General features: G+C 63.8%; 46 protein-coding genes (2 of these 46 only partly in view). 22 read left to right on the forward strand and 24 right to left on the reverse strand.

Going from position 1 to position 57,671, the window contains the following annotated elements:
- On the reverse strand, positions 1–88 hold the beginning of the coding sequence (locus ACRQFC_RS03765) for a DUF3499 domain-containing protein (RefSeq protein WP_284883100.1). 302 nt of this gene lie to the left of the window's left edge; only the first 88 of its 390 coding nucleotides appear in the window; its start codon is at positions 86–88; the stop codon falls past the left edge of the window.
- Positions 89–124: 36 nt separating this feature from the next.
- On the opposite strand from ACRQFC_RS03765, the gene ACRQFC_RS03770 reads away from it, so the two are divergent.
- A complete protein-coding gene (locus ACRQFC_RS03770; RefSeq protein WP_284909390.1) occupies positions 125–562 on the forward strand; it encodes a metallopeptidase family protein in 438 nt (145 codons plus the stop codon).
- A 117-nt stretch (positions 563–679) separates the two neighbouring features.
- Here the strand turns inward: ACRQFC_RS03770 and ACRQFC_RS03775 are convergent, their stop codons facing one another.
- The 3 genes from ACRQFC_RS03775 to ACRQFC_RS03785 are packed head-to-tail and all read right to left on the reverse strand — an operon-like array spanning position 680 to position 5,460.
- On the reverse strand, positions 680–2,059 hold the full coding sequence (locus ACRQFC_RS03775) for a DUF5719 family protein (protein ID WP_435734642.1): 1,380 nt from the start codon (positions 2,057–2,059) through the stop codon (positions 680–682).
- The gene (locus tag ACRQFC_RS03780) at positions 2,059–5,073 is read right to left on the reverse strand and encodes a glycosyltransferase family 2 protein (RefSeq protein ID WP_284883097.1); all 3,015 of its coding nucleotides are present in this window, start codon (positions 5,071–5,073) and stop codon (positions 2,059–2,061) included. The genes ACRQFC_RS03775 and ACRQFC_RS03780 overlap by 1 nt, the downstream gene beginning before the upstream one ends.
- Before the next feature lie 36 nt (positions 5,074–5,109).
- Positions 5,110–5,460 (reverse strand): WhiB family transcriptional regulator, encoded by a 351-nt coding sequence (locus ACRQFC_RS03785; RefSeq protein ID WP_425319833.1) that lies wholly within the window; start codon positions 5,458–5,460, stop codon positions 5,110–5,112.
- Between the two features lie 323 nt (positions 5,461–5,783).
- Here ACRQFC_RS03785 and rfbA point away from each other — a divergent pair, with 323 nt between their 5' ends.
- Positions 5,784–6,674, forward strand: a complete 891-nt coding sequence (gene rfbA / locus ACRQFC_RS03790; protein WP_284883095.1) for a glucose-1-phosphate thymidylyltransferase RfbA — start codon at positions 5,784–5,786, stop codon at positions 6,672–6,674.
- Between the two features lie 126 nt (positions 6,675–6,800).
- Here rfbA and rfbD read toward each other — a convergent pair whose 3' ends face one another.
- Entirely contained in the window at positions 6,801–7,658 is an 858-nt protein-coding gene (gene rfbD, locus ACRQFC_RS03795) for a dTDP-4-dehydrorhamnose reductase (RefSeq protein ID WP_284883094.1), read from the reverse strand.
- Positions 7,659–7,695: 37 nt separating this feature from the next.
- Positions 7,696–9,390, reverse strand: coding sequence for a DUF2142 domain-containing protein (locus ACRQFC_RS03800; protein ID WP_284883093.1), 1,695 nt, complete (start codon positions 9,388–9,390; stop codon positions 7,696–7,698).
- Between the two features lie 166 nt (positions 9,391–9,556).
- Here ACRQFC_RS03800 and ACRQFC_RS03805 point away from each other — a divergent pair, with 166 nt between their 5' ends.
- From ACRQFC_RS03805 to ACRQFC_RS03820, 4 genes are all read left to right on the forward strand, one after another.
- Positions 9,557–10,174, forward strand: coding sequence for a dTDP-4-dehydrorhamnose 3,5-epimerase family protein (locus ACRQFC_RS03805; protein WP_284883091.1), 618 nt, complete (start codon positions 9,557–9,559; stop codon positions 10,172–10,174).
- Positions 10,175–10,176: 2 nt separating this feature from the next.
- Complete coding sequence (locus ACRQFC_RS03810) at positions 10,177–11,109, forward strand: glycosyltransferase family 2 protein (RefSeq protein ID WP_284883090.1); 933 nt, start codon at positions 10,177–10,179, stop codon at positions 11,107–11,109.
- A gap of 164 nt (positions 11,110–11,273) precedes the next feature.
- Entirely contained in the window at positions 11,274–12,662 is a 1,389-nt protein-coding gene (locus ACRQFC_RS03815) for a DUF2142 domain-containing protein (RefSeq protein WP_284883089.1), read from the forward strand.
- 57 nt (positions 12,663–12,719) lie between these two features.
- Positions 12,720–14,354, forward strand: coding sequence for a glycosyltransferase family protein (locus ACRQFC_RS03820; protein ID WP_284883088.1), 1,635 nt, complete (start codon positions 12,720–12,722; stop codon positions 14,352–14,354).
- Here the strand turns inward: ACRQFC_RS03820 and ACRQFC_RS03825 are convergent.
- From ACRQFC_RS03825 to ACRQFC_RS03835, 3 genes are read right to left on the reverse strand one after another with little or no spacing between them, the layout of a single operon-like run.
- Entirely contained in the window at positions 14,268–15,191 is a 924-nt protein-coding gene (locus ACRQFC_RS03825) for a lysylphosphatidylglycerol synthase domain-containing protein (protein ID WP_284883087.1), read from the reverse strand. The two genes, ACRQFC_RS03820 and ACRQFC_RS03825, sit on opposite strands and share 87 nt — an antisense overlap.
- Positions 15,188–16,354 (reverse strand): glycosyltransferase family 4 protein, encoded by a 1,167-nt coding sequence (locus ACRQFC_RS03830; protein WP_284883086.1) that lies wholly within the window; start codon positions 16,352–16,354, stop codon positions 15,188–15,190. The genes ACRQFC_RS03825 and ACRQFC_RS03830 overlap by 4 nt, the downstream gene beginning before the upstream one ends.
- Complete coding sequence (locus ACRQFC_RS03835; RefSeq protein ID WP_284883085.1) at positions 16,351–17,406, reverse strand: glycosyltransferase family 2 protein; 1,056 nt, start codon at positions 17,404–17,406, stop codon at positions 16,351–16,353. The genes ACRQFC_RS03830 and ACRQFC_RS03835 overlap by 4 nt, the downstream gene beginning before the upstream one ends.
- 301 nt (positions 17,407–17,707) lie before the next feature.
- On the opposite strand from ACRQFC_RS03835, the gene ACRQFC_RS03840 reads away from it, so the two are divergent.
- Positions 17,708–19,759, forward strand: coding sequence for a glycosyltransferase (locus ACRQFC_RS03840; RefSeq protein ID WP_284883084.1), 2,052 nt, complete (start codon positions 17,708–17,710; stop codon positions 19,757–19,759).
- A 52-nt stretch (positions 19,760–19,811) separates the two neighbouring features.
- Here ACRQFC_RS03840 and ACRQFC_RS03845 read toward each other — a convergent pair whose 3' ends face one another.
- Genes ACRQFC_RS03845 through ACRQFC_RS03855 form a run of 3 tightly spaced genes read right to left on the reverse strand, consistent with a single transcriptional unit; the run spans position 19,812 to position 23,906 of the window.
- A complete protein-coding gene (locus ACRQFC_RS03845) occupies positions 19,812–21,650 on the reverse strand; it encodes a hypothetical protein (protein ID WP_284896434.1) in 1,839 nt (612 codons plus the stop codon).
- Positions 21,651–21,704: 54 nt separating this feature from the next.
- Complete coding sequence (locus ACRQFC_RS03850) at positions 21,705–22,955, reverse strand: ABC transporter ATP-binding protein (RefSeq protein WP_087070505.1); 1,251 nt, start codon at positions 22,953–22,955, stop codon at positions 21,705–21,707.
- Positions 22,956–22,979: 24 nt separating this feature from the next.
- Positions 22,980–23,906, reverse strand: coding sequence for an ABC transporter permease (locus ACRQFC_RS03855; protein ID WP_284901565.1), 927 nt, complete (start codon positions 23,904–23,906; stop codon positions 22,980–22,982).
- A 291-nt stretch (positions 23,907–24,197) separates the two neighbouring features.
- On the opposite strand from ACRQFC_RS03855, the gene ACRQFC_RS03860 reads away from it, so the two are divergent.
- Positions 24,198–25,721 carry a hypothetical protein gene (locus ACRQFC_RS03860; RefSeq protein ID WP_410374516.1) on the forward strand — a complete coding sequence of 508 codons (1,524 nt, stop codon included), beginning with the start codon at positions 24,198–24,200 and terminating at the stop codon, positions 25,719–25,721.
- A complete protein-coding gene (locus tag ACRQFC_RS03865) occupies positions 25,718–28,165 on the forward strand; it encodes a glycosyltransferase (protein WP_284901181.1) in 2,448 nt (815 codons plus the stop codon). Before ACRQFC_RS03860 ends, ACRQFC_RS03865 begins: the two co-directional genes overlap by 4 nt.
- 18 nt (positions 28,166–28,183) lie before the next feature.
- On the opposite strand, the gene ACRQFC_RS03870 is transcribed toward ACRQFC_RS03865, so the two are convergent.
- Entirely contained in the window at positions 28,184–29,602 is a 1,419-nt protein-coding gene (locus ACRQFC_RS03870; RefSeq protein WP_284901179.1) for a glycosyltransferase family protein, read from the reverse strand.
- A gap of 126 nt (positions 29,603–29,728) precedes the next feature.
- Between ACRQFC_RS03870 and ACRQFC_RS03875 the strand changes: the two genes are divergently transcribed.
- From ACRQFC_RS03875 to ACRQFC_RS03890, 4 genes are all read left to right on the forward strand, one after another.
- The gene (locus ACRQFC_RS03875) at positions 29,729–30,484 is read left to right on the forward strand and encodes a glycosyltransferase family 2 protein (protein WP_284901176.1); all 756 of its coding nucleotides are present in this window, start codon (positions 29,729–29,731) and stop codon (positions 30,482–30,484) included.
- Positions 30,459–30,833, forward strand: a complete 375-nt coding sequence (locus ACRQFC_RS03880) for a DUF2304 domain-containing protein (protein WP_234984475.1) — start codon at positions 30,459–30,461, stop codon at positions 30,831–30,833. Before ACRQFC_RS03875 ends, ACRQFC_RS03880 begins: the two co-directional genes overlap by 26 nt.
- A 32-nt stretch (positions 30,834–30,865) precedes the next feature.
- Complete coding sequence (locus ACRQFC_RS03885; RefSeq protein WP_087070499.1) at positions 30,866–31,933, forward strand: NAD-dependent epimerase/dehydratase family protein; 1,068 nt, start codon at positions 30,866–30,868, stop codon at positions 31,931–31,933.
- An 87-nt stretch (positions 31,934–32,020) separates the two neighbouring features.
- Positions 32,021–33,100 carry an acyltransferase family protein gene (locus ACRQFC_RS03890; protein ID WP_087070498.1) on the forward strand — a complete coding sequence of 360 codons (1,080 nt, stop codon included), beginning with the start codon at positions 32,021–32,023 and terminating at the stop codon, positions 33,098–33,100.
- Between the two features lie 61 nt (positions 33,101–33,161).
- Here ACRQFC_RS03890 and ACRQFC_RS03895 read toward each other — a convergent pair whose 3' ends face one another.
- Positions 33,162–34,049 (reverse strand): glycosyltransferase family 2 protein, encoded by an 888-nt coding sequence (locus tag ACRQFC_RS03895; protein WP_284896451.1) that lies wholly within the window; start codon positions 34,047–34,049, stop codon positions 33,162–33,164.
- A 189-nt stretch (positions 34,050–34,238) separates the two neighbouring features.
- On the opposite strand from ACRQFC_RS03895, the gene ACRQFC_RS03900 reads away from it, so the two are divergent.
- Complete coding sequence (locus ACRQFC_RS03900) at positions 34,239–35,576, forward strand: hypothetical protein (RefSeq protein WP_284896453.1); 1,338 nt, start codon at positions 34,239–34,241, stop codon at positions 35,574–35,576.
- Positions 35,577–35,639: 63 nt separating this feature from the next.
- The gene (locus ACRQFC_RS03905) at positions 35,640–36,629 is read left to right on the forward strand and encodes a glycosyltransferase family 2 protein (protein ID WP_284896454.1); all 990 of its coding nucleotides are present in this window, start codon (positions 35,640–35,642) and stop codon (positions 36,627–36,629) included.
- Positions 36,630–36,703: 74 nt separating this feature from the next.
- Here the strand turns inward: ACRQFC_RS03905 and ACRQFC_RS03910 are convergent, their stop codons facing one another.
- On the reverse strand, positions 36,704–37,498 hold the full coding sequence (locus ACRQFC_RS03910) for a hypothetical protein (protein WP_284896455.1): 795 nt from the start codon (positions 37,496–37,498) through the stop codon (positions 36,704–36,706).
- 12 nt (positions 37,499–37,510) lie between these two features.
- Entirely contained in the window at positions 37,511–38,782 is a 1,272-nt protein-coding gene (locus ACRQFC_RS03915) for a gamma-glutamylcyclotransferase family protein (protein ID WP_284896457.1), read from the reverse strand.
- Between the two features lie 216 nt (positions 38,783–38,998).
- Between ACRQFC_RS03915 and rfbB the strand changes: the two genes are divergently transcribed.
- Both rfbB and ACRQFC_RS03925 read left to right on the forward strand, forming a co-directional pair.
- Complete coding sequence (gene rfbB, locus ACRQFC_RS03920) at positions 38,999–39,991, forward strand: dTDP-glucose 4,6-dehydratase (RefSeq protein WP_016443166.1); 993 nt, start codon at positions 38,999–39,001, stop codon at positions 39,989–39,991.
- A 213-nt stretch (positions 39,992–40,204) separates the two neighbouring features.
- On the forward strand, positions 40,205–41,371 hold the full coding sequence (locus tag ACRQFC_RS03925) for a nucleotide sugar dehydrogenase (protein ID WP_284896459.1): 1,167 nt from the start codon (positions 40,205–40,207) through the stop codon (positions 41,369–41,371).
- A gap of 117 nt (positions 41,372–41,488) precedes the next feature.
- Here ACRQFC_RS03925 and ACRQFC_RS03930 read toward each other — a convergent pair whose 3' ends face one another.
- Positions 41,489–43,828 (reverse strand): N-acetylmuramoyl-L-alanine amidase, encoded by a 2,340-nt coding sequence (locus ACRQFC_RS03930; RefSeq protein WP_320756002.1) that lies wholly within the window; start codon positions 43,826–43,828, stop codon positions 41,489–41,491.
- A 216-nt stretch (positions 43,829–44,044) separates the two neighbouring features.
- Positions 44,045–44,902, reverse strand: coding sequence for a glycosyltransferase family 2 protein (locus tag ACRQFC_RS03935; RefSeq protein ID WP_284896465.1), 858 nt, complete (start codon positions 44,900–44,902; stop codon positions 44,045–44,047).
- A 188-nt stretch (positions 44,903–45,090) separates the two neighbouring features.
- Between ACRQFC_RS03935 and ACRQFC_RS03940 the strand changes: the two genes are divergently transcribed.
- The 3 genes from ACRQFC_RS03940 to ACRQFC_RS03950 are packed head-to-tail and all read left to right on the forward strand — an operon-like array spanning position 45,091 to position 48,415.
- The gene (locus tag ACRQFC_RS03940) at positions 45,091–46,464 is read left to right on the forward strand and encodes an LCP family protein (protein WP_284896468.1); all 1,374 of its coding nucleotides are present in this window, start codon (positions 45,091–45,093) and stop codon (positions 46,462–46,464) included.
- A 2-nt stretch (positions 46,465–46,466) separates the two neighbouring features.
- On the forward strand, positions 46,467–47,876 hold the full coding sequence (locus tag ACRQFC_RS03945; protein ID WP_284896471.1) for an LCP family protein: 1,410 nt from the start codon (positions 46,467–46,469) through the stop codon (positions 47,874–47,876).
- A 20-nt stretch (positions 47,877–47,896) separates the two neighbouring features.
- Positions 47,897–48,415 (forward strand): GtrA family protein, encoded by a 519-nt coding sequence (locus ACRQFC_RS03950; RefSeq protein ID WP_284896473.1) that lies wholly within the window; start codon positions 47,897–47,899, stop codon positions 48,413–48,415.
- A 6-nt stretch (positions 48,416–48,421) separates the two neighbouring features.
- Here the strand turns inward: ACRQFC_RS03950 and ACRQFC_RS03955 are convergent, their stop codons facing one another.
- The 3 genes from ACRQFC_RS03955 to ACRQFC_RS03965 all read right to left on the reverse strand — a co-directional run bounded on the left by ACRQFC_RS03955 (position 48,422) and on the right by ACRQFC_RS03965 (position 51,729).
- Complete coding sequence (locus ACRQFC_RS03955; RefSeq protein ID WP_284896476.1) at positions 48,422–49,495, reverse strand: sensor histidine kinase; 1,074 nt, start codon at positions 49,493–49,495, stop codon at positions 48,422–48,424.
- A gap of 9 nt (positions 49,496–49,504) precedes the next feature.
- A complete protein-coding gene (locus tag ACRQFC_RS03960) occupies positions 49,505–50,176 on the reverse strand; it encodes a response regulator transcription factor (protein WP_284896479.1) in 672 nt (223 codons plus the stop codon).
- Positions 50,177–50,253: 77 nt separating this feature from the next.
- On the reverse strand, positions 50,254–51,729 hold the full coding sequence (locus ACRQFC_RS03965) for a hypothetical protein (protein WP_087070484.1): 1,476 nt from the start codon (positions 51,727–51,729) through the stop codon (positions 50,254–50,256).
- A gap of 197 nt (positions 51,730–51,926) precedes the next feature.
- Here ACRQFC_RS03965 and ACRQFC_RS03970 point away from each other — a divergent pair, with 197 nt between their 5' ends.
- Both ACRQFC_RS03970 and ACRQFC_RS03975 read left to right on the forward strand, forming a co-directional pair.
- The gene (locus ACRQFC_RS03970; RefSeq protein WP_234984472.1) at positions 51,927–53,603 is read left to right on the forward strand and encodes a DUF885 domain-containing protein; all 1,677 of its coding nucleotides are present in this window, start codon (positions 51,927–51,929) and stop codon (positions 53,601–53,603) included.
- Between the two features lie 19 nt (positions 53,604–53,622).
- Complete coding sequence (locus tag ACRQFC_RS03975) at positions 53,623–54,837, forward strand: Maf family nucleotide pyrophosphatase (RefSeq protein WP_234984471.1); 1,215 nt, start codon at positions 53,623–53,625, stop codon at positions 54,835–54,837.
- A 68-nt stretch (positions 54,838–54,905) separates the two neighbouring features.
- Here the strand turns inward: ACRQFC_RS03975 and fdxA are convergent, their stop codons facing one another.
- The 3 genes in view from fdxA to ACRQFC_RS03990 are tightly spaced (at most 51 nt apart) and all read right to left on the reverse strand, a layout consistent with a single transcriptional unit that may run on beyond the window.
- Positions 54,906–55,235 (reverse strand): ferredoxin, encoded by a 330-nt coding sequence (fdxA, locus tag ACRQFC_RS03980; RefSeq protein WP_026428348.1) that lies wholly within the window; start codon positions 55,233–55,235, stop codon positions 54,906–54,908.
- A gap of 51 nt (positions 55,236–55,286) precedes the next feature.
- The gene (locus ACRQFC_RS03985) at positions 55,287–57,149 is read right to left on the reverse strand and encodes a VanW family protein (RefSeq protein WP_234984470.1); all 1,863 of its coding nucleotides are present in this window, start codon (positions 57,147–57,149) and stop codon (positions 55,287–55,289) included.
- Positions 57,119–57,671 carry the 3' portion of a hypothetical protein gene (locus ACRQFC_RS03990; RefSeq protein ID WP_087070480.1) on the reverse strand. 5 nt of this gene lie beyond the right edge of the window, so only the last 553 of its 558 coding nucleotides appear in the window; its start codon lies beyond the right edge, outside the window; its stop codon occupies positions 57,119–57,121. The genes ACRQFC_RS03985 and ACRQFC_RS03990 overlap by 31 nt, the downstream gene beginning before the upstream one ends.

The raw sequence follows: 57,671 nt of genomic DNA on the forward strand, positions 1-57,671 counted from the left end.
CGGCGGTTGCTTCCGCGTACTGGTACGTCAGCGTGGCAACGGCCGGCTGCTGGCACGTGGTGCGGGAACACTTTCTCAACGGACTCACGCCTTAGACGTTAGCACGCCCGTGTAACCTTGGGGTATGGACACTTTTCCTTCCCAGCCTCGCCCCCGCCGCCGTGATCGGCACGGACGGGGCATTCGAGGACCGGTGATCCCCTACACCCTGCCCGCTTGGCGCACCCGCGCCGATAAATTCGACGATATTATCGCCGCCGAACTCGCCACCTACCGCGCCCATTTCGGTGATGACATGCGCGATCTTGATTTCGCGGTGATGGACGTTCCGGCCTCCGATCCTTCGCCGTGGGAGGACGGCGTGCCGCTCGCGCGCCTGCTGCCTTTCGAGCGCGGCGGCGCGGTGCGGGCGCGGCTGCTGTTTTACCGGATGCCGGTGATGCGCACCGCGATGGCCAGCCCCTTCCCGCGTATCGTCATCCACGATATTGTTACCGAGCAGCTCGCCGCGGCGATTTCCCGCCACCCCGAAGACATCGATTTTTTGCGGCGCGGATTCTAGTTTTTTCGGGTACGACGCCGCAGCTGCGGCCCGCGTCCCTGCGTTCCTGCGCCCCGCGGCGGCGCGGTGGTGCGCTTTTATGTATCGCACACACCTAGGTGGCTCGCATCCCTGATTTTAGTTCTGGCGCACCGCGACGCGGGCGGAGAGTGCTTCGCGCTGGTCGGCCACCGCGCTCACCCAATCAATTCCGCTGGCCCCGCCGGCTTCCCCGTTCGGGGCGAGGATAAGCGCCGCGGCGCTCACCGGGTTTTCCGCCTCGATGCGGTAGCCGCGGGCAGCCTCAGGTAGCTCCACCGTGGCGTATCCGCGCACCTGAGCATCCACGGGGTCGAGGTCCACGCCGTCGGCTCCCACCGGGGTGATGTCAACGTGGCCGCGCCCGGCCAGGGCCAGGCGGGCCGGGCCGGGCCCGAAGCTTCCCGCGGTGCGGGCGGCCGGGGCAACCGGGCTGGCCCACGCAGCATCTCCCCCACCGCCCAGTAGCACGCCCGCGGCGAGGGGCTGCGCCCCGCGCACCTGCACCGCATAGGTGCCCGGGTCGATACCGGCCAGGGTGAGGTCCATCACGGAATTCGCGGCGATCTCCACGTCTTCCCCACCGGGCAGGGTGCGGGTGGCGCCGTCTTCTGCGGTGAGCTGCACCGTGAAGGTGGTGGCCTCCCCGGGGTTGGCGATGCGCAAGGTGGAGCCCTCCGGGATTCCCGGAATGGTCAATTCCGTGGCGGCCGGGGCGCCGGTCGCGAAGTCCACCCCGGCGCCGCTGGTGCCAGAAATATGCTGGTTTTGCAGGGTGGCTCCGAAGGTGCCAGCCTGGGTGCTCAGGTGGAAGGCGAGGCGGGAATCTTCGGCGAGCAAGCCGTCCAGGGTGTGGCGCACGGTGGAGCGCCCGGGTACCGCCACTCGCACCGTGCCGAGCGGCCCTGCCCCGCCCAGGCCGTCCACCCGCACCGTGATGGATGCGGCTCCCGGATTGGTGAGGAGAAGCTGGTTGGAGTACCCCACGCTGGTGGCCGAGGCGGTGATCCACAGGTCTCCCGCCCCGCTCACGCAGGTATTCGTGGCCAGGCCGCGCCCGTTACCGCCCTGGGCGCTGTAGGCGACCGCGCCGGAAAGAACCTCGCCGGGATCGGCGCTGAGGATGGTGCCGGTGGGGAGCGCTGCGCGCGCTTCCTTATCCGCGGTGCCGAAAAGCAGCACCTGGGTGGCGATATTTTCCGAGGTCCCCCCGGGGGTGCCCTCCACGGTCATGCCCGCGGAAATGGTTTGTTCGAATCCGCCCCCGCACAGCAGCTGGGTGGGGGCTTCTCCCGCGCTCGCCACCTCGGCTTCTACCGCGCGCGGCGCCCCGGTGGGAAGAACGACGCCGGCCGCCGCTACCGCGGCGGCGATTCCCGCCGCCGCAAGCGCACTACCGGCCCGCACCGTGAGGTGGCGCCAGCGCGCCCCGCGCCCGCTGGCATGCCCCACTTCGGCTTCATCGCGAACCTGGTCCATTACTCCACCACCTTCCGACGCACCGGGATGGCCACCACGAGCGCCGCGGCCACCGCGAGGAGCCGCGCGGCGGCCACCAGTGCGTCCCCGGTGCGGTTATAGGTAATCGTCAGGCGCCCGGAGCTCCCGGCCGGTATCTCAAAAGCTTGGGCCCACCCGGCGTTATAGGCGGGGAGGCGCTCGCCGTCCAGGCGGGCTTCCCACAGCGGGTCCTGGCGTTCGGCCAGGCGCACAATTCCGCCGCTGCGGCCCGCGCTCGCGGGTAGTTCGGTGTCCACGCTGTAGCGCCCGGCGGGTAGCGCGCTGCCGTCCAGGGTGAGGCGCGCGGCATCCACGGCGCTCGCCTCGCTGCGGGTGAGCCGCCAGGAAAGTTGCTGCTCAGTGGCGCTGATCATATCGAAACGCCCGGTGGAACCCAGGGCGCGGGCGAGCTCCCCGGCCCGGGGTGCCTGGGCGGGGATCACCACGTAGGAGATAGCGTGTTCGGCCAGGATATCCGCGGCGCGCGGGTTTCCGGCGTTCATATCGGCGACGGCGCTGGCCACGTCCGCCGCGGCGGCATCCCCGGAGTAGGTTCCTTCCAGGGCCGCGAGCGCGCCGGCCATGGTGCTATCGGTGAGTTGGCGGCCCGGCCCGCGCCAGATCTCGGCGCGAATACCGTTCTCCGCCGGGTAGAGGGCGAGGACCCGCACCCGATCCGGGGAGGAGGCTTCGAGGGTGGCAGCGGCCGGCACCGGCCTCCCGGTTTCCTGCTGCAGCTCGGTGGTGCCGGTGAGGGCCCGGCTGAGGTAGAGGCCCGATCCGGCCAGGGCGGTCAGGATCAGGACCGCGACCGAGCCCAGGCCGAAGAGCTGGTAGAGCCCGAAGGAGCGGCCGCTCATATCGGTGCGCAGGCCGTCCCCGGCGCTCACCAGCGCGATCCACAGCCCGCCGAGCGCCACGCTCAAGCCGATACCGCTCCAGGCTGGCGCGCTGAGTGCGGTGGCGCCGTCGTACACCTGGGCCACGGATACGCGAGTGGAGGCAATCGCCCAGGCGAAACCGGCCGCGGCAATCAGCCAGCCGGCGCGGATGCGCTGCCAATTGCGCGCCCGGCCCAGGGCCAATACCGCGATCACCACGAGGCAGGCCGCGCAGATGAGGGCAATTTCCCCGAGCCACGGAAGGGTCTCAGGTTGGGCGAGCGGGAAGAAGGAGAGGAGGTCGAGGGTGCTCGGGCGGGCCGCGAAAGGCTCCCCCGGGGTGGCAAAGAGCAGCCGCCAGGAAGCCTCAAGCCCGGGAATAACCACCACGGCCGCGGGCATCACCACCCACAGCCAGCGCAGGCGCCGCCAGCGCAGTGTCCCCACCAGGGCAATGAGAAGAAGCACGGCGAGCATGACCGGGGCGGCCGCGGCCAGGTAGATACCGGCGAGCGCCGCGGTGCCCAGGCCCGCGGTGGATTCGATGCGGTCGCGAGTGCGGGGCAGGCGCCATACGGAAAGCACCGAGGCGGCGAGCACCGGCACAAGTATATGGACGAGCGCCCCGGCCACGTGGCCCGCGCTCAACGCCCCCACCAGGGGCCCGGCCCCGGCCCACACCAGGCCGGCCACCGCGCGCACATGCGGGGAGAAAGTGAGGGTGCGGGCCGCCCAGAAAGCCGTCATGCCGGCCAGCACGGGGGCGCACAGGAGCAGGAGCACCGCGGCGTCCCCCAGGGTTCCCCCGAAGGGCTGCAGTGCCAGAGCGAGCGGGGAGAGCAGCGTCCATAGCGCGTCGATGCGCCCGGGGCTGCCGTCCCCCACCGCGAGCCAGCCGGGCAGGCTGGCGCGCAGCACTTCGGTGCCGGTGAGGGCATCGGGGCGCAGTGCCCCGCCGCTCAGGTACCCGCCGCGCAGCAGCGGGAAGGCCGCCACTCCCGCCACGAGGGCGGTCAGGAGGAGGACGGTGCGCCGGGCACGTGCGGTGGACCGGTGCCAGCGCCGTCGTTCTGCTTCTTCAAGCGGATTCGGGCGCGCCACCAAACGGATTTTCTCCCGTTCGCTGCGTGTCATTTCGCGCCGTGCCGCGCGCACGTCACGCCCGCGCGCTTCGAGGGCCGCGAGTCCGGCACGGCTTTTTTCGGTGCGCCGGCGCCGGCGCCGGGCCCGCATCAGCGCGGGAAGGCTCCCGAGCAGGCGTGCGGCCCCGCGTATCTCACCGTCCGCGAGCCGTGCCTCTTTGCCCAGCAACCGCACCAGTGCCCGCACTGGGCCGAGCATCACATACCCGAGGAACAGGAAGGGTGCGAGCAGCGCGGGGGCGGCGAGCACCGCGTTGTAGAGTTGCGCGCCGCGGCGGGCCGCAAAAGAATCGCGGCCGTCGTTGCCGAGGGAGACGCGCGCGTGGCGCACGGTGGCGGAAGGTTCAACGACGACGCGCCAGCCCGCTCCGCGCAACCGCCGCGAGAGTTCAAGCCCATCTCCGAAGGGCCCCAGCCAGGTATCAAAACCGCCCACCTCACGCAGGGCACTGGCGCGCACGAGCATGCCGGCGCTTCCCACCGCGAGCACGTCGGAGCGTCCGTCCAGCTGCCCACCGTCGCGGTCATCGAGGGCGACTTCCGGGACTCGCCGCGCGCTGCGGGTGGCGCGGATACCGACTTCCAGGAGGGCGCCCGGATCAGCCCAATCCACCTGTTTGCAACCCACCGCGCCGATATTGGCGGCGTTTTCCAGGGTGCGGGCGAGCTTCGCGAGGGCATCCGGGGCGGGGGCGCTATCGTCGTGCAGGATCCAGTAGGCGTCATAGCTGCCGGTGGTGGATTCCGCGGCAGTCGATTTAGCCGTGGTGGACTCACCGGTGCCGCGTAGTTCATTGCTTGAATCGCGGACATCCGCGGCAACCGCGTCATTGACAGCTACCCCGAGTTTTCCGGTGAGCACGCTGATGGCATCGGGTTTTCGGGTGGAGGATTCCAGCGCGGCGAGGGTGTCCTCCAGGTAGGCGGAGCCCGGCCGGGTGATAACGAGAGCGCGAATTCTGAACTGCATTGCTGTTGATGCTACGCCAGCGCGGGCGCTGGGCGGTTATGCCTCGCCGACGCGGCGGCGTTGCCGGCTCAGGCGCCGGCGGTCATTATCCGACATGCCACCCCAAATACCGTGACGAATATCATGCTGGAGGGCGTATTCCAGGCATTCCTCCCGCACCGGGCATTCGTGGCAGATCGAGGTGGCGGGAGCGGTGGAGCCGCCCTTTTCCGGGAAGAAAATATCGGGATCGGTTTGGGCACACAGCGCGGATTCACGCCAGTGCAGCGATGCCGAATCAGCTTTATCGTAACCGAGGTCGAAGATATCGAGCATGGCGTCCTGGGCGTCCTGCGGCGTCAATCCGCCGCTCCCCGCGACGCGCAAGCCGGGGTTAATCCTCCGCACATGTCCTCCTCTAACCAAGGTCTCTTTGTAAATTACAAGCGTGTCATACCCAAAAAGTCAAGCGAAAGCGGTATATTGCCCACCCGAACTTTCGTTCGAGTCCGGCGTGTTGCCGCGGCCAGGTGCGCTTTAGGCCACGTGAGCGATTTGCTCACAATCACGAGGAGCGTAACCGGCCGGCGGCGCTCGGACCCGGCCGGCAGTCCCCGAAACCGGCCTGACGGAACTCGAAACCGGCCCGGCAGCCCTCGAAACCGGCCCGGCAGCCCTCGAAACCGGCCCGGCCGGTGGCGCCCGGCCTGCAAATAGGCAAAAATGACCCTATGCGTGGAATCATTCTGGCCGGAGGCTCCGGCACTCGACTTCATCCCGTTACGCTGGGCACCTCCAAGCAGCTGGTACCCGTGTATGACAAACCGATGATCTACTATCCCCTGAGCACGCTCATGCTCGCCGGGATTCGCGACGTCATGGTTATTACAACGCCCGAAGATGCCCCGGCGTTCCACCGGCTCCTCGGGGACGGCAGCCAATTCGGCATCAGTATTTCCTTCGCGGTGCAGGAAGTTCCCAACGGTCTGGCCACCGCCTTCACCATCGCTGCCGATTTTATCGGTAACGAACCGGCTGGCCTGGTGCTGGGCGATAACATTTTCTACGGCCCCACGATGGGGCGCCGCTTGGAACGCAATACCAATCCGGATGGTGGCGCTATCTTTGCGTACCATGTTTCGGATGCGCGAGCCTACGGCGTCGTCGAATTTGATGAGAATTTCAAGGCGATCTCCATTGAAGAAAAGCCCGCCCACCCGAAGTCCAATTTCGCGGTACCGGGCCTGTACTTCTACGATAATGACGTTATCGAAATCGCCCGCAACCTCGAGCCATCCGCGCGCGGGGAATACGAAATCACGGACGTCAATCGCAAGTACCTGGAGGCGGGCAAGCTCAAGGTTGAGGTGCTCGACCGCGGTACCGCGTGGCTGGATACAGGCACTTTCGATTCCCTCGCGGATGCCACCAGCTTTGTGCGCACCATCCAGGCCCGCCAGGGGCTCTCGGTGGGCTGCCCGGAGGAAGTGGCGTGGCGGCGCGGGTTCCTCAGCGATGAGGAACTGCGAACGCGCGGCGAGAAGCTGCGCAAGTCCGGGTACGGGGATTACCTGCTCGGGCTGCTGGAAGCCCAGCACGATATTCCTTCCGCGAGCTACTAGAGCGGGCGCTCGCTCAAACGCTACTCAAGCGAGCGTGTCGGGCGAGTGACTCGGACCCATTCACACAATCGGGGCGGCTGACATGGTGTCGGCCGCCCCGTTCTTTTCTCGTGCTAACTCACATAACTAGCCGAGGTACTCCGCGAGCACGCTCGGGGCCGCGGCCTCCCAGCGTTCCTTCCAATCCCCGATGGGCTCGATACCGGCCCGGCGCAGGGCACCGTGGGACAGCACCGAGAAATGCGGGCGCGGGGCGGGCCGGTTGAAAGCAGCCGCCGTCGTCTCCCCCACCATCGCGGGGTCTTTGCCGAGCGTCGAGACGATCTCGCGGGTGAAATTCCACCAGTTCGTCTTCCCCGAAGAGGTGCCGTGGTAGGTCCCGGAGGGAATATTCGCCTCGACCATGCGGTAGATAAGATCGGCGAGGTCCACGGTCCAGGTGGGCTGCCCCACCTCATCGGTCACCACGGACAGCGCATCGCGTTCGGAGGCCAGGCGCGCCATAGTTTTCGGGAAGCAATTGCCCTGGGCGCCGTACAGCCACGCGGTCCGCACGATGTAGTAGTCCTCCGTTTCGGCGCGTACCGCCCACTCCCCGGCCGCTTTGGTGCGCCCGTAGGCGCCCTTGGGGTTCATGACGTCATTTTCTTCGTAGGGGTCCACGGCGTCACCGGAAAATACGTAATCGGTGGAGACCTGTACCAGTTTCGCGCCGATCTGCGCGGTGCGCCGCGCCAGGATTTGCGGGCCGGTTGCGTTAATGGTGAAGGCTGCCGCCTCCTCACTTTCGGCTTTATCTACGGCCGTATGCGCAGCAACATTAACGACGACGTCGACCTTATCGACCAGGTGCGCCACCGCGGCCGGATCGGTAATATCCAGCTCGCTCTTATCCACGGCGAGCACGTTCTGCCCCCGCTGTGCCAGCAGAGCAACGAGATCCTGGCCGAGCATTCCCCGGCTTCCGGTAACCATCCAGCGCATGGGTGTCCTTTCCTTGTCTATACCCGCGTTATTGTACTCATTGGACCGCTGCCGCGGCAGGGTGGGAGGAGCCGGCGGTGCGGTGCGCCAGCTCGGCAGGGCGGAACTGGGGTAGTAGTTCCGCCCGGGTGAGCCGGTAGCACACCAGTCCGGCACCCAGAAGCGCGGCGTATCCGAGCGCCAGTGCCGCGCCGAGCACGGGTACCGGCAGCCCCGCCGCGAGCGCCCAGCGCTCTAGATTCATCCCGAAAACTGCTCCCGGGTAGCACGAACGCAGCCACAGCAGCATCGCGTACGCGGAGAGCAGCATGCTTGCGGCCACCACTGCGGGCAGGAGGAAACTGCGCCATCCAGCTTCTTCACGGTAGCGCGGCCGGCCCGCGGGCGCCGTGAGCGGCGGATCCCAATGGCGCCCGGCTGCCCCCATCGCAATAACCACCAGCAAGCCCAGGGCTCCGGCGAAAAGATAGCGGCCCTGCACTCCACCGATAATTCCCAATCCGCGGTACTGGTTGTAGGCCTGCACGATGAGCATGCCCAGGACCAGCACAATATTCGCGGTGAAGAGGAGGAGACGCCAGCTTTTATCCGGGTGGGCGCCAAGGGCACGCGCGATGAAAAGAACGGTGAGGAGGGAGAGGAGAATGAGGAGGAGCGGTGCGAAGGTGATATCCAGCCACCCGAAATCCGACCAGAAAGAGTCCACGAAGGAGGTGGTCACCCGCTCGGCGAAGAAGCCAATATCGGTGCCCGGCTCCGTGGCTTGGGCCTGGAAACCATCGGGTTGGATTACCCCGTAGCGCACAATATTACGCAGCCACCAATAGCCGCCGGTGAGAACACCGATGAGTCCCGCGCTCAGCCCCTGGGCCAGGCGCCGCCCCCACCCGCCTATACGCGGATTAGCGAGGAAGGCGAGGAAAACCACTAAGCCCATGGGGATGAAGGTTCCTTTGCTCCACAGGCCAAGCCCTAAGGCAAGTCCGGATGCGAGCACGGTGCGCCAGCGCCCGGCACCGAACATAGCGGAGCTCACCGCCGCAATGGTGAGCGCCCCGGCCCCGATGAAAAGGGCGTCGTTAGTGACCGAAGCGGAGATGAAGCTGAGCATGGGGATGGCGTATATCGTGCCGGAAGCCAGGAGCGCACCGCGCCGGCTCAACCCGGTGCGCCGCGCCGCGAAAATAAGGCAGGGCACCAGAGGTGAGGTCAGCACAATGGAGTAGAGCCGCAGGATAAGAATCTGGCGGTCCCAGGGGGCATCCGTCATTCCGGTGGCGCGTAACACCAGGGCTCCGCCGGCGTAATAAAGCGGGGGGTGCTGGGTCATCTGATCTAGAATAGGGACTGTGCTTTCAGCCCGCGCAGAGCGGCGTTGCTCGTGCGGGAGGAGTTTCTGGCTGCGGTAGGAATCCGGATCCGCGCCGATCCAGGCATCTCGCCCCAACCGGGTGCGGTAGTGCAAGGAGTAGCTGGGAGCTCCTTCCACCAGCAGGCCGCTAGCCCGGGAGGCTTCAAAAATATCGCGGTAAAGCCAGCTTGTTCCCGGATCGGGCCACTGCCCGGTCTGCTCGAGTCGAATAACGGAATTGAGGTGGTGAGGTTCATCCGGGGTGCGCAGCGGCGGGCTGGCAAGCGCCCAGAGCATCTGCCAGATAAGGAAAAGAACCGTGAGGAGCCCCGCGCACGTATAGAAACGGCGTGAGCTCATGGTGGTATCACTGGTTCGCATATGGTCCTTCGGGGAATTCACGGGGCGCCCGGCGATCCCCTCCTCACCGGATGGTACCGGTAGGGCCGCGGGAAGCGCGCTGGTTATCCCAGTCTAGCTTCCGCATCACCGGCGCGGAGAAGGTATCGTAGTTCCCGTACATCGAGTAGCCGAGTGAGGGAACATTATGGAGATTCGGGAATTAGCGATTGCGGGCGCATGGGAAATCACCACCAAGCATTTCCCCGATGAACGCGGTATTTTCTTGGAAGCCTACAAATCCTCTGTTTTTGAAGAAACAATCGGCCACCGTTTGGATGTGCGCCAGGTGAATACCTCGGTATCCAAGGCCGGCACCGTTCGTGGTATCCATTTCGCCGATGTGCCGCCCAGCCAGGCGAAGTACGTAATGTGCCCGCGCGGTGCAGTTCTCGATTTCGTTATTGATATTCGGGTGGGCTCCCCCACCTTCGGGAAGTGGGATTCTGTTCTTCTCGATGATGACACCCGGAAGGCGATTTATATTTCGGAGGGCCTGGGCCACTGCTTCGTGGCCCTGGAAGATGATTCCACCGTGGTTTACCTGTGCTCGGCGCAATACGCTCCCGGGCGGGAACACGGGGTGAATCCGCTGTGCTCGCAAGTGGGCCTGGTATTCCCGGAAACTGATCGCCAGGGTAAGAAACTTGAACTGCTGCTCTCCCCGAAGGATACCGATGCTCCCGATCTGGATGAGGCCGAACGCAGCGGGCTCCTCCCGCGCTATGAGGATGTCCAGGCTTTCCTCGCCACCTTGCGGAGCTAAAGATGAAGCGGGCTGAACTGTCCGCCCTCGCCAACCAGGTCACCGCGGTTGTCATTACCTATAACCCGGACGGGAACTGCGAAACCCGTCTTACCGCGTTGGCCTTGCAGGTGGGGCACGTGGTGGTTATTGATAACGGTTCGGAAGAATCGCGCCGGGCAGCCGTAGCGGAAAGCGCTCATGCGGTGGGTGCCCAGTTCATTTCGCTCGCCCAGAATCTCGGGATTGCGGCGGCCACGAATATCGGTATCGAACAGGCCCGGGCTCGCGGGGCTCGTTTCGTGCTACTCATGGATCAGGATTCCCTGGTTGGCTCGGATATGGTGACCCGCCTGCTTGAGGTACTGGCTGGCAATCCGCAGATCGGTGCGGCCGGCCCCCTCCCCAGCGAAGAACGCGAAGGGGAGGACCAGCTGGTGTACGTTGCCCGCGAGTGGGCCCCCAAGCGTGCCACCGCGGCCGAGCTGGAACGCCCGGTGCTTGACGTTGCTTTCCTTATTGCCTCCGGATGCCTCATCCGGATGGAAACGCTCGATGACGTGGGCGGGATGGGCACCGCTCTCTTTATTGACCACGTGGATCTGGAGTGGGGCGTGCGAGCCCGGAGCCAGGGGTGGCGCCTGGTGTGCGTGACGGCTGCCCGGCTCTACCATTCCCTAGGTGACGCCGTCGTTCTTCTTCCCGGTCGCACGCAACCGGTGCACGTGCACGCACCGATCCGCAATTATTACCTGGTGCGCAATACCGCCCGCGTTATTGGCAGTTCGTTATTCCCGGGGAAGTGGCGGGTGCGCTATGCCTGGTGGCTAGCGAAATACCTGGCCTTTAACGGCTTCCTCCTGGACCGCGGGGCCGAGCGGCGCCAGCTTATGCGCCAAGGCTTACGGGATGCGCGGCGGCGGCGCGGCGGGCGCATAGGTGACGCGGCAGTATGACATCGCGCTCGCACCTCCCAGATCAGCCAGCTGACCCAGCTGACTCAGGTAACTCAGCTCACCCAGCTGACCCGCCGGCGCCACCCGCATCACCCTCCCGCGGGCTGTGGTCCCCCCGGGTTTTCCTTTTTTCTTTCCTCGCTTTTCTTTGCTACACCACCGGCTTGAGCCTGCTCACTCCGCTGCACGGTTCCCCGGATGAACCCGTGCATGAAATTTACGGCTACCAGGTGGTCACGGGGAATATTCCCCTCGAATCGGAGCGGGTGCTCGCCCCGCGCTACCTGCGCTCGGGTGCTCCCGATTGCTGGCGTACCACCCGATCCCAAACCGCGTGGTGCTCGCCCCCGCTCAGCTCGGACGCCACCCTGCGGGAAATGGGAACAAGCGCGGTCAATTACCCGCCTCTCTACTATGCCCTCACCCACCAGCCGCTGCGCTTCCTCAGCGGAGCGGCGGCGCTCTGGGCAGTACGGGCGTGTTCGGCCCTGCTCTTTTCCCTGCTGGCGGCTTTCGGGGTATCGGCTTTCGCGGCCGGCCTGCCCCACCGCCGCGAAGCTTGTATTGCCCTCACTGTGCTCACCCCGGCGTTCTTCACTTTCGCCGGTTTTTCCAATCCCCAAAGCCTGGAAATCGGGGCGGCCCTCGCCATGGCCGGATGCCTCATCCCGCTCCTTCGGCCCCTCCCCCCACGGGAAACGGCGCGGCGCTGGATCGCGGGGGGCTGCGCGGCACTGCTGCTCATTATGGCACGCCCGGTGGGCCCGTACTGGGCTATTGCCATGTGCCTGCTCCTGGCCGGAGTGTTCGGGCGCGAGCGGGTACGCACCTATATTCGCACCCGCGCCTTCGCGATGTTCATGGCCCTGTGCGCTGCCGGCTGCCTGGCCTGGCTGGCGTGGACCCGCATCTCCACCATCTACGGCCCCACCCCCACCGAAGTCACCAATGACGGTTGGAGCGCTCTCACCCTGCGCCTCCTCGGGAATTTCCGCTACTACATGCACGAGACGATCGGCACCGGCGGGTGGCGCTCCGTGACCACCTCGGTGCCGGTCACGGTGCTCTACTGGGTGGTCCTCTTCGCCGTGGTGGCGGCCGCGTGGCGCTGGGGCCAGCGGCGGCACCGCCTCTCCATCGCCCTGGCTTTTATTTCCCTGCCGCTCAGCGCCGTCCTTATGAATACCCTGGTGCTCAGCCGCACCACCTTCCCCATCTGGCAGGGCCGCTACGGCTTCCCCTTCCTCTTCCCGCTCTTCTGGGTGTGCGTGGCTGTTATAGCAACCTCCGGGCGCCGTCGTACCAATATAAGCGGGGCCCTGGAGCGGGCAACCTCCGCCCTCTTTTTCCTGGCGACCGTTGATATTACGGTGCGGATGGCCTGGCGTTTTTACGCGGGTATCACCACGGCGCCGCTGTGGCGGGTCCTCACCGATACCCCACCGCACGCCCTCATCGGTGCCGCGCTCGCTATCGCGGTGGCGGGCACGTACCTGGTGCTCACGTGGCGTTCCACCCGCAGATGTGCCGATTCTTGCCCGCCCGTCATATAATTCCAGGGGCTTATTTGTTATGAGATGTACGTCAATCAATAACTCATCGAGGTGATCATGGGCGGCAATGCTGCTGAGGCGCGTTCCATCGATTTTTCGCAGGACCGCCGGCGGGTAGTGCACGGGAAAATGTTCCTCCTCGCATTCGTCGGGTTCTTTATCTATGCGATGGGGCTCAGTTTGCTCACCCCACTCAATGGCGGCCCCGACGAAACCCAGCACGAAATCTACGGCTACGCGGTGGTAACGGGGCAAATCCCCCAAAAAAGTATTCGCGTGGAGGCCCCCGCTTTTCTGCGGCGCGGTGCCCCGGATTGCTGGCGCCACGACCCGGCCGCCACCGCCTTCTGCTCGCGCATTTTCACCACGAACGACGAACTTATCTCCCAGGGCACCTCGGCGGTTAATTACCCGCCGCTCTACTACTACCTCACCCACTGGCCGCTGCTGCTGGCTTCCGGGAAATACGTGCTGTGGGGTATCCGGGTGCTTTCCGCCGGGCTTTTCGCCGGGCTGGCAGCGCTCGGCTTTTCTTCTCTGTACGCGGGGTTGCGCAGCGCCGCGCTACCCTATCTCACCATCGGTCTGCTGGCCCCGGGTTTCTATTCCCTCAGCGGTTTTTCTAATCCGCAGTCGATGGAAATCGGGGCGGCCCTGGCCCTCACCGGTTTCCTCCTCCCTCTCCTCAACCGGGTTCCCGCCCGGGAAGAACTGTGGCGGTGGATTGGCGGGGGGCTGGCCGCCATCCCCCTCGTTTGCGCGCGCCCGGTAGGCCCCTACTGGGCGATCCTGCTCTGTTTACTTTTCGCTATTATTTTTGGGCGCGTGGCGGTGCGGCATTACCTGCGCACCCCCGGATTCTGGATTTTCCTCGGGCTGTGCGCCCTGGGGTGCCTGGCCTGGTTCGGGTGGAATTACCTGGCCTCCACCTACGGGAAAGCACCCGATCCGGTGGCCAATAAGGGCGCTTTCCGCATGGGCCTGCAAATCCTGGGGACCATGCCCTATTACATTCACGAAACAATCGGGACCGCGGGCTGGCGCAACGTGGAGCCGAGCAGCCCGGTTTCCCTGTGCTACGTGATTTTCTTCGTCTGCCTGCTCATTGCGGTCTACCGGGCCGGGGCGCGCCACCACCGCCGCGCGGTTATTTTCGGGGTGGTGGTGCTGCCCTTCAGCGCCCTGCTCCTCAATACCGCGGTGGCGGATCGTATCCCGCTCGTCATGTGGCAGGGCCGCTACTGGTTCCCCTTCTTCTTCCCCTTCTTGGTGACCTGCGCGGCGGCTCTTCTCCAGCACCACGAGCTGCGTGAACGTACCGATTCTGCCCGCGACTCGCGCCTGATCCCGGTGCTTTCGTTGGCCGGGGCGCTGCTTTTCGCCGTGACGACCATTGATTTCACGGTGCGGATGGCCTGGCGTTTTTATGTGGGCTTGCGTACCCCCGTCTTCGCGGTTTTATGGACGACGCCGCCCCGCGCGCTGCTGGGTCTCCTTTTGTGCGTGGGACTTTCCTGCGTGGTTGCTTATCTTGTGGTGCGCCGCTACCGCCCGCACCTGAGTGCGCTACGCTGCGCCTGGCGTGAGTATCTGCATCCGCAGACCTTAGCGGCGGGCCGCGCGGCGCGCGGCGATACCGGCGAGGAGTCCGAGGCTCACGTCCGCGAGGGTCGTGAAAACACGCGAAAGTAGTACGACGACGACAACCGGCCCGCTTCCAACCGCGGTAGAAAGTACCGCGGCAAGAGCCAATTCCCGCACTCCCACCCCGGCCGGGACGAAGAACACCAGGAAACCGACGGTCCAGCCGAGCGCGTAGCCGCCGGTGGCGAGCAGGAAGGTGGGCAGTGAAGCGGCCATGCCCTGGTAGATAAGCATGAGCCAGAGTTGGGCACCCATAAGGAGCCATCCGACCGCGGCCCACAGTGCCGCCAGGCCGGTACCCCGCCAGCTCAGCTGGGCTTCCAGCGCCCCGCGCCCCAGAATTTTCAAGCCCAGGCTAATGATCCTATTGAGGACAGGTGGGATAAGGGCCACCACGCCCACGGGAATGGCCAGGGCGAGCCAGCCGTAATCTTCCATGAGGCCGGCCGGGCCCAGCAGTAGAGCGAGGACCGCCAGCACCAGGCCGGTCACGATAGAGACCACCATGGAGAGAAGCAGCGCCACGAAGGAGCGTCGCCGGGCGATGGAATGCGCCGCGCCCATTTCCGCGGCCGCCACAAAATTCCACACTCCGCCGGGCAGGTATTTCGCCACCTGCGAGGTGTAAAAAATACGCCGGGCCACCCGGGCGGGCACGGGCTGGCCCACGTCATTGAGAAGATAGCGCCAGGAAACCATCGTGCAGGCCACGTAAACCAGGGAGAGCGCGATTCCGGCCAGGCTCACCCACCAGGGCAGCGCCGCGAGCGCCTCCCCCACCGCTTCCCGGTTGGCCACGATTGCCCAGATCGCGGCAATCACCGCGAGGAGCATAAAGCCGGCCCGCACGGCTGGTGCTTGCAGGACGCTGAGGATTTTCTTCACCGGGGGCTCTTTTCCTTGGCGTGGCGGGTGGCCGCGCCCGTACCCCGCCTGCCCGGTTCCAGGTCGAGGGCCGCGAGGAGAGGGCGTACCACGTGGGCAGGGTGGAAAGCATTATCCGCGCGCTCGCTGGCTCGGGTACGGGCCGCAGTGATGGCATCCGGATCCGCGGCGAAACTCTCCAGCATATCGGCTAGGGCACTCGCATCCCCCGCGGGAACATAGGAGGCGGCGTCCCCGAGCATATCGCGCTGCGGGGCGGTGTCGGAGGTAATGAGGGCCAGGCCGGCGGCCATGCCCTGGTAGGCCTTATTGGGAACCACGCGCTGGGCCTTATCCGAGGTCCCGAAGATGCCCAGGCAGAGGTCATGGCCGGCGATTTCGCGCGGTAGCGCGACGGCGTCGACCCAATCCCGCCACGTTACCCGTACGTGGGTGCTTTCGCCTTCCAGAATCGCGCGCGCTTCGGCGTAATCTTGACCGGTGCCGATGAGGGTGGCCTCGAGGTCTACGCCGCGCTCCTCGAGGAGGCGCAGGGCGCGCGCAATCGTGACGGCGCCCTGGAGCGGGGTAAAAAGGCCGTAGAACACCACGCGGGGCGGGGTGTGAACCGGATGCGGGCTGCGGGCCGCGAAGAAACTTTCGGGCGAGCCCACGGGCACGACGACGCCGCGAGCGCGCAGGCTTTCGGGCATTTGGGCGAGGTGCGCGGGGGTATCCAGGACCGTGATGGTGGAGGCGCGGATGGCGGCGCTGTCCAGGGTGCGCAGCAGGCGGTCTTTGATCCCGGTATTGAGGCCGCGGTCGGTGGCGGTGGTGGAGGCGAAAATGAGGTGGTCGAGCACAATGGGGGTGCGCGGGAAGAGGAGGCGGGCCAGGAGCACATCGAAGTGGCCGAGGTAGCCCACCACGATAACGTCCGGGGCGTGCGGGCCGCGGAAGCGCCGGGAAGCGCGCACCAAATGCCACCAATGCCGGGCAATATCCGCTCCGAAGGAAAGCGCCCCGCGCGCGCTGGCGAGGGCTGCTACCCGGCCGGCGGTGCCGGTATCGAGGGGAATATTGAGTTCGCGTACCGTGTGGCCGTGCTCGGCCAGCCCGCGCAGCAGCACCCCGACCCGGGGGTGGTTCGCGGTGTTGTAGGTGCCAAAGCCGAGGATTCTCACCGGGTGGCTCCCCCGTTCGCGGCGTTATCCGGTGACTCAGAATGCTCCGTTTCAGGAACGTCAAGGGCATTGGGGGCTTGGTCGGTGCTCGCGGCGGCAGCCAGCGGGCGCGGCGGGCCGAAACGCAGAGCTTTGATGCCCTCTAGTTGCTGTTCGAGGAGGACGCGGTTGGTTTTGAGAAGGTCGGCGATGATGAGGATGGTGATGGAGATAATCGAGGCCACGATCATGGCCGAGCCGAAAATAAGGGATTGGATATGGCCGGCGCCCTGCCCCATGAAGTAGAAGATGAGGAAGCGGATGAAGGGGATGGCGCCCAGGATCCCGGTGATCGCGGCCGTCCAGCCCAGGGGCACATGGGGTTTGAACATGAGGTAGGAGCGCACAATCGCGGTCCCGGATTTGAACATGTGCTGGAAAATATTGGAGAACAGGCGTGATTCGCGGGTTTTTGGGTTGGTGGTGATGGGCACGGAGTCGATACGCAGGCGCTTATTTCCGGCCTGGATAATAGTCTCCATGCAGTAGGAGAATTGGGTGACCACATTGAGGCGGTAGAGCGCGCCCTTCGAGTAGGCCCGGAATCCGGAGGCGGCATCCGGGAGCTTGGTGCCGGCCGCTCGGTTAACCACCCGGGAACCCACATTCTGCATGAGTTTCTTGAAGCGGGAGAAGTGCGCGATTTTTGAGGTTTGACGGTCGGCAATCACGATATCGGCACGCCCGGCCACGATAGGAGCTACCAGTTCCGGGATGGCTTCCTGGGGGTACTGGTTATCGCCGTCGGTATTCACCACAATATCCGCGCCGTTCGCGAGCGCGTATTCCACCCCGTCCCGGAAGGAGCGGGCCAGGCCCTGGTTGCGGGCGTGGCGCACAAAGTGTTTCACCCCGTAGGATTTCGCGACCTCAACGGTGGCATCGGTGGAACCGTCATCAATAATGAGGATCTCAATGCTATCGATGCCCGGAATTTCCTTAGGGATGGATTCCAGCACCAGGGGCAAGGTCTTTTCCTCGTTCAAACACGGAACCTGCACAAATAGTTTCATATCCCTCTCCGCCGCAGTCGCGATGATCCAGCACCTAGCCTAACAAGCTCCGCGGGCTCTCACGCGGAGATACGCTGCTGCACGCCGGGAGTGCGGCGGGCGCCGCACTCGCGTTTCCCGCGCGCCGCGACCGTTCCTCACCCGCCGCGACCGTTCCTCACCCGCCGCGGCACCGCTCTACCTGTGCTTCCCACACGCCGCGGCACCGCCACGTCCTCGCCTCCCGCGTGCCGCGGGTCCGCTACAGTACAATTCAAAGAGCAGAAAGCCGATGCCGCCTCTTCAACCAAAGGATTCCGCCGTGACCACTATTTCTTCCTCCTCGGCCAAAGCCGCACTCCGCTCCGCGCTCCGCCACGTTCCGGGTGCGGAAGCTGCCGGCCGCAAAGTGCTCCAGAAGGTTCACTACCGGGTGCCCTGCTCGGAGCGGCCCCTGGTGTCCATCATTATTCCGGTGTACGGGCATTGGAAGGAAACTTTCGCCTGCTTGAAGGCGGTGGCGGCAACCGCGGGGAATATTCCTTATGAAATCATCGTGGTGGATGATTGTTCTCCGGATTCCACCGGGAAGAAACTGGATCGTATTTTCGGCTTGCGGGTTATTCATATGCCGAAAAACGGCGGCTTTATTCGGGCCTGCAATACCGGGCTCCAGCATGCTCGCGGTGAGATCGTTATCTACCTCAATAATGACACCGAGGTCAGCCCCACCTGGCTTATTCCTATCGTGGAACGCATGGAAGATCCCTCCATCGGGCTGGTAGGTGCTCGTTTGGTATATGCGGATGGCACGCTTCAGGAGGCAGGTGGCGTCGTTTTTGCCGACGGCGTTACGGAAAACTATGGCAACGGCAATAACCCGGAAAATCACTCCTATACCTATTTCCGGGATGTGGATTATTGCTCCGGGGCCTGCTTGGCGGTGCGCAAGTCGATTCTTGATGAGCTAGGCGGCTTCGATGAACGCTATATCCCCGCCTATTACGAAGATACCGATCTAGCTTTTGAAGTGCGGCGCCTGGGCTACCGTACCGTTTATGAACCGCGCTCCCTTGTCATTCACCACGAAGGCGTCTCGAATGGAACAGATACCTCGCAGGGCACGAAGCGCTACCAGGTTATTAATAAGGCAAAATTCGCTCAGAAATGGGCAAAAGAATTAGCATCACAGCCGCTGAGCCGCTACCAGGACCCGGACTTCGAAATGGAGCGTGCTGTTCATACCAAAAATGTGGTTATTGTATGCGACGGCGCCGTTATCACCCCGGATCTGGACTCCGGCTCGGTGCGGATGGAGCAGATTCTGCTGGAGCTGCTCCGGCTCGGATACCAACCGATATTCATCCCGCAAAATAAGGAACGTCCCGAACCTTATGTTGGAAACCTGACGAAACGTGGAATTCAAGTAGTCTACGACTCGTTCAATGAACACGGCCAAACTAATATCAGCGCCTACGCTCTTACTATTTTGCTTCGTGGAAATGTACGCGGAGTTATCCTGTCCCGGGTCGGGGTGGCCGCAGCTGCCATCTTCCCGGTGACCCACGCACTTCCGGGCGTCCCCGTTATTTTTGACACGGTGGACCTGCACGGTACCCGCGAATTACGCGAAGCGAAACTGGCCGGTGATGATGCCCTTATCACCGCCGCGCATCAAACCAAGGAATTGGAGCTCGGGGTGATGCGGGCCAGCACCGCTACCCTGGTTGTTTCTTCCGAGGAAGCAAAAATGCTGCACGCGGACCATCCCGAACTTCCGGTCTTTGTGGTGGGGAATGTGCACGTCCCGGTGGAGCACCCCGCGGGATTGAAAGGGCGGCGCAGCATCAGTTTTATTGGTTCTTTCGCTCATCCCCCCAACGCGGATGGCCTGCACTGGTATTTCACCGAGGTGCACCCGCTGGTCCGCGAAGAACTGGGCGATGTTGAGGTCAATGTATACGGGAAGAACCCGCCGGAATCGCTGCGCGTTTTCGAGGGGAACGGTGTGAAGCTGTGCGGCTACGCCGCTGATTTAGCTGATGTGTATAATCCGGCCCGGCTCTCCATCGCGCCGCTGCGCTACGGTGCCGGCGTGAAGGGCAAGGTTGGAGAGTCTCTTTCCTGGGGTGTGCCTATTGTGACCACCGATATTGGTGCGGAAGGTATGGGCCTGGAGGACCGCCAGACCGCGCTGATCGCCAATAGCCCGGAGGATTTCGCGCGGGCCATTGTGGACGGTATGCGGGATGATGAGCTGTGGGAACGCCTCTCTACCGCGGGTGAACGCCATATTCAGGAGATTATGGGGGTGCCCCGCCTCCACCAGGATCTCGCGGCCGCCTTTGACTTCGCTGGGATCACGCGCGTCTGATCGTGCCGCTGGTTGAGCTGGCGCACTGGCCTGCTGCTAGTGCGCCAGTGCGCTATTCCGCCAGCGTGACAATGGTGAACTCCGCGTGCGGCTCTATCCGCAGGCGCGGGTCGGAAGCAATCTGCTCACGCAGGGCCTGCGCTTCCGCGGCGAAAGCATCCGCGGATCCCTGTTCTATTCCCCAGCGGAAATCAAAATTCGGAATAACCACCGCTTGCACCTGCCCGGTATAGAGCACCTGCCACACCGAATGCCCAAAGTTCGCGTGTGAGCCGATCACGTCCTGCATTTCCGGAGTCCAGTTTTCCCGAGCCCGGGCTACGTCTTTATCGCCGAAGGTGTTGTAGAGAACCAGATCCGATTCGCTGGCAATTACCCCGGCCAGGAAATCATTACCGTCCGAGACCGGAGAACTGAAAGCCACCACGGCATCGTCCGGCAAGGCCGCATCAAGTTTTTCTGGAATCTCACCGATAAGAGCCCCAAGATGGGTGGCCCGGTCGCTAGCGCCTACCGCCAAGCCCGCGAGGTTCGGGGCGGAAGCCAACACCGCCAGCGCGGCCAGCACTCCGCAGGCCACCCGCCGCCAGCTGCCTCGCGCTTCCCGGCGCACAAGCGCGCTGATGCCGCTCGCGAGCGCCGCGAGCAGGGCCAAGCGAACCACCAGCATCCAGCGGTAGATAGCCCGCATAAGATCAAGACCGGGAAGCTCCTCGTAGAGCGGTGCCCACGGGAAAGTCCATAAGGCTTCCGAGCGGGGCATAAGATAATCAGTCACCTGAATCGGCGGGGTCAAAGGCCCTCGGATCTCCCACCATTTCAGCGAGGGCCCCAGGGCAATAACAAAGGCCACCAGCGCCACGCCCACCCACAGCAGCACGTAGCGGCGTGACCTGCGCGCCCACACCAGCACACAAACGAGCAGCACCAGCGCGGTGATACCGATGTAATTCCAGCGGACGTTGGTGCCGTCTCCCCACAGCAGATCCGCATCCAGCCCGATTCCGAAAAGATCGGCCCACCACACGCTCGAGGTGGGGATAACCGTGGTGGCAACATCCACGCCCATGGAACGGAAGAAATCTTCGCTGGTACCCATACCGGCCAAGGCCCCACCGGCGCTGCGGTAATAGACCACGAGCGCCACGGCGCTGGCCACCGCCATATAAACAAAGCCCAGACCGGCATCGGGTAGGCCGCGGCGCCCGCGCAGCAGCGGCAGCACAATAACCACCACCCCGGCGGTGAAACCGAGCATGACGAAAGAATAACCGTCAAGGAAAACAGCCCAGGTGAGAACCCCGCACCAGCCAGCTAGAGCAAGAAGCCGGCGCCACCAGGGCGGCCGCAGCCAGAATCGCAGCAGCACCACGCCCGCGTAGACGGTGGCGGGTAGGAGTAGCGCACCCCAGAAGGTGGTACCGAAATTCCCCATGCCGATAACGGAAGGGTTGATCATCCATACCGCGGCCGCTATCCCGGCGATCAGACGGTGCGCGGTGAGCCAGAAGAACAGCCCGTACGCGCCCACCAGTGCCAGGAGGATCCAGATGAGGTACCACGCAGAGAGCGCGGCGGCGTCGTCGCCAGGAAAAATAAGTGCAAAGAAGGTGGCCGCGCGGCTAAAAATACCGCCGTTGACGGTGGCGGTACCTTCCGGGAAACCGATGATCGGGCAGCGGCCTTCTTGCAGGTACAGGCGCGGAAACTCGGTTCCGCATTGGAGGCGCCCGAGGTCGGCCACCCAGGCGTGTACCGGGCCGATGGCCCACGCGTTCACGCCGTAGATAAAGGACAGGGCGATGGAGTAGAGGAGGGCGCCCAGGCCCGCGAAGCCGCGGGTGCGCCACCGCAGCGGCGCGCTGCGTGGGTGGGCTTCGATAACTGGCACGTGGTTCCCCTCTATCCGCTCTATCCGCGGGAGCGATGGTGACCGCGAACGGTATTATTGCTCGGTTCCGCTCCCCGCCTCGATCTTAACATTGTGAACATAGACTTCGGGGAAGGTTTTGACGAATCCCGTGGTCATGCCATCGGATTTGGTGGTGAAGAGTGCAACGCTATTGCGCCGTTCGATTTCAATATCAGCACTGTCGAGAATCGCGAGATTAACGATGTAATCGCCCTCCCCGATATGCAGATCGGGGAGCACCACCATGATGGTGGCGTAGTCTTTTTCTACCGCGGGGAGGGGGAGCTGGAGGCGCCGGCTGGACATTCCGAAAACCGGGGTGCCCTCGTTCATGGTGGCGATTTCCACCACCACGCCGTAATCGCGCATGGGTTCGTGGGCCACCAGATCGAAGGCAATGCGCATGGTATCACCGGAAATATGTACGAAAAGCCCGTCGTCGGAGGTACGCACGCCGTCCACAATCGCGGCATTGTCAATACTGCACGGGTGGGTATCCACCGCGGTGAGCACCCCGCCGTTCTTTTCCGCGAGTTCGGCAAGCATTTGTTCCTGGTAGCCCTGGTGGAGGCGGGACATCGCGTCGCGCACATCCCCCACCATAACCATGGCGCCTTTATCCAGAACGACGGCGCGATCGCACACCTCGATCACTTGCGCCGCGGAATGTGACACCAGAATAATGGAGCGCCCTTCGCGCTGGAATTGGCGAATTTTCTCCATGCATTTCTTCTGGAAGGGCTCATCACCCACCGCGAGGACTTCGTCCACGAGCAGGATATCCGGGTCGGAATGCACTGCCACCGCGAAAGCGAGGCGCACGTACATCCCGGAGGAATAGAACTTCACCTGGGTGTGGATGAAATCTCGAATCCCGGAAAACTCGATGATGGAATCAAGCTGGGCGTCGATCTCCGCTTCGGACAGGCCCAGGATAGAAGCATTGAGATAAATATTTTCCATGCCGGTGAGATCCGGGTGGAAACCGGCCCCCAATTCGAGGAGCGCGGCCATGCGCCCGCGGGTACGAACCTGGCCGGCATCGGGGGTGAGGATCCCACCGATCACTTTGAGGAGGGTAGATTTACCCGAACCGTTCGCCCCCACCAAGCCCACCGATTCCCCGGCGGCCACGTTGAAGGACACGTTCTTGAGCGCCCAGTATTCTTCCGCGTGGGTGCGCGAACGGGCGGCATTGACCAGGCGTTCCTTGAGGGATTTATCTTTGTGGACGATGAATTTCTTCGAAACTCCATCAACTTGAATGACGTCGGGACGTGACATGAGAATCCTTGACTCGCCTTTCCTTTAGAGTTCCTGCGCGAAGTTGCGTTGCATACGGGCGAAGTAGCGCTGCGCGAGCCAGAGAAGCACCAGCCCGATGATAAGGAAGATTCCCAGGCGGGTGAGGAGATGGGAGGGCAGCAGGGCATCCTGCCCGGCCGCCCAGAAGGAATGCTGGAAGCCCATAACCGCCACCGAGGTGGGGTTGAGGAGGTAGAGGTTAATCATCCAGCTGGGCGCCGCCCCCGCGATCATCGCGAAAGAGTAGACGGAAGGGGTGAGCCAGAATCCGATGAGAAGAATAACTTCCACGAGGTATTGCACATCCCGCAGATAAACATTCGCGGCGGAAAGGAACAGCCCGAAGGCCACCGCCCACACCACCACCACGGCCAGGGAAATGGGGAAGTAGATGAGGGCGCTCCCCCACGGCACCCCGCGAATAATGAGCGCCCCGCATACCAGAATGGCCAGCTGGGAGAGGAAGTCCACAAAGGCCGCACCGGCCGCGGAGAGCGGGAAGATCTCACGCGGGAGATAAACCTTCTTGACGATCCCGGAATTACTCACGATCGCCCCGGTGGAGGCCGCCACGATCTGGGAGAAAAGCCCCCAAGCGGTCAGCCCCGCAAAAACATAGATGGCGAAATCGGGGATGGCACGTTCTGCGCCCAGCACCTTGCCGATGGCGAAGTAGTAGATGAGCAGGTTAATGAGGGGCCGCACCAGGGTCCACACGTACCCGAGCACCGAATCCTTGTAGCGTGCTTTGAGCTCGCGCCGGGTGAGCAGGCCCAGGAGGTGGCGATGGTCGAAAATATCGCGGACAGAAGCCCGCCACCCGCTGAAGAATCCGGTGTCAATCGCCACGCGCGTGAGATCCTGGCCGGCGAGTTTCTCGAAGCGTGCTTGCGCTTCGGGACTCGCCTCGCGTTCGCGCTCTGCTGCCATACCCGACCTTTCCTGCCGGCATGCGCGCTGATGGCTCCCCACCCGGGTTGGCCGCGCGTATGCACCTATCTGTCTCATATTACCCAGGTAGGAGCGCTCCACGGCGAAACCCACACCTGCGCCGAGCAGCGCGCCGGGCCGTACGCTCCCGTGCATGAGGCCGCGCGCACAGCCGCGCACCGTCAGCGCCACCTCGCGTCGCCTTGTACGATAGAGAAAGTAAGTTTCACCCGGGAGCCGCCGCGGCTATGCGAGCCGCGCTTGCCGCCCCGCGGAGGATGATAGGCAGTCATGAGTGTTTGTGTTCTTGTTCCCGCCGGAGCCGGGCCGGCTTTAGCGCGGGCCCTCCCCTACCGTGTTGCGGAGCTCATTCCGGGCCAGCCCGCCCCGCGCGCGGATCTCGCGGCGGGAGAAACGATCACCGCGGTGGTGACCACTCCCGGTGCCATCACGAAAACAGCCCTCGCGCAGCTCCTGTCCAGCCCGGGGCGGAATACCGCGTGGTGTGCCCCGCTTGCTGGAGATCCGAACGCATCCGAATCTCGCAGCGTCCTCGCGGTTCCCGCCCCGGTCTACACTTTTGATTCGCGGGCGCTCCACCTGTGCGGCGGCCTCGATACCGCGTTCTCGCTTCCGGCCCTGGCCGTGGATGCCCAGTGGCGCCTCACCGCTGCCGGAGTACCGGGTGAGCAGCGCACCACCGCGCTCCTCGAGGCCGGCACCCCCGATCTGGATACCACCGATTACCTGCGTATCCTCACGAAGAATCTTTCCCCGGCTTACCAGCTGGAATTCCTCGCCCCGCTCTTCACCGCGCTGATCGATCACCCGATCCGCAGCTCCGGGGTGGATACCGCGGCCCTGGATCTTGCCCGCCGCCCCGGGAACGACGACGTCCCCTCCCTCCCCGTCCCCTCCACTACCTTCAGCGGTGCCCAGGTGGTGCGTGACTGGAGCGCCTCGCTGGCCAGCCTGGAAGACCGGCACGCCGCGGCCACCGCGGCCGCCCGTATCCCGGATCGCCGCCTGCCCCATATGGCCGATTTCCTGGACCGGGTCTGGGCCAGCGCCGGTATTCCCGCCGCCGAACGGGATTTCCTGGAAAGCGCTTTCGCTGATGTGCGCCGCGATGATGAGCCGAGTATCGCTTTCGCGGTGGCGGCTTCCGATACCGCGGCCCGCGCCCGTTTCGAGCAGATTGCCGGCGCGCTTTCCGAGCCGCTCTACCTGTGGGATCCGGAAAGCAAAGAGCTGAGCGAGCGCAGCGCCGATCCCACCGCGCCCTTCCAAGCGGCGCACCGCGATATGGCCAGCGCCGTCGACACAATTGCCGTGACCTATATTCTCAATCTCCCGGCCCGCGCCGTTCCCTGGAGCGGAACCCACGGGGTGGTCATTGCCGATGTCACCACCGCGAATCTCACCGCGATGGTCCGCACCGATTGGGTGGGGGTGACCGGCACGGAAAGCGTGGGCGCGAACGCCAGCGTCCTCAACGAAACGCTTAGCGTTGCGGACCGCGTGATCACCGCGGATACCGCCCAGCGTGATTTTGTGCTCGGGGCCCTGTCCGGGAACTATCGTTTGGATCAGAATACGTACGACGACGATCACTCCCTCACCAGCCTCGTCGCCCAGGAAAACGGCGGTATTGCAGCGGCCCTCGCCGCGCTACGCTCCCCCATCCACGCCTATGAGCGGGTGGAAACCACCCAGCTGTACGAAGAGCCCGGCAAGCCCGGTGCCCGCAAGCATCCCCACCTGCGCCGCGCGCTGCGCGGCCTGGCCAGCACTCTCAAGGGAGAACGCAAGTGACCTCTGTTTCCGTTATTCTTGTCAATTTCCGCGGGGCGGAGGATACGATTGCCGCCGCGCACTACCTGCGTGAATGTGATTGGCCCGCGCAGGATCTGGAGATCGTCGTCGTCGATAATAATTCCGGGGATGGTTCCTACGAGCGCCTGCGCGCCGAACTACCCGACTGCCAGGTACTGCAATCGGGCGCCAACCTGGGCTTCACCGGGGGCTGCAACTTCGGGGTGGAGCATTCACGCGGGGATATCGTGGCTTTCCTCAATAATGATGCCCGGCCCGGCAAGAAGTGGATTCGCGCCGCGGTAGAGGCGATTAAAGCGGACCCGAAGGTGGGATGCGTCGCCTCCAAGGTGCTCACCTGGGAAGGCGACAGAATTGATTTCGTTGATTCCTCGATGACGTGGTTCGGGATGGGCTACAAGCGCGAGGCAGAACGGGAAGATACCGGCGCCTGGGATACCCCGAAGAATGTACTCTTCCCCACCGGGGCCGCCATGTTCGTGCCGCGCCGTGTTTTCGAGGAACTGGGCGGTTTCGATGACCGCTACTTCATGTTCTACGAGGATGCTGATTTCGGCTGGCGCGCCAACCTCGCCGGATACGATGTGCGCTACGTGCCTGAATCGGTGGCCTACCACCGTCACCACGTCACCATGAAGAAGTTCGGGAATTTCCGCGAAACCTATTTCCTGGAACGCAATGCGCTGGCCTGCCTGTACAAGAATCTCGGCGATGACCTGCTCCGCACGGTTTTCGCTCCCGCCCTCGCTTTTGCCCTGGAGCGCAGCGCGGAACGCAGCGAAGTGGAGGAGCGCCGCGGTCCGGATTCCTACCGTGCCGCGGAAGGCACCATCACGAAAATGGCGGCCACCGCACCCTACGCGGTCTCGTATTTCCGCGATATTTTGCCCTCTCTCGTGGAATCGCGCCGGGAGATCCAGGCCGGGCGCAAGAAATCCGATGCGGAGATTATCACCCTCATGCGTAATGCCATGGAGCCGGCCTATCCGCTGCCGCGCTACCTGGACCTCCACGAGGCACTGGCGCGTTTCTTCGGCATCGCGAAGCGTTTTTCCGGGCAGGCGAAGGTGCTGGTGGTCACCGGTGAACCCATCGGGGAAAAAATGGCCGGTCCGGCTATCCGGGCCTGGGAGATGTGCACCCGCCTGGCACTCGAGCACCCGGTGCGGTTGTGTTCCACGGCCGGAGTTGGCAAAGTAGCCCCCCAGGCTTTCGAGATCCACAATGGCGATACCGATACCCTGCGCGCCTGCACCGATTGGGCCGACGTCATTATTTTCCAGGGCTTCCTGCTGGAAAGCGCCCCGTGGCTCATGAGCTCGGAAAAGATCATCGTGGCCGATATTTACGATCCCATGCACCTCGAGCAGCTCGAACAGGCCCGCGACCAGGGCCCGGAGGGCCGCGAACGCTCCATTACCGGGGTGACCGGGGTGCTCAACCGGCAGCTGGCCCGTGCCGATAAATTCCTGTGTGCCTCGGATAAGCAGCGCAATTTCTGGCTCGGGCAGCTGGCGAGCATGGGCCGTATCAACCGCAATGTCCTCCCCGACGGTGCGGATGTGCGCAGCCTCATCGATATTGCGCCCTTTGGCCTGGGCGAAGAAGCACCCCGGCAAACCGAGCACGCCATCCGCGGGAAGGTTCCCGGCATCGGCATGGATGACAAGGTCATCCTGTGGGGTGGCGGGGTCTATAACTGGTTCGACCCGCTCTCCCTCATCCGCGCGGTCGCCCAGCTTTCCCGCACCCACCCGGATGTGCGCCTCTACTTCCTGGGGATGAAACACCCCAATCCGGGAGTGCCGGCCATGCGGGTCGCATCCGAAGCGGTGGCCCTGGCCGACGAGCTGGAGCTCACCAACCGCTTTGTATTCTTCAACCACGACTGGGTCCCCTACCACGAACGCCAGAACTACCTGCTGGACGCAAACGTGGGAGTCTCCACCCATTTCGAGCACGTGGAAACCCAGTTCTCTTTCCGCACCCGCATCCTCGACTACCTGTGGGCGGGGCTACCCATCGTCGCGACCAGCGGGGATTCCTTCGGGAACGCCCTCGATAGCGAAGGCATCGGCATCTCGGTGCCCCCGCGCGACGTGGAGGCCCTGGCCGCCGCGCTCGAAACACTGTTATACGACGACGCCGCAGCGGCCCGCGCGCGTGCGAATATTGCCGGTTTCGCCCAGCAGTTCCACTGGGATCGGGCGCTGGCCCCGCTGCTGGAGTTCTGCCGGCACCCGCGCCGGGCCGCGGATCTGGCTTTCCGCACCGGCGACGATGTGCCGGGAACCATGCTCGGCTTTATCGACCCCGGTTTCAACCCGGTACGCGATCTCAAACTCGTGGTGGATTACCTGCGCACCGGCGGCCCGAAGGTGCTGGCCTCCAAGGTGAAGTCCCGGCTGCGCAAGTACATCTAGGACGCCTCGTGCGCCGCCCTACGTTGCGGAGGGAATAATGAGGGCGTAGCCGTACATGCAGGCGGTCACAATTGCCAGGCCCCAGGTTACGGAATGGCGCAGCTTAATCCAGGCAGCAGCCGCGCAGAAGAGCGGGATAAGAACCATGCCGTAGCGGTGCTGCATAAAGGTGAGGGAGCCGGCGAGGATATTGAAACCGAGCACCACCCCCGGTGCGATACCGAGGAAGGACACCGCGGCAGCCTGGCAGAAACGCTGCTCCAGAGTAGAGTGGCGTTCCAGGATCCAGGCCACGCTCACAATGGCGGTAATTCCCAGCCAGAGCGCCACGCTCGCGAAGGGTGACTTCGGGTATTGCTCGGCTGTCCCACCAATCCCGGCGAAAACAATTTGAAGCGCATCATCGGTCATATAGGGCAGCTGGCGCAGATCGAGCACCCCGGTTGGATCCACCACAATATCCGGGCGTGCCACCGTAATGAAGGGGCGAATCACCAACCAGGCCCCGCCCGCTACCGCGGACACTAGCCCGAGAATGCCAATTTCCCACCAGCGCGGCAAGGTGGCAGGATCCGCAGCAGCTTTCTTACCCCAGCCGTTGCCGGGCCGCATCCGGTACCACACCAGGAAAATAAGGGCCGCCACCACCGCGAAAATATTTTGCATTTTCACCACGCAGGCCACCGTGGTAATAAGGAGGAGCCAACCGAGTGACCATTGCCGGCGCGCGTAGAAAATACTCCCGAAAATAATGAGGGTGCCCACCAGGAGATTGAGAGCATCCGGGGTGATATAGCAGTTCGTGGTGCGGAAGGTGGGCATGGAGGTGATGAGGAGCGGCACCGTGAACGCCATCGCCCAGGTGGCACCAACGCGGCGCATTCCCCAGGCAAGGACCGTCATTCCCAGCACCAACCAGAGCACGCTGGTGAGGCGGGCACTGCCCAGCAAGCCCATCCCGAGCATCATAAACGGCTTAGCCAGCCAGGCGGTGAGGAAGTAGTAGACCGGGGAATGCACCCCGGCGGTGGTGTAGCCCGCGAAGGGGAGCTTCTCATCCGGGAAATCGCCCCCGCACACCCCGATAGTTGCCGAACTGACCGGATTGGAACCGAAACCGAGGCAGGCCAGCACCTCACGGGCATAGGAATCCGTGGTCATCCCGTCACGCACCACGATCCCGCGACCGGCCTTATCAACCGCATCGAGGTACACGTATTCATCGAAGGGAGACAGGTGCGGATTGGTGATGATGAAGTGCAGATTGAGTGCCCCACCCAGAATCCCGAAGAACACCAGAACGGCTAACCACACCACCCAGGGGCGCCCGGCACTGATTCTGCGCAACCGCGATACCAGAGCCGCCCGATGCGGCGAGCGTTGAGAAGACGAAGCGGCCTGGGGCGCCCGGACATCTGCGTGTGTGGCTGCAACCATGGATTTCCTTGAGATGGACAACGTTTCACTTGCCGCGTTATCTTATCGCGAAGTACCACCCCTCATATAGGGCACACAGCACGGGCGTTCGTTCAAGCCCGGGCTTAAATGGCCTAAAATCAAAGAATGACTTCTGAGCAAGACAGGCACCCACGTCTCGTCGTCCTCATTCCGGCCTGGAATGAAGAAGAGGCGCTGCCGGCGGTTCTCACCGAATTACGCCAGGCAGTACCGCACGCATCCCTCGTGGTCATTAACGATTGCTCCCGGGATGCCACCGCCCAGGTGGCCGCGGCCGGCGGGGCAACAGTCCTCAATCTGCCCATTAACCTCGGGGTGGGCGGGGCGATGCGCACCGGCTACCTGTACGCCTGGCGCCACGGTTTTGACCGCGCCGTGCAGGTGGATGCCGATGGCCAGCACCGCCCCGAAGATATTGCCCGCCTCCTCGAAAAAATGGATGCCACCGGTGCCGATATTGTGATCGGGGCACGTTTTGCGGAACGGGGATCCTATCGGGTGCGCGGCCCGCGCGCCTGGGCCATGCGCTTCCTCTCTCACGTACTCTCCCGCGTGCATCACACCCGGCTCACGGATACCACCTCGGGTTTCAAGCTCACGAACCGGAAGGCCATCGGGGTGCTCGCCGATGAACTCCCAGCCGAATACTTAGGCGATACCATCGAGGCTCTTATTATCGCCAGCAAAGCCGGGCTGCGCGTTACCCAGGTGGGCGTGGAGATGCGCGAACGGCAGGGCGGCACCCCCTCCCATAACCCACTGAAAGCCGCGCGCCTGCTGCTGCGCGGTATTATCGCCATGGCGGTAGCCTCTACCCGCCCCGGCCAAAAAGATCTTGACGGAACCGAAGGAAGGCAATAACGTGCTCTACCGCCTCTTGCCGATCGCCGCGAGCATCCTCTTCCTCGTGTACCTGTTTATCCTGCTGCGCTCGCGGCGGATGAAACAAACCTACGTGTATATCTGGTTCCTTATCGGCATCGGCCTGCTCGTTATTTCGATCTGGCCCCAGGTTGTTTTCCTCGTCTCCCAAGCCCTCGGTTTCAAACGCGCTTCCAATATGATTCTGGTAATCGCGTGCGTGGTGCTCCTCATGGTGACGATCCAGCTGTCCACCGCAGTCTCCCGCTTGGAAGAAGACCGGCGGCGTTTGGCTGAAGAAATAGCTTTACTGCGCGCGGAGCGCGCTGCGCCCCCAGCCGAGGCGTAAACTTCATGTGCATCAATACAGGAAGGACTTCCATGCGCATTCTTGTTACCGGTGGTGCCGGTTTCATCGGAGCGGCGATGTCAACATACCTCGCCGACCATCACGAGCAGGTTATCGCTTTCGATAATCTGCACCCGCAGATCCACCCGGATCACCAGCCCACGGCCGGCTTCGATAAGCGCGTGGAGCTCTACGAAGCCGATGTGACCGACCCGGCCGCCTGGGATACCTTGCTGGAGCGCTTCACCCCGGATGTTGTGGTCCATTTGGCAGCGGAAACCGGAACCGGGCAGTCCCTAACCGAATCCACCCGGCACGCCTCCGTGAACGTGGTGGGCACCACCACGATGCTCGATGCCTTCGCGCGCCACCAGGTTATCCCGCAGCGCATTGTTCTTGCCTCCTCGCGCGCGGTCTACGGCGAGGGTGCCTGGCGGCATACCTCCGGGGAGCACGCCGGTGAGCTGTTCTACCCCGGTTCGCGTACCGTGGCCATGTTTGAAAAAGAAGAGTGGGATTTCCCGGAGGCCGAGCCGGTGGCCATGAACGCCGCCCTGGTGGAGCCGCATCCTTCCTCGGTCTACGCGGTTACCAAAATCGCCCAGGAACAGCTCCTGCGCATGTGGGGCGATGCTTTCGGCTGTGAGATCGGGATTGTGCGCCTGCAAAACGTGTACGGCCCGGGCCAAACCCCTTCCAATCCCTACACCGGAATCATGTCCCTCTTCTGCCGGGTTGCCTACAATAAGCAGCAGATTTCCGTCTACGAAGACGGCCTCATCCGCCGCGATTTCATCATTATTGATGATGTGGCCCGCGCCCTCATTAAAATGATCGAAATTGAAAAGTGCCCGGGCGTGTCCGTGGATATCGGAGCGGGCCACTACACCACCATCCTCGAAGCCGCCCAAATTATCGCGAAGATTTACGGGGCTCCCGAACCGAAGATCACCGGCCAGTGGCGCCACGGCGACGTACGCCACGCCTGGGCGGATCCGGCACCTGCCCGCGAGCTCCTCGGATTCGAGGCCGAAGTAGACGTGGAAGAAGGCTTCACGCGCCTTGCTTCCTGGATTAACACCCAGACCCAGTATCTCTAAACCCGATAACCGCAGCGCGGCGTGCGGCGACGACCCGGCAACCGCGGCGTCGTCGCCCCGCCGCGATGGGACCACGCGAAGGAACGTATGCGCACATGGCTTGACCCCCGCAATAATTCGCTGAATCTGATTCGGCTTGTTTTTGCGCTGATGGTACTTTTCCACCACGTGGGGCCGGTAACCCAGCTCGTCGGGGAATTCGAGATCACCCCCGGCGAATCCGTGGGTGCCTGGGCTGTTTTCGGTTTCTTTATGATTTCCGGGTATCTCATTACCGCGGCCCGGCTGCGTTCAGACGTGGGGCGCTACCTCAAGAACCGCGTGGTCCGTATCTTCCCGGCCTTCCTGTTCATCAATGTGGTGACGGCGTTCCTCCTCGCGCCCTTCGTCTATATCCTCGACCACGGCACCCTGGATGGCTACCTCACCACCGGCCCCACGCCGATCAGCTATATCCTGGGCAATTTCTTCCTCTACATGAACCAGTGGGGCATCGCGGATACCCTCCACAATGTCCCCTACCCCATTGCCTGGAACGGCTCGCTGTGGTCGCTCTACTACGAGTTCGTGTGCTACCTCATTGTGGGCGCGCTACTCACCATCCCCTTCTTCAAGCGGCATATCTGGCCCACGGCCGTGATTTTCCTGGGCACCTGCGCACTGCGGGTCTTCCTCCCCACCGCCACGGTCTACCTGGGCACCATGAACGGCACCCTCGACCAGCTCTCGCGGCTGCTGCCCTTCTTCTTCGGTGGCTCGCTGCTTTTCCTGGCGAAAGACCGCCTCAGCCTCACCACCTGGGGTGCGCTGGGGGCAACGGTTGCGGCCGTGGCGATTATGGTGGTGGCTCCGCATTCCGGGCCGCAGATTTCCGCGCCCCTCCTCACCTACGTGCTGCTGTGGATCGGGCAGACGCTCCCCTCCCCGCGCCTCTTCCAGGTCCACGATTTCAGCTACGGCATCTACATTTGGGGCTTCCCGCTCACCCAACTACTCACCCGCCTCGGCTTGGCCGACGCGGCGCCCTACCTGGTTTTCTGCGCGGTTCTTTTCGTGCTCACCGCCCTGGGCGCGGCATTCTCCTGGTTCCTGGTGGAACGGCCCGCCATGCGGGCTTCGCGCGGCAAAAAGAATCCCTTCGGGGAGTTGCGCGCGCCGGCGCGCTAGTGGGTGCGAAGAAGCGCGCTGCGGGGCGTGCGCCGTCGTATAAAGAACGACGACGCCGGGCCTAGCTGCCGAGCAGGTGACGCAGCAGGGTACGTACCCCGGTGGAGCTGCGCTCCTTGAGGGCCCGCGGCAGCAAGGTGGCGGCGTAAAGGCGCGAGGTGGCGTGCAACCGGGCCGCCCGCTGGGCCTTGGTCCAGCCGCGGCGCTTCATCTCCTCCGCCGCGAGCGCGAAATAGCGCCGTTCCCCGGCGAAGCGGGTGCCGTCCAGAAGCTTGGAGGCGGAGGCGGAAGAATCGTGGCGGCGGTAGCGGAAGCACACCGTGGGCTCCACGAGCATAGAGGCGCCGGCGGCCAGCATATCGACAACGATAGCGAGATCCTGGATGAGCGGGAAACCGGGGCGGAAGGGAGTGGCGCGAATGGTCTCGGTGCGGAAAACGAGCGAGGGCCAGTAAAGCCAGTCCCCGGTGAGAAGTACCGCGGCCGCACCTTCCCCGGAAATAACATTGCCCATCCGGGTGGAGCGCTTGCGCAGGGAAGTTTTGATACGGTCCCCGAGCGGAGAGATCACGGTGCCCTGAGCGTCAATGGGGCGCACCCCGGGCTGAATAATATCGATGGTGGGGTGGGCGGTAATAGCGGCCTGGATGGTAGAAACAAAATTCGGTTCCATGATGTCGTCGCAGCCCATGAACATCATGTACTCGGCGGTGGCTAGCTTCAGGCAGGTTTCGTAGTTTTCGGTAATGCCGCGGTTCGTTTCGTTGCGGATATAGGTGATGCGCTCATCACGCAGCTGGGCGAAGTAGTCGGGAACGCTCTTATCGGGATAGCAATCGTCCACCACGGTGAGCTTCCACTCATCGCTATCCTGGGCCAGGACCGATTCCACGGTTTGGAAGAGGTAGTCCGGGTTCCCCCAGAAGGGCAGCATGATATCGAGGCGCATCGGGCGTGATCCTTTCTGTGGCGAAGCGGCTTTCCGTTTCGCCGCCATCCGTACTAGCGCCTATTATGGCACGGGCGCGCTCAGGGCGCTGGTCCGGGCGGGCTGTGCGTAACGCGCCGTTAGCACGCCTGCCCGAAACGCCGCGCACCCTATACTTAAGAAATCCTGCGAAGAGAAAGGCCATCCGTGATGTCCACCGCCGCTGGCCAGAACTCAGAAACTGCCGGGGCTGCGCTGCCCGTCGCCTTAGGGGGTGCCTCCGGGGCACTCTCCGGTTTCTTCATTACGGTGGTGAGTGCGCGCTCGCTCTCCCCTGCCGATAACACCCTGTTTTTGACCTTCTGGGCCGCCCTTTTCGCCATTATTGCCATCGTGGCGGGCCTTCAAAATGAGGTGACGCGGGCGGTGCGCCGGGACCGGGTGGAGGGCGGCGAACGGATGGACAACCCTGAGCGGGTGGAAAACCGTGACGCCGGAGAAAGCCGCGCGGGCGTAGCAAGCCGCGGGGGTGTGGATTCCGGGGCCGCGGGCCCGCGCTACCGCACCTCGCCGGTCCTCATCTGCGCGGGGGTGGGCGTATGCGCCGCGGTCCTGGTGCTGGCTGCCACGCCGCTGTGGCTGCGGGTCTTTCACGGGTTTTCCGGGCGCGGGCTCCTCATTGCTTTTATTGCCCTGGGGGTACTTCTCAATAGCGTGCATTTAGGGCTCCTTGGAGTTTTCGCGGGGCGCGGGAAATGGAAGGTTTTCGGTACTCTCACGTCGCTGGAGCCGGCCCTGCGTTTCCTCTTCATCGCGGTGGCCGGATATCTCAGTCTTGCGCTCCACCTCTACGCCCTCGCCTGCGTGCTGGCCTGCGGTACCTGGCTGCTGCTCAGCGCCGCGCCGGGGGTGCGGGCTTTGGCACGCACCCGCATTAATATTGCGCCGCGGGGTTTGGTGCGCCGCCTCCTGCTGGCCATGGCCGCGACCGGGGCCAGCGCGCTTCTTATTAACGGTTTTCCGCTCCTCATGAGCCTGACCACCGAGCCGGTGGTGTTCTCTAAAGCAGCCCCGCTCATTCAAGCGGTGTCCGTGACTAGGGCTCCCCTCATGCTTCCCCTGGTGGCTTTCCAGTCCATGGTGATCACGGTCTTCGTCCAGCACCCCGAACGCACCCGCGGCTATTTGCTGCGTCTGGCTGTTATTGTGGGCGGAATTGGCGGGGTTGGCGCCCTGGCCGCTGCCGCGTGCGGCCCGTGGCTCATGGCGGTTATTTTCGGGCCGGCTTATGCGAATACTCCCCTGATCCTGGGCTTCTTGGTGCTTGCTGCGGCCTGCCTGGCTCTTCTTACCCTGACCGGGGCGGTGGCACTGGCTGCCGATCACCACCGGCTCAATATTCTGGGCTGGTGCGTGGCCCTGGTGGTCTCCGTCGTCATTATGCTTCTGCCCGTTTGCCTGGAAACGCGCACGGTTGCCTCTCTGGTGGTGGGCCCGCTGCTGGGGAGCATCTGCCATATCCTCGGCCTGGTGCGCCGCACTCGATAGCGCGCTAGCGCCGGAGCGGCGCGCGGGTACCATGGAGACTACTGAGCTGACCTAGGAGGAAACATGGCACGGGTATCCGTTATCACTCCCGCCTACCGCGGTGAGGACACTATTCGGCGCGCGGTTGTATCGGTCCTGGGCCAAACCATGCCCGATGTGGAGCTCATCGTTGTGGATGATCACTCCCCGGATAACACCGCCGGCGTGTTGCGCGACCTGGAAAAAGAACTTGCCGATTCCCGCCTCACCGTGATCTACCACGAGAACAATACCGGGGTCTCCGGGGCCCGGAACTCCGCCCTTGAGCGCGCGTCCGGGGACTATATTGCTTTCCTTGACGGGGATGATTACTGGGAACCCACCTATCTGGAACGGATGCTGCGTGAGGTAGAAAGCGGGCCCGATACCGATGTGGTGTGCTGCGGGCGCACTATTCATCTTTCCAACGGCCAGACGCGCACCGAACACTCCCGTTTCCTCGGCACCCTGGCGGGCCCGGAGGCGGTACGTGCTTTCCTTACCGATAACCTCACCCCGTTCCTCTGGGATAAGCTTTTCGCCGCTGCTACTTTCCAGGGACTACGTTTCCCCGAGCATATTCACCGCGGGGAAGATCAGGTTGTTGCCGCGATAGCGCTTTCCCGGGCCCGGCGCGTCACCTCAATTCCCGATGCCCTGGCCAATTACGTGGTGGGCACCCAGTCTCTCACTTGGGGTCGCGTTCCCGATCCGCAAGAATACGAGGATGCCGCACGTTTCCTAGCCGAGCAGCTCGGGCCGGAATGGATGGCAGAACCGGAGAACCTTTCCGCTTTTTTGGTGTACCGCACCCTCGCCATGATGATCTTGGCGCAATCGGCCATGCGTTCGGAGAAAGACACCGCCGATATTGTGCGTGCGGCACGGCGTGCTATTAGCTTGCCCATGCTGCGCGCTACCGCGCAGGCCCGCCCGCAGCTGGCAGCCGGAGCCGCCCTGCTGCGTACCTGCCCGGCGCTCTACCGCAAGATCTACCTGCGCTACGTGCGCAGCACCTACGCCATCGCGGATTAATAGCGGATTGGGAGCAGAGTAGGAACGGCTTAAGAGCGAATTGGGAGCGGCCTAGGAGCGGATGAGAGCGGCGCTTAGAAAGCCCAGCGCCATCCCGATCCCGGCACGCCCCAGGGATTGTAGACCAGGTAGCCGTGCTCCAGGGAGGTTTCCAGGACCACCTTGCCACCCGCGTTTTCCCCCGGGTTGATAAAGGGGGTGACCCGCTCCGCGGTGGAATAACACCCGTAGGATGCCACCGTGTGGCTATCTTCCTGGATATTTCCTTCCCGGTCCGTGAGATGGAAAGCATCCCGATCCAGGGTGAGGAAGGGAGCATCCGGGTCGTAGGAAGCATAATCAGCTGCCATCTGCGCGCTGAGATCAACCACGAGGAAGGTGCCGTTCTCGGGAGTGAAAACAGCTGGCTCCGCGATGCGCGAGGGGCACTCCTGTGCCCGGGTAATATCCGTGACTGTCAAAGTGAATGCCGCCCGAGTGGCGCCGTCGACCGAAAGACCTACCGGCACCCCAAGCTGAGCTTCCACATCTCCGCTGGGCGCAACCGTAACCGGGCGTCCGCCTTCCGAACCGTCAGAACCGTCAGAACCGTCAGAACCGTCGGTCACTGCGGCCCGGTCTTGCATAGTGCGATTCCCGGTAGTGGATTCCCCGGAGACTCCCGGAACGCTCGGCGCGGCGGTAGCCACCGGAATTGGGGTCACCGGGTCAGGATCGCCCACCGCAACGCTGGAGCATCCGCCTAAACCAAGAACCGCTACCGCGCCGATAATGGCGAGCGAGCTCCCTAGTGCCCGGCGGCGCAGGCCGGGGATGGAAGAAGGAGTGGTGTGAGAATTCTGCATCGTCTCATCGTCTTTCTTTTTCATGACTTCATCCCCTTAGAAGCGGTGGAAATCGCCGTGGGGTACAACATAACCCCAGCGCCGCGCGAAATCCTGCCGCCATTTCGTTGCCACGTACATCCACGCCGGCCCATCCACGGTGGTGACGAGGTCACGGGTGTAGTTCATATAGGCAGGGTTCTTACCCGGAACATAGCCTTCCCAATCATCCATTTGGGCCACTTTGGCATCGTAATTCCACGGTCCGTACTTCAAGAGGTCGCCGCGCAGCCCGTGCGGGCCGGGAAGAGCCCAGGGCCACGGATTCCACCGCGGGCCGGTAATCCACAGTTCATAACCCGGCACCCAACTTTCTTTGATACCGGAGTAGTTATTGACCACAAAGGCAGCTTCTTCACCCTGGCGCAGCGTTCCGTAAACCAGGATGGGGTACCCACCGGAATTAGGATCAAGGGTGGGCGGGCGCTCGCTATTGGGAGCCGGCGGCACATAATCGCGGCGCACCGCCAGGGTGTCCACCCCGTCACGGTTCCAGTCACCCACCAGAACGTTATCCCCGTGGCGCCCGTAAGAGAATTCGGTCGAGGCATTCCCACCGGACACGGTCGAATTATTGACGTAGTACATATTGCCGCGGCGCACCGCGAAACTATCGATGCCATCTCCGTCCCAGTCACCCACGAGGACGGTGTCACCGTGGCGCCCGAAGGAGAAGACCGTGAAGTTCTCATCATCGTCGAGCACATTGCTGACATAGAACATATTGCCGCGCCGGATGGCGAGGGTATCGGTGCCGTCCCCGTTCCAATCCCCCGCGATCACTTCATCATCGGGTTCACCAAAAGTGAAGGTATGTTCCCCGCCCCCGGTGGTGAGCTCATTGCGCACGAAATACGTATTGCCGCGGCGAATAAGAACGGTATCTCCCACTACCGCATCCCAATTGCCGATAAGGAATTGATCAGTGGGCAGCCCGAATTTAAAGTGGATATCCGCATCCCCGGACAAGAAGGTGTTCTTCATATAGAAATCGGAACCGCGGTTCACGCCCAAGGTGTCCCGCCCGTCGCCATTCCAATCCCCGGTGAACACCACGTCCGTATGCCGCCCGTAGGACATCTCCATATCGGCAGTACCCGAGGTGAGAGAGTTTTTGAAGAAATAGTAGTTTCCCGCGCCTTCGTCCAAAGCGGGCGCACCCTGCGCTGCCGGCATGAGCCCCAGTGAGCTCACGATCAGCGCCAGCGCTGCGATCACGCCAACCAGCAGCCCGGGGGTGCGGGCGCGCGCGTATGAATACCTCTCCAAGAGAACCTCCTCGAGTTGTTCGCGCCCCGGAGTGGTGCTAAATCCAGGCCGCGATGCGTGGACGATAGTTCCAGCCTAAACCCTCCGGGCGGCACAATTGTGGAGATCGCCCGTGTCGCCCTCCTACTGAAAACTATGGCGCGGCGGGATGGGCTGACTCCTTACCCCGCAGTTCCGGGTAGAATTAGCCAGGAACTGACCCACGAAAGGAATAATATGCGTGTCCTGGTTACCGGCGGTGCCGGATTTATTGGCGCGAATTTCGTTCACCAAACTGTCGAGGATTATCCGGATGCCGAAGTTGTCGTCCTGGATAAACTCACGTACGCGGGTAATCCCAAGTCCATTGAGGGCCTGGACCGCGTCACCCTGGTCCAGGGCGATATTGCGGATATGGATACCGTTGACCCCCTGGTCAAGGACTGCGATCTGGTGGTGAATTTCGCGGCGGAATCCCATAACGATAACTCGCTCGTTGATCCCTCCCCCTTCATCCGCTCCAACCTGGTGGGCACCTACACGATTCTGGAAGCGGTGCGCCGCCACGGGGTACGCCTCCACCATATTTCCACCGACGAAGTGTACGGGGACCTGGAGATTGACGAACCGCGCCGCTTCCAGGATGGCGATCCCTATATCGCTTCCTCCCCGTATTCGGCTTCCAAAGCCGGCTCTGACCTGCTGGTGCGCGCCTGGGTGCGTTCCTTCGGGGTGGAAGCCACCATCTCCAATTGCTCGAATAACTACGGCCCCTACCAGCACGTGGAGAAGTTCATTCCGCGTACCGTCACCAACCTCCTGGACGGTATCCGCCCGCGTATCTACGGCACCGGCCTCCAGGTGCGCGATTGGATCCACGTGCGCGATCACAACGTGGCCGTGTGGGAGATCATCAATAAGGGCCGGATCGGGGAAACCTACCTCATCGGCGCGGATGGCGAAAAGAATAACCTCGAGGTCGTCAAAATGATCCTCCAGGAGTTCGGCCGCGAACCCGATGATTTCGATCATGTGAATGACCGCCCCGGCCACGATCAGCGCTACGCCATTGATAATTCCAAGCTGGTGGAAGAAACCGGCTGGCAGCCGAAGTTCAAGGACTTCGCCGCGGGTCTGCATGACACCGTGGAATGGTACAAGGCCAATGAAGAGTGGTGGCGCCCGCAGAAGGAAGCCGTGGAGGCCAAGTACGCCAAGACCGGCCACTAAAGCGCCCCGCCCCGGCCCTCGTGCGCTGCCTGCATGAGCCGGCTTTCCGCTGCCCCGTTCGCACTTCTCCGATGCGCACCCTGAGTGCCACGAGGAGCGCGAGCGGGGCAGCGCTATGCGTGGGAGCCTCGCCGCGGCCCCCCTTCCGTGTCCCACCGGGCCGCCGCGCGGCAGTCCGGCTATACTGAACGCAACCCAAGAGCTAGGAGCATCATGCAGATTGCTGTGATCGGGCTGGGCTACGTGGGCTTGGCCAACGCCGTCCTTCTTGCCCAACACCACGATGTTGTCGGATCGGATCTCAATCCCGCGAAAGTGGATGCGATTAACGCCCGCACTTCCCCGATCCAGGATGCCAAAATCGAAGAGTTCCTCGCCACGAAGCCGCTTTCGCTGCGGGCTACCACCTCGAATATTGAGGCGCTTGCAGGTGCTGATTACGCGGTGATCGCCACCCCCACCGATTACGATACGGAGACCAATGCCTTTGATACGGCCTCTGTTGAAAGTGCGATTACGCAGGTCGCTGAGGCGAATCCCGGTGCCGTCGTCGTTATTAAATCCACTATCCCCATCGGTTTTACCGCGCGGATGCAAGAAACGTTCCCGCAGTTGCGCATCGTCTTTTCCCCGGAGTTTTTGCGCGAGGGTAAAGCGCTGCACGATAATCTCAACCCTTCGCGCATTGTTGTTTCGGGCGACGACGCCGCAGCTGCCCACTTCGCCCAGCTGCTGAGCGAGGGAGCTGAAGCGCGCGACGTCCCGATTATCCAGGTGGGAACCCGGGAAGCCGAAGCAATTAAGCTCTTCTCCAATACGTATCTGGCCATGCGGGTCGCTTATTTCAATGAGCTGGATTCTTTCGCGATGGCGCGCTCCCTCAACGCCGCGGAGATTATTCGCGGGGTGGGTCTCGATCCGCGTATCGGGGATCATTACAATAATCCTTCCTTCGGCTACGGCGGCTACTGCCTGCCCAAGGACACCAAGGAATTACGCGCCGATTTCGAAGGCGTGCCCGAAAATCTCATGTCCGCGATTGTCGAATCCAATGACACCCGGATTGACTTCCTGGCTACCCGCCTGGCGGGGGCCGGCTACGCCACGGTGGGGATCTACAAGGTCGCCATGAAATCGGGCTCGGATAATCACCGGGCTTCGGCAGCCCTCAGCCTCGCGGCGCACTTGCGGGCGCGGGATGTGGAGGTGCTCGTTTACGATCCGGCACTGAAACCGGGCGGTCTCGGGGATATTCCGGTGCTGGATTCCTGGGAGGAATTCCAGGATCGCGCGGAGGTGATCATCACGAATCGCCTGGATGGCACCATGCCGGAAACCTCCACCCCGGTGCTCACCCGCGATATCTTCGGGCGGGACTAAAACCGGTAGTCAAGCGCAGCGGCGCGCTTAGGCCTAAAGGTACGGGCCGGGGATCTTGCTTCGTCGTGAAGCATCCCCGGCCCGTATGTTGTGACCGAAACTCGTGCCTATCGGTACTTAGCGCGAGCGCACCACCCCGAGGGTTTGGCCGCCCCGGCCGTCCCAATCACCGAAGATGACCATATCGCTGTGGCGCCCGTAGGTAACATCTTCGGTCACCTCCGGGCCGTTGAGCGGGCCGCGCACCACGTACACATTCCCGCGGCGCACCACGAGGGTGGAACGCTGGGGCTCAATCTTCGCGGCGAGCACCTCATCGCCCGGGTTCCCGTAGGCCATTTCCTCGGAGACCGCGCTGGTGGCCAGGTTATCGGTGAAGATAAAGACGTTGCCGCGCCGCACCGCCAGGGTGTCCACGCCGTCGCCGTTCCAATCGCCCACCAGCCAGGTATCCCCCGGATTACCGAAGCAGTAGACCTTATCGGCCGGGCCGGACGTGAGGGAATTGCGCACGAGCAGTAGGTTGCCGCGCCGCACCGCGAAGGTGTCCACGCCGTCGCCGTCCCAGTCGCCTACGTACACTTCGTCATCGGCACGCCCGAAGCTGAAGACCCGGGTGGCAACCCCGGAGGCGAGGGTATCGCGCACGTGGAAAATATTGGAGCGGCGAATCGCCAGAGTATCCCGCCCATCAGCATTCCAATCCCCGGTGAGGATTTCATCGCCGCGCAGGCCGTAGTCCATCACAATATCGGCGGTGCGCCCCCAGCCATTAGCGAGGAAGAAGCGCGGTGGGAAAGGTGCCACATTCGAGGACGGGCGCGGATTGCTCGGCGCGGGCGCCGGCGGAGCGGGCGGGCGCGGTGCCGGTGGCTGAGTGGGGCGCGGCGCGGGCTGCGTCGTCGTACCACCACCGGAACGCAGCTGCGTATAGATACGGTAGGCGTTCTCACGAATGGAGCCGATGGAATCGTAAATCGTGCCTGGGCAGGAAGTATTGCCCACATCGCGGTGCCCCACGATACGCGGCATCGCTTCGCCGGAACGGTAGCGCGCCGAATTATTGCGCTGCGGAATGGTCAGCGAGGTGGTGCCGCGCGGATCCAGGCCCGCGAGCGCGAATTTCCAGCCGGCCACATCGGCGAGGGTGTTAAGAATGGTTTGCGAGGGGCGGTGGTCCGCGGTGAAGGTGCCGAGCACGGACACACCCATGGTGCCGGTATTGCGCCCAGCGGCGTGCGCGCCAATCGCCATGGTGCCATCCTGGGATTGCAGGGTGCCGTAGCGCCCTTCCCATTTCCCGCCGTACTTATCAACGATCACGTTATAGCCAATATCGCCCCAATCGCGAGTGACGGCGTGGAACGCGTAAATCCCGCGGATAACACGCGGTACCCCGGCCTGGGTGTAGTTATTCGAGCCGGCGGTGTGGTGGATAACCATGCCCTGGAAGGTGGCGTATTCCACCGGCCAGGTCATGAGGGAGCCGTCCGCGCCCCAATCGGCGCGGGTGTGGATCCCGCGGGTGCCGATGCGATTAGTCCAATCGCGGGCGGTGGGAAGTAAGCCGTTCGCCACCACGCTGCCCTGCTCCAGGGTGCCCCCACCGCGCGCGGCGGAAAGCGAAGCACCCAAGGCAGGAATCTCTTCCTCGCCCTCTTCGGGATTGACCACCGGATCGGTTTCCGTTCCGCGTTCGGGCAGAATCGGCGCGGTTTCGGCCTCCTCCACCTCCACGGTGTCACCCTCGGCGGTGTAGGCAATATCGATGCGCAGGCCGGCCGGGAGCGGGCCCTCGCCCTGGGTAATACGCACCTGAATCCCGGTGGACTCCCCCGAGACGTTGTATTCCGTGCCGGGCCGTTCGCGCTCGGTTTGGGATTCCTCGCCCACTTCGTACCAGTCCGACCACTGCTTCCCGTCCAGGGTGCGCATTTCGATAGAGGCACCCTCGGGCAGGCTCTCCCCGCGGTTCCAGGTCAGCCCGGCCACCGCGAAGGGTTCGTCCACCCGCACCGGGCTGGTGAAGACGGCGTAGTTGTCGGCCAGTTCCGCGCCGTCCGCACTATCCTCGGCCCCGTTTTCGGCGCTTTCGTTTTCGGTTCCCGCGGCGCGCAGTACATTCGTGCGCACCGCATTCGGTACGACGCCGCCCGCGCGCCCGGCACTCGCTTCTTGGGCAGGCTCAGCTTCCCCGGTGGGGTGCGAGGCCTCGGTGGGATGCGCTGCCTCGCGCGGCTCGGCTTCCTTGGAAGAGTCAGGCTTGCTCGCTGCTTCTTCCTCGATTTGTGCGGTGGCGGTGGTAGTGAGATCCCCCGCTTCGGTTGTTAGCGGAATAACAATACTGCCCTGTGCATCATCGTTCTCGGCAAAAGCGTAGCCCACAATCGGGACGGCAAGGCCCGCACTCGCGAGCGCCAGCACGGTTCCTAGAACAAGACCGCGACGTTTGGTCATTTTTCCCTCCGGTTCACGCCGCCCGCCACGATGAGAACTCATACGGGCAGCTTCCAGACTTACCTTACGGCAAAAGTCCCAACTTTCACACCCTTAACTCCGTTTTACTTTAACCTCATAAAAATACATCGGTGTTATTCGATTGAGGTCTCGGAGTGAGGGGTGGAGCCGCCTCGCGGATACTCGCAGCTCCACGTTGATTTTAATACGTTTTAGTTAGTGGGAACGACGACGCGCCGCGCGCGCCGCCCGCACGTGCAGCTGCGCCCGCAGCGCGAGCCCGCCCCGGATCGCCCAGCGCAAGGGCGCCTGCCAGGGGCGCGCGTAAACGCTATCTATATAGTGCGCCGCGCTGCGGTGGTGTTCGCGCAGCATGGCGGCCGGTTGGTCTTTCCAGGAAGCACCCTGGGAGTGAACCACTTCCGCTTCGGGGAGGAAAACCGAGTGCCAGCCCGCCCGGGCCAGGGCCTCCCCCAGGGCCACATCCTCGAAGAACATGAAATAGGAATCATCGAAACCGCCCACGGCTTCGAAAGCTTCCCGGCGAAGCAGCAGGCAGGCCCCGGAGAGCCAGTCCACCGGGTGGGCGCGGGTAACATCCGCATTGGAGCGGTAGGAGCGGGAGAAAGGATTATTCGGCCAGATATTCCCGAGCAGAGCGTGCCCCACCCCGGAAACGATGCGCGGGAATTGGCGGGCCGATGGGTAAATCTCCCCTTCCGGAGTGCGAATGAGCGGGCCGAGCGCGCCGGCCCGCGGGAAGCGTTCCGCCCCGCGCACCAGGGCATCGAGGGAGCCGGGGGTGAACACCACATCGGGATTGGCCACCACCAGCCATTCGCCGGTAAAGCCCTGGGCTCCGCGGTTGGCGGCCCGCCCGTAACCGATATTTTCGCCGGTGCGCACCACCTGCGCCCCGTGGGCGCGGGCTACCCGATCCACTTCGGCGTGCTCGGAACCGTTATCCACAATGATGCATTCGTGGGCTTCCTGCAGGGCTTCCGGGAGGGAGGCGAGAAAAGCTTCCAGTTCCGGCCCGGGATTGAAAGCCACGGTGATGACACGAATGCGCATGGTCCTAGCCTAGCCGAGCGCGCCGCTGCCCGCCGCCGCACTCGCGCCGAGGCCGTGCGCAGTGGCGCTCCCGCACGCCGCCGCGCACCCGCTAGCGTTCGCTCGCCCTTGCCCGCGCCACCGTGCTTAACACCGCAGTGCGGCGCTTCTTCCAGCGGGCGACGCGCCCGAACCCCTATGATGAGGTGGTGGCAAAAAACTCACGCGCCGCAGCGCATCTGATCGGTGGACGCCGCACCTCTTCATGGTGGCGGGTCGTGGTGCTGGTGCTGCTTGCACTTCTGCTCACCTTCGGCACGGCCCTGTGGTCCGCGTGGGCGCGCTACCAGGGGAATATCACCCGGGCGGATATTGATGATCTGGTTCCTTCCGCCGCCGCGGCGGAGCCGGTGGATCCTTCCGCGGGCCGCCCGCTCAATATCCTTGTTCTCGGTTCGGATGTGCGCAGCGGGGCTTCCGATATTGATAACGCTGGGGAATCCGGTGAAGTCGGGGGGATGCGCGCGGATACCACCATGATCATGCATATCAGCGCTGATCGTAGCCGCGTGGATATTGTGTCCGTGCCCCGCGATACCCTCGTGGATATTCCTTCCTGCACGATTCGTACGTCTTCCGGGGGTTCGGAAACGGTCACAACCCGCCCCGCCCCCGAAACCATGTTCAATTCCGCCTTCGCTATTGGCGGCCAGTACGGCGATGTTGCCAGCGCGGCCGCCTGCACCATGACCACGCTCCACCAGATGACCGGCATTACCTTCAACGGTTATATCGTGGTGGATTTTGCGTCCTTTATTTCCACCGTGGATGCCCTGGGCGGGGTTCCCATGTACTTCGCGGATGATCTGTACGACGAGCGCGCCGGCCTCGATATCGCTTCCGGTTGCCGCCTCCTCAACGGCACCCAGGCCCTGGCCCTGGCCCGGGCCCGCTACAGCGTGGGGGACGGCTCGGATATTTCCCGTATTGGCCGCCAGCACGAATTGGTGAGCGCGGTGGCCGCCGAGGCCCTCCGCTCCAATCTCCTCACCGATTTCGGCCGCCTCATGCGCCTGCTCGACGCCGCCACCCAATCCCTGCAAACCTCCCAGGAGATCGGTTCCATCAGCAATATTGTGGGCCTGGCAAATTCGCTGCGTTCCATTGACCCGGCCAATATCCGCTTCTGGACCATGCCTTTCGCGTGGGCCGGCAACCGCGTGGTCGCCACCGATAGCGCCGACTACGTGTGGGAGGCGCTCCGCCGCGACGTTCCGGTGCGTGCGGAAAAGAATGCCGACGGCGTTTTCGTTGGCCTTCCCCCGGAAGGCAGCCCCGATGCTCTTCCCAGTACCGCCGCGGATGCTACGCCAAGTACCGGCAGCGCCGCAGCGGGCAGCGAAGGAGCGTCCGGAGTGGCGGGTGGCGCCGATAGCGATACCGCCGCCACCGACGCGAATTCCAAGAACGCTTCCGCGCCGGCCTCCCCCAGCGCGGATGAGACCGCGTCCGCCACTTCTCCCACCACCGCCCAGAGCACCGAGTCCGCGCCCGTGTGCACCCGAGAGAATGCGATTCCCTGAGCATGAACCGTTTCCATGGGGCTACCCCACCACCGTCCTTCCCGCCTAAGCGCCGGCTTCCGCGGCCTTCCGCGCAGGGCGCGCAGCCGGTCGGCCGCGGCAGCGCGGTGCCGCCCCAGGCACGCGAACACCACCCTGATGTTTCCGGGGATCCCCGCGCGGCCGGGATTGCCCCCGCCGCCGGTGCTATCGCCGCTGCCGGAGCCACCCGCAATGCCGGGGCGCCGCGCCGGCCCGCTCCCGTGCAGCCCCCGAGTTTCGCGCCGCAGCGCCAGGTAGCGCCCGCTCGCCCGGCTGAATCTTTCGAACAGGCCCCCTCCTACCCGCCGGCTGCTTCCCAGGCGCCGGCTCGTGCCTACGCTCCCCACGCTCCCAACGGCGGCTTTGCGCAGCACAGCGGCTTTGCGCAGCCCGCCGATTTTGGGCAACCCGCACCGGAGATGCCCGGAATGGGTGCGCCTGCCCGGCGCGCGCGGCGCCGCCATCCGTGGCGCTGGGTCGCTGGCGTCGTCGTCGTTCTTCTTATTCTTGCGGTGACCTGGCCTACCTACCTGTTCTTCTACGGCAATTCCAAGCTCACCCGCACGGATGCGCTGAGCGGGGCCGCGGGAACGGCCGGGACCACGTACTTGATTGTGGGCTCGGATGTGCGCGAGGCGGACGGGATCGATGACCCGACCGAAGGCGAGCGCGCGGACACCATTATGCTGCTGCACGTGCCCGAATCCGGGGTGCCGGCGCTGGTCTCCCTCCCGCGTGATTCTTACGTGAACGTGCCCGGGGAAGGCGAGCAAAAGCTCAATTCTTCCTTCGCGCTGGGCGGGCCGCGGCTGCTGGTGGAAACGGTGGAGGAACTTTCCGGGATGACCGTGGACCACTACATCCAGATTTCCATGGCCGGGGTGCAACAGATTGTGGACGCCGCCGGTGGGGTGCGCCTGTGTTACGACGCCGACGTGGACGATGCGGACTCGGGCATGGTGTGGGAAGCTGGCTGCCACGATACCAACGGCGCCCAGGCCCTCGCTTTCGCGCGGATGCGTAAATCTGATCCGCTGGGTGACCTGGGGCGTACCAACCGCCAGCGCCAGGTGGTTTCCTCCCTGATTGGTAAGCTGAAGACCCCGGCAACGCTGGTGAATTTCCCGCTGCAGCGGCGCATGGTCGGCACCGCCGGCTCCATTCTCACCGTGGATGAAGGGACCTCGCTGTATAACGTGGGGCGGGCCGGTTTGGCGCTCGGGAGCGTGCTGGGCGAAGGCGGCCTGGCCGGAGTTCCCCCGATTGCCGATCTGGACTACCGGGCCAACGGGCAGTCCAATGTGCTCCTCGATCCGCAGCGCACCCCGGAATTCTTCCGCAAGATGCGCGAGGGGACCCTGACTCCCGCCGATATGCTTCCTAGTTTCTAAAGCGTGATAGTCTCAGCGCGATGACTAGCCCAGCACCAGAGCCAACACCAGAACCGCGTTCCTCCGCCCGCGCCCGGGTGGACAAGCTCGTGCGCCGTTTACTCAAGGGCCAGACCTTCCGGCAGTGGCTCGTGGAATTCATGCAATTCTGCACGGTGGGCTTGGGTGCCTATATCGTCAATGTGGGTATTTTTAATCTGCTGGCGCATACCGGCCTGGTGCGCCTGCCCGGCGATCAGTCCATGACCGCGAAAGTCATTTCCGTTACCCTTTCCGTGATTTTTTCTTGGGTGGCGAACCGCTTGTGGACCTTCCGTACCCAGCGTTCGGAGGAAAAAATGCGGGAATTCCTGCAATTCGTGGCGGTGAATCTGTGCGGAATGGCTATCGAGCTGGGTTGCTTGTGGTTCTCCCGCTACGTGCTGGATATGCGCTCCCAGCTGGCCGATAATATTTCTTCCAATGTGGTGGGGCTGATTCTAGGGACCGCCTGCCGCTACGTGCTCTACCGCTACGTGGTGTTCCGGGTGCGCGAGTAGCAGATTTTAGAAACGCCGCCGGCGTGCTCCCACCGAAATTTCCCCGCCTGCCGGGAAAACTTTCGCCGGGTCGAGGGCCGCCGGAAGCGCGGCGAGCACCACCGAAAAAATAGGGGGCTGGGCCTGGGATAATTCCAGGCGCCCGCCATTGCGTTCGGCCAGCTGGCGGGCCAGCGGCAGGCCGAATCCTGTGGAGCCCCCCAGGGAGAATCCCTGCGTGAAAATAGCTTCCACGAATTCGGGGGCTACCCCCTCCCCCTCGTCGCTAATATCGATAATGACGCCCCGGCCGGCTGGGCGCGAGGTGACCGTCGTCGTTCCCGCCCCGTATTTCAGCGAGTTTTCCACGCACGTGGCAATAATTTGGGAAAGCGCCCCGGGATCGGAGAGCACCGGGCCGTGCTCCCCCACCCTGAAAACCACCTTGCGGCCCGCGGCCGCGAAGGCACGCTCCCACTCCACGCCCTGCTGGGTGAAAATCGGTTGCAGCGCCACCGCTTCCGTGGCGCTTTCCTGGGCGCGCGAGGCGTGGAGCAGATCGGTGACCACCCCGGTGAGGCGTTCCACCTGTTCCAGGCAGCGGGTGGCTTCTTCTTTGACGTCCGGATCGTTGCTCAGGTACTGGATTTCTTCCAGGCGCATGGATAGCGAGGTGAGCGGGGTGCGCAGCTGGTGGGAGGCGTCAGCGGCGAATTGCCGTTCGGCGGAAAGCCGCCCGGCCATGCGATCCGCGGCCCGCGCGATCTCCTCAAAAACCAGGTCGATTTCTTCGATGCCGGAGGGCGCCATTTGCGGGCGGGTGGTTCCCGCGCCCAGCTGTTCCGCGGCGGCCGCCAGGTAGATAAGCGGCGCGGAGATACGGCGCGAGACCCGCATGGCGATCCCCACCGCCACCAAAATAGCCACGATAATCGCCAGGATTTCCGCACCCAGGAAAAGCAGCATATCGCGGCGGGCTCGGGCTTCATCGAGGGCATTGCGCGGGATCGTCACCCCGCCCATCACCAGCGCCGGAATCCCGACCAGCAAAATGGCGGCCAGCGCGGTGCGGATCGTCATCCGCAAAGAACGTGCGCGCATGGGTTCTTCTTAGCGTGTTTCGAAACGGAAGCCCAGTCCCCGCACCGTGGAGATATAGCGAGGGCTGTCAACGTCGTCGCCCAATTTACGGCGCAACCACGAAATATGCATATCGAGTTTCTTCGAGGCGGACGCCTTTTCATCCCCCCACACTTCACTGAAGAGCGCTTCGCGCGAAACCACATCCCCCGCGCGGCGAATGAGCGCGGTGAGCAATTCAAATTCTTTCGCGGTGAGCGCCAGTTCCACGCCCCCGCGCAGCGCCCGGCGCGCCCCGGTATCCACCGAGATATCTTGGGCGGTGAAATGATCGGTGCCCTGTTCGGTGCGCCGCAGCAGCGCCCGCACCCGGGCCAGCAGTTCCGCGAGCCGGAACGGCTTGGTGACGTAATCATCCGCCCCGCTATCCAGGCCCACCACCATATCGACTTCTTCGGCGCGTGCGGTGAGAATAAGGATGGGGAAGGTGTGGCCTCGCCCGCGGGCCTGCCGCGCCACGTCCAGGCCGTCCATATCCGGCAGCCCGAGGTCCAAAACCATAATATCTACTCCGTGAGCGAGCTGTTCCAGAGCATCCAGCCCGGTATCAACACACGTCACGGCATATCCTTCCCGCGTGAGCGCACGGGCCAGCGGTCCGGAAATAGCGGCGTCATCCTCAACAAGAAGCAAAGTAGTCACACTGAAAGTCTAAGCTATTTTCTTTTTTCACTCAGGGGCGTGGCCTGGGGGCGCGAAGCGGCGCCGAAACACCGTTTTTAATGCGCCCGGATGCGGCGCAGCTCCAGCACCTCGGTGGCACCCAGGCCCTGGAGGGTAGGAGTCCCCACCGAGATCGTGGTAAAGCGATTCTCCCCCACCGCTTTGAGCGCGGTAGCCACCGGCCGCGAGGTGAGGACCGTGCCCGGGGAGGCCACGTCCGCCAGCCGGGACGCCATATTCACCGAGGGCCCGAATACATCACCGAAACGCCCGAGCACCGGCCCCCAGGTGAGGGAGGCACGCACCGCCGGAATTTCCGGGGTATCGCGCAGAGCCTGGGTCACATCGCACACAATATCCGCCCCGGTGACGATATCGTCCGCGATAAAGAGGAAAGCATCGCCCATGGACTTCACCACGCGCCCGCCCCCGCCGGTAATCACGGCCCGGCAGGTGTAATCGAAACGTTCAATAAACTCCATGAACTGGCGCGATGTCATCCGTTCGGTCCGGTTCGTGAAGGACACAATATCGATAAAGCCGACGGCGCGCGGCAGCTGCGGGATCGCATCATCCTCATTAATATGCGCGATTTCCGCTTCGGTGTGGCGCAGCAGCGCAGCGGCCTGCCGCGACCAGGTGTAGGCCGCGGTGCGCCGCAAAAATTCTTCAATATCCGGGAAATGATCAAGCACCCAACGCCGTGCATCCACCGGCCCGAGCCCGCCGCTAGTTTCCGCCAGCTCCAGGAGCGTTTCCACATGCCATTGCAGCATGCGATCCACGTTGTGGGCACTGGCGCGCAGCAGCGAAGTGAGGGCCGATTCGGTGAGCGGAGATTCCCCGAGCGATTCCGCCATCGCCCGCATCGCCCGAATATCCCCGTCCGTGAAAACAAGTTCACTATCTTCATCCACGATGGAGGGGAAACCGAGGGCCAGCCAAAAACGCCGCACCCCTTCCGTATCCATATTGGTCAGCTCCGCCGCCTGACGCAGGGTGTAGCGCGGCAGCCCACCCTCGAGGTGTTCCATATAGGCGGAGAAAGCGGTGCCTTCCGTTTCCGCAGGCTGCGGCTCATTGCGCGGTTCTTTGTGTTGCGACGACGCCGGCGCAGCCGGCAGTGCGGACTGCGGAACGCGCGTGGCACCCCCGGGCCGGCTACCACTATCCGGGAGGGAGGTGCGCGAACGCTGCGGGGTGCGGGCGGCGGTTTCCCGGCTCGGCACAAAATTACGATCCACCGGGGCTTCCATACGGGCGGCATTCCCGGAGCGCGGCACCCCCGATTCGGGGCCAAGGGGCAGATCAGCTGCGGTATTGCGCCGCAACTGGGCCATATCATCCGCGCTCAGCTGCGCGCTAGCGGCCGGCTGGGCCCCGCCCCCGAGGAGGTAGGCGATGAGGTCCGGGCTCATGGCCGGGCCGATGCTGGAGTGCTCCCGCGCACTCCGGCCCGCCCCGGCGCCGGTTCCGCGTGATGTTTCGGATTGGGATGCGGGGCGCGGCGCGCTAGCGAATTGCTCAGCCACACTCGCCCCTTCCCTAGCTGCTTAGCACCGGCGCGGCGCCACCTCAGGTGAGGAGAACGGGGAGCGCCAACCGCCAGCTATAAATAAAGTGCCTTCCATCACAGTATACTAGTCGTCCTTGACACTAACGTCCATGTTTTCATCCGGGGATTTTGCTGGGAGTGGAGTGGCGGGTAGCCGCGGGCTATTCTGGAGCAGTGGAGAATAAACGAGAACACACAGAGATTGATGCCCTCGCGGACCGCTATTTCCAGCGCGTCCTCGATACCTCACCCGAAACGGTGACGTTCACCGGCCTGCCCGGTGCCCCTGAAACCAAGCTTGATGATTACTCCCCCGCCGGGATTGCCGCGCATATCGATAATGTGCGGGAGACCCTGGCGGCCCTCGATCACCTTGAAGAGCGCGATGCCACGGATCGGGTGACCGCCGCCGGCCTGCGCGATCGCCTCGGTCTGGAAATTGAACTGTATGAAGCCGGCGAAGAAGTCGGCAAGCTCAATGTTATTGAATCCCCGCTCCAGGGGATTCGCGATGTTTTTGATGTGATGCCCCAGGAAAATGCTTCCGATTGGGAAACCATCGCGGCGCGCCTGAGTGATGTGCCGCGGGCCCTGGCCGGCTACCGGGAATCCCTGGCCCAGCGGGCCGCGTCCGGTCCTGTTTTCGCGGCTCGGCAGGTGGAGCGCTGCTTGGAGCAGGCCCTCGCTGCCGCCTCCGATTCGGGTAGTTTCGCCGGGCTGGCCCAGCGCGGTGCGGCCACCGCCCCGGAACTTACTGAGGCTTTGGAGCAGGGCGCAGCTCAGGCCCGCGCCGCTTACGGGGAACTGGCGGAAACCCTGCGGGGTCTGCTCCCGGGGGCCACCGAAAATGATGCGGTGGGCCGGGATCGTTACGCGCTGCATTCGCGCGAATTCCTGGGCGCCGTCGTCGATCTGGATGAAACATACGAGTGGGGTATCCACGAACTGGAGCGTATCGACGCGGAACAGCAGGCCATCGCGCGCGAGCTGTACGGGGAGGGCGTGAGCGTGAACGAGGCCCTCACCCGCCTCGATCAGGAGGAACGCTACACCCTGCACGGCGTGGAGGAATTGCGTTCGTGGATGCAGCAGACCGCCGATGGTGCCATGGCCGCTGCCACGCAGTACTTCGATATTCCCGAGGCGATGCGCACCATCGAATGCATGATCGCGCCTTCGAATTCGGGCGGTATTTACTACACGGGTCCCTCCGATGATTTTTCGCGGCCGGGGCGTATGTGGTGGTCGGTGCCGGAAGGCGTGACCGAATTCCACACCTGGCAGGAAAAGACCACCGTCTACCACGAAGGGGTGCCGGGTCATCATCTCCAGCTGGGTCTGGCCGTCTACCTCAAGGATCAGCTCAATGCGTGGCGCCGCCAGGCCTATTGGGTTTCCGGGCACGGGGAAGGCTGGGCGCTGTACGCCGAAGCCCTCATGGCCGAGCTCGGCTTCCACGAGGATCCGGGTGACCGCATGGGCGTGCTCGATTCCGAGCGGCTGCGCGCGGCCCGCATCGTGGTGGATATGGGCGTGCACCTGGGTAAGGATGCCGGGAAGGTGGCCGGCGGGCAATTCGGCACCGGCGCTTGGGATCACGACGCCGCCTGGCGTTTCCTGCGCGCGAATGTGGCTATGGAACAGTCCTTCCTCTCCTATGAGCTGGATCGCTACCTCGGCTGGCCGGGGCAGGCCAGCGCCTACAAGGTGGGCGCGCGGATCTGGAAGGAGCTGCGTGAGGAAGCCCGGGCCCGCGCGGGTGCCGGTTTCGACCTCAAGGCGTGGCATATGAAGGCCCTGCGCCTGGGCGGGGTGGGCCTGGACGTGCTGCGCAGCGAGCTCTCGCGCTAGGCCGGTCTTTCCTATGCCGATGACTCATGACGGGGGCGGCGCGGCGCATACGCCCGCGCTGCCCTCCCTTACCTTGGCGCTGGCCAGCCAATCCCCCGCGCGCCTCGCCACCTTGCGGGCCGCGGGCGTGGAGCCGCTGGTGCAGGTTTCGCACGTGGATGAAGATGCACTGCTCGCGCGAGTGCACGGGGGTCCTTCCCAAGGGGTGCTGGCGCTGGCCGCGGCCAAAGCCCGCGATGTGGCCGCCACTCCCGGGCCAGCCCAGGGCGCCGATTTTGTGGTGGGCTGCGATTCCATGTTCGAATTCGAGGGCGAAGTTTACGGGAAACCGCATTCCCCGGAGGTGGCCCGCGAGCGCCTGGCCCGCATGTCCGGCAATTCCGGGATTCTCCACACCGGGCACTGCCTGGTTCACGTTCCTTCCGGGCGTTCCCTGGCCGGGATTTCCCGCGCGAAAGTGACCTTCGCGCACCTGAGCGAAGCGGAGATTGAGGCGTATATCGCCACCGGGGAACCCCTGGAAGTGGCCGGTTCCTTTACCGCGGACGGCTTGGGAGGCCCCTTTATTGACCGCCTTGAAGGTGATTACCACGGGGTGGTGGGGATTTCCCTACCGCTGCTGCGTTCCCTGGTGGAGCACCTGGGCCTGTCCTTCACCCAATTCTGGGCGAAGCCGGCCCGCCCGGCCCTCGGGGTGCTCCCGGAGGCCGCGCAGCGTTTCTTAGCCGATAGCCACCACGGCACGGTTCATCACGGCGCGGACGGTTTCCTGCTGTGCGGTTGCGGGAAACGCCATTGGGGGATGAACGGGGCGGCCGGAATCGCGGCTTTCCGGCGCCACGCCGGGCATATCCAGATCCTGCTTCAACACCGCTCCCCCTGGAGTCACGGCGGTGCCACCTGGGCTTTCCCGGGTGGAGCACGCGAATGGGACGAGGAGCCCTGGGAGGGTGCCCTGCGCGAATTCACCGAGGAGACCGCACTGGCTCCCACGGATCTGCGCCGCGGCGGGGAGCTCACCACCGCGCATGTGGATTGGTCCTATACCAGTTTTGTGGCGCGCTGCCGCGATGGGCTGGAGGCGGTGGCCGACGGGGAATCCATGGAGTTGCGCTGGGTGAACGTGGAGGATGTTGCCTCCTACCCGCTGCTTCCTTCCTTCGCGGCCACCTGGCCGCAGGTGCGCGAGCTGGCCCGCACCACCCTCGATTGGAACGACGGCGCGCGCGGCTAGCGCCGCGCGATCGCTCTCCCGCGCGTAATTAGCGCGGCATGGAAGCCGTGGTCGAGCAGGTCTCCGGCTCAGGAATCCTCGTTGACGTTCGCCGGCAGGCCGGCCACATAGGGGTGGTCGGTGCCGGTGGGCCCGAGGCTTTGCGCCCCGCCCGGGGAGCCCAATTCGGAGAAGAATTCCGCATTGACTGCGGTGAATACTGACCATTCTTCGGGAACATCATCTTCGTAATAGATGGCTTCCACCGGGCAGGCCGGTTCGCAAGCCCCGCAATCCACACATTCGTCCGGATTAATGTAGAGGGTACGGTCCCCTTCGTAAATGCAATCCACCGGGCATTCGTCCACGCACGCCCGATCTTTGGTATCGACGCACGGCAAGGTAATGACATAAGCCACCGGTGTCACCTCCTCCTCTACCGTAATCCGAGCTCACGCCCAGCACCAAATCTAGTGACCGGGCGCGGGGGCTGGAGCTGGTGCGGGAGCGCCTTCGGCTTGCGGAGCGGGGGCGGGCGGAGCGGCCGGCTCCGGCTTCGGGCAGGTGCGGCCGTGATCGGGCTGGTAGGTCCAGTCATAGGACGAATCCTCAACGACCTTATCCCCCAATTTCACGGTGCGAGACACGGTCACGGTAAATCCGGGATCGCCCAAGCCTTGGGGCTCGCAATCCGGCCCCTTACCTTCCGTCATAACCGGCTGGCGGTAATTGCGCGGTTCCGAGGTCCAGGTTTCGACGTCGTAATACTTCGTCGACCACAGCTTCGTGACCACGTACCCGCCCTCGAGATAGGTGTCGATCACCGCGCCGTACGGGGTGGTGTTCTTCCATTTCACGTCTATGGAACCGGACCACAGCGTTGATTCGCGGCCCATGGGGTAACGGGAAAAATGCTTGGTGTGGGGGCGGTGCTCCACATCCTCGTAACCGGCCAGGTAACCAATATTGAACACATTTGTGGCCAGCTGGGAAAGCCCGCCGCCCAGGGCCTCGTTATTGAAGCCGTTCATAACCACCCCGGAGGACACGAAGCCTTCTGAGTATTCGATGGGGCCGAGCGCTGCTTCCAGGGAGAACGTCTCATCGGGTTTGACCAGGGTATCGGTGATTTTCCGGGTACCCACCCGCAGGTTGGTGGTACGCACCGAATCGCTGGTGAGCGGGGTGGAAATCTCCGAGACCACTTCCTTGACCCCGAGCTTTTCCGCATCCGCGGTGCTGAAGGCCGCCGGAATCGGAGCGGGGCTCAGTTCCACGAGGCGCTCGGCGGCAGCGGTGCGCAGCGCGGCCACCTGGGCGCCGGAAGCGAGGGCGGCGTCGTCAATACCCACGCCGTCCTGGGAGGGAATAATCGTGGGCGTGGTGTGGTCCACGATCTCAATGCGGGCATCCACACCCGGTTTGAGCAGGTCCGGGGCGGCGGCCCGTACCGCATCGCCCAGAACCTTGCCGTCCAGCTTGAGCTGAAGCGCCGCGCCTTCCGGCACGAAAGAGGCCGCCTGCGCCAGAGTTTCCGGGCTAAGGTTCACGGCCCGGTCCCCCACCTTCGCGGTGAGATCGCCGGATACCAGCGGCCCAGCCAGCTCCGCGCGCGCCTTTTCGGCAGCTTCGGTGCTAATGGCAGGCTCGGCGGGCACCGCTTCCAGTTCAATACGTTCTTGGCCGCGCAACGGTTGCTCAATCAGAGCGGTGCGGGTAGCCTCCGGGTCGACGGCGCGCCCGGCTTGCGCCGGGCTGAGCTGCGCCGTCGTACCTTCCATCATGAGGGTGGCATTACGCGCTTCCACCCCGGTGCTGTTACGAATGGTATCTACCTGGGCGGATAATGCGGCGTCGTCCACGGTGACCTTCGGGGCGACCTCGCCCTTGCCCGTGAGTTGGTGGAAAATCTCCACGGGGTTGAGGGTGAAACCGGTCAGGCTCTCCACCGTGGCCGCCGCGTCCACGCTCAGGGAGTAATCGCCCGGGTTCACGCTCACGCTGGTGCCCTCCACAACTACCTCAACCGGGCGGGCCACCCGCGCGGCGACCTCACCACTGAGATGTTCGGTGGCGGTGGCGGTATTCATCCCGCCGATCTCAATGCCGGCCACCGTGGTACCCCGCGCGACGCGGTCGGCGCTGTACCAGGCATAACCCACGTAGGCGAGCAGCAAAATCGCAATAACCGCGGAAACAATCCAGGGCCAGCGCAGCTTGCGGGTAGCTTCCACCTGCCGGAATTCCCCGGTGTCGAAAGGCGTGTCAGAACCCGCGGGGCGCACCGCGGTATCTTCGAGACCTACACTTTGCGGCGTGTGCTCAGGTCGCATGCGTCCTCCTGTGGTTGATCCTGGTTGGCCTGCGGGTGTGGGCCCGGAGGCGTGGAATGCCGGCGGCGCACCAGAGCGCCGATCAGCGGGAATGCCCCGGCGAGCGGAGCCAGAACAAGCCAGAGATTCGCGGCCACCCCGTGGAAGACCACGATGTCACCGTAGCCGGGGGCGGCAAAAGCCCAGAAGGTGAGGGCCACTTCACCCAGCCAGAATCCAGCCCAGCACCATGATCCTAGCCAATCGCGGGCGAAAGATGCGCCACTGGCAATGAGCAGCGTGGCGAGGAGCGGGCCGACCCACACAATATCGGTGGCCAGGCCGGGAATTCCCGCCAGCCCCGCGTGAGTGACCGCGGCCAGCGCCCCGGCGAAGGCCCCGAGCAGCAGGCCGGTGGCGAGCTTCGCGCACGTCCGCAGCGCGGTTCCCAACGTATTCGGGCGCGCGGACCGGGCCGAAAGTGGCGCATGGGACGAGGCGTCCCCCGAGACGCGGGGTACGTTCGGGCGCGGGGTGCGGTTC

Origin of the sequence: Actinotignum inguinis (genome assembly GCF_051265835.1) — a bacterium.
In the GTDB taxonomy this organism is placed as follows: Bacteria; Actinomycetota; Actinomycetes; order Actinomycetales; family Actinomycetaceae; genus Actinotignum; species Actinotignum timonense.

Bases quoted from the DNA above. Each gene is read 5' to 3' on its own strand.
- ACRQFC_RS03770 (WP_284909390.1), top strand. From the start codon at position 125: ATGGACACTTTTCCTTCCCAGCCTCGCCCCCGCCGCCGTGATCGGCAC.
- ACRQFC_RS03775 (WP_435734642.1), bottom strand. From the start codon at position 2,059: ATGGACCAGGTTCGCGATGAAGCCGAAGTGGGGCATGCCAGCGGGCGC.
- ACRQFC_RS03780 (WP_284883097.1), bottom strand. From the start codon at position 5,073: ATGCAGTTCAGAATTCGCGCTCTCGTTATCACCCGGCCGGGCTCCGCC.
- rfbA (WP_284883095.1), top strand. From the start codon at position 5,784: ATGCGTGGAATCATTCTGGCCGGAGGCTCCGGCACTCGACTTCATCCC.
- rfbD (WP_284883094.1), bottom strand. From the start codon at position 7,658: ATGCGCTGGATGGTTACCGGAAGCCGGGGAATGCTCGGCCAGGATCTC.
- ACRQFC_RS03800 (WP_284883093.1), bottom strand. From the start codon at position 9,390: ATGCGAACCAGTGATACCACCATGAGCTCACGCCGTTTCTATACGTGC.
- ACRQFC_RS03805 (WP_284883091.1), top strand. From the start codon at position 9,557: ATGGAGATTCGGGAATTAGCGATTGCGGGCGCATGGGAAATCACCACC.
- ACRQFC_RS03810 (WP_284883090.1), top strand. From the start codon at position 10,177: ATGAAGCGGGCTGAACTGTCCGCCCTCGCCAACCAGGTCACCGCGGTT.
- ACRQFC_RS03820 (WP_284883088.1), top strand. From the start codon at position 12,720: ATGGGCGGCAATGCTGCTGAGGCGCGTTCCATCGATTTTTCGCAGGAC.
- ACRQFC_RS03835 (WP_284883085.1), bottom strand. From the start codon at position 17,406: ATGAAACTATTTGTGCAGGTTCCGTGTTTGAACGAGGAAAAGACCTTG.
- ACRQFC_RS03850 (WP_087070505.1), bottom strand. From the start codon at position 22,955: ATGTCACGTCCCGACGTCATTCAAGTTGATGGAGTTTCGAAGAAATTC.
- ACRQFC_RS03855 (WP_284901565.1), bottom strand. From the start codon at position 23,906: ATGGCAGCAGAGCGCGAACGCGAGGCGAGTCCCGAAGCGCAAGCACGC.
- ACRQFC_RS03860 (WP_410374516.1), top strand. From the start codon at position 24,198: ATGAGTGTTTGTGTTCTTGTTCCCGCCGGAGCCGGGCCGGCTTTAGCG.
- ACRQFC_RS03870 (WP_284901179.1), bottom strand. From the start codon at position 29,602: ATGGTTGCAGCCACACACGCAGATGTCCGGGCGCCCCAGGCCGCTTCG.
- ACRQFC_RS03875 (WP_284901176.1), top strand. From the start codon at position 29,729: ATGACTTCTGAGCAAGACAGGCACCCACGTCTCGTCGTCCTCATTCCG.
- ACRQFC_RS03885 (WP_087070499.1), top strand. From the start codon at position 30,866: ATGCGCATTCTTGTTACCGGTGGTGCCGGTTTCATCGGAGCGGCGATG.
- ACRQFC_RS03890 (WP_087070498.1), top strand. From the start codon at position 32,021: ATGCGCACATGGCTTGACCCCCGCAATAATTCGCTGAATCTGATTCGG.
- ACRQFC_RS03895 (WP_284896451.1), bottom strand. From the start codon at position 34,049: ATGCGCCTCGATATCATGCTGCCCTTCTGGGGGAACCCGGACTACCTC.
- ACRQFC_RS03900 (WP_284896453.1), top strand. From the start codon at position 34,239: ATGTCCACCGCCGCTGGCCAGAACTCAGAAACTGCCGGGGCTGCGCTG.
- ACRQFC_RS03905 (WP_284896454.1), top strand. From the start codon at position 35,640: ATGGCACGGGTATCCGTTATCACTCCCGCCTACCGCGGTGAGGACACT.
- ACRQFC_RS03910 (WP_284896455.1), bottom strand. From the start codon at position 37,498: ATGAAAAAGAAAGACGATGAGACGATGCAGAATTCTCACACCACTCCT.
- rfbB (WP_016443166.1), top strand. From the start codon at position 38,999: ATGCGTGTCCTGGTTACCGGCGGTGCCGGATTTATTGGCGCGAATTTC.
- ACRQFC_RS03925 (WP_284896459.1), top strand. From the start codon at position 40,205: ATGCAGATTGCTGTGATCGGGCTGGGCTACGTGGGCTTGGCCAACGCC.
- ACRQFC_RS03930 (WP_320756002.1), bottom strand. From the start codon at position 43,828: ATGACCAAACGTCGCGGTCTTGTTCTAGGAACCGTGCTGGCGCTCGCG.
- ACRQFC_RS03935 (WP_284896465.1), bottom strand. From the start codon at position 44,902: ATGCGCATTCGTGTCATCACCGTGGCTTTCAATCCCGGGCCGGAACTG.
- ACRQFC_RS03945 (WP_284896471.1), top strand. From the start codon at position 46,467: ATGAACCGTTTCCATGGGGCTACCCCACCACCGTCCTTCCCGCCTAAG.
- ACRQFC_RS03950 (WP_284896473.1), top strand. From the start codon at position 47,897: ATGACTAGCCCAGCACCAGAGCCAACACCAGAACCGCGTTCCTCCGCC.
- ACRQFC_RS03955 (WP_284896476.1), bottom strand. From the start codon at position 49,495: ATGCGCGCACGTTCTTTGCGGATGACGATCCGCACCGCGCTGGCCGCC.
- ACRQFC_RS03975 (WP_234984471.1), top strand. From the start codon at position 53,623: ATGACTCATGACGGGGGCGGCGCGGCGCATACGCCCGCGCTGCCCTCC.
- ACRQFC_RS03985 (WP_234984470.1), bottom strand. From the start codon at position 57,149: ATGCGACCTGAGCACACGCCGCAAAGTGTAGGTCTCGAAGATACCGCG.